This window comes from Halomonas sp. 3D7M (assembly GCF_014897885.1).
Taxonomy (GTDB): Bacteria; Pseudomonadota; Gammaproteobacteria; order Pseudomonadales; family Halomonadaceae; genus Vreelandella.
This window is the reverse complement of the sequence record NZ_JABUZF010000272.1, coordinates 59610-117280: the sequence shown is the minus strand read 5'-3', so window position 1 is coordinate 117280 and position 57671 is coordinate 59610. Positions and strand designations below refer to the sequence as shown.

The window sequence follows — 57671 nt, the reverse complement described above, 5'->3', positions numbered from 1 at the left end:
ACGAACCAAAGTTCGATTCCATCTCGAATGTGTTCGACCCCTCAACAGTAGATGCATGCTATCAAAGTGATGGCTCTGGACCCGTGCCCGGGATTAAAAGCGGTATTGGAGAGGAGGAGAGCTCAAAGGGCAGCTGGGAGTTAACTGGCCACCGCGACCGTATTCTCGAAATCGGCTGGCACGAACTGGCCCTGTTCGCCCAGCTCTACGACGAAGCCGGCACCGATGCCCTGGAAGCCCGACTGCCGGCCCTGCACGCCCGGCAGCTCACCAACGTACTGGAAAAATTCGCCGCCCAGCCCCGGCGGCTGGGGGATCTGAAAGGGCAGTACTTCTCCACGGTAATGTTCGACGAAACCTATGCCCAGCGGGACGGCACCATCACGCGGGAAACCCGCTTTCCGGAAAACCCGGAACAATGGATACTCTCCGGTCCCCATTTCTTCGTTGGTAATCCGTTTTACAAAACTCCGCGACAGGAATGCAATACACCAAGGGCCTACGATCCTCTCGACCTGCAAACCCTGCCGGACGACTACCTGCCGCGCACCAACTACATCCCCGCCTGCGACCCCGCCACCTACCGCGACCGCACCCCGCGCGTGCCTTGGGTGGAAGAGGGCGAGCACCGGGAGCGGTTGGTGACGGAGTATTATCGGTTTGTCACGAAGTTTCAGCTTTCTCAGTCGGGCGAAAGAACTTTTTTGAACACGATAATTGCACCCGGGCTTGGCCACATAAATACGGGTGTGAGCTATACATTCAGAAGCGTGGACGACTTAATTAACTTCTCTGCGTTTTCAATCAGTCTGGTAGCAGATTTTTATATCAAGGCTACAGGACGACCTTCGTCGCAGAGCATAGTCCACACTCTGCCAGTCCCAAGCCTTCCTTCTAGTGTGAAAGCTAGGGCTTTGGCGCTGCAGAGCTTGACGAACATTTACGCCGACCTCTGGCAATCCAACTGGCAAGACAACTTCCGCCAACAACATTGGGCCACTCGCGAACCCATCGCCGCGTTGCCCCAGGACTTCTTTGCCAACCTCACCCCCGAGTGGCAACGCCACAACGCCCTGCGCACCGACTACGCCCGCCGCCAGGCCCTGGTAGAAATCGACGTCCTCGTCGCCCAGGCCCTCGGCCTCACGCTGGAAGAACTGCTCACCATCTACCGTGTCCAGTTCCCCGTGCTGCAACAGAACGAAGCCGAAACCTTCTACGACCAGACCGGCCGCGTCGTCTTCAGCGTCAACATTGGCATAGCAGGCGTAGGCCTGCCCAGAAAAGCCAACAAGAAGGAACTCACCGAAGGCACCTTCTACTGCATAGACGCACCAGAAAGAAAAGAAGACGACATCGCCCTCGGCTGGGAAGACATCCAGCACCTGCAGGAAGGCAGCGTTTACAAAACCTATAAGGACGACACGCTTCCGGGTGGGCCGGTGGAGCGCACCGTGGCATACAAAGCCCCGTTCTTCAAGCCAGATAGGGAAGAGGATTATCGAGTGGCTTGGGGGATTTTTGCCGGAGCTGAGCAATAAAAGAATTTGGCATGAAGCCAAATGCGCGACCGTAGGGATCGCGTAGTAAAAGAGTGGCAGAAGCCACAATGAAAACATGAATCAAAAGGGATCATTGTAATGAAAATGCTTAAATTAGGCTTGATAGTGTCCGCGCTTGGTTTTTTAGGAGGTTGTGCTGCTGCTGGGGTTACCGGACTGCCTAGCGATACGGCTGAGAAAAATTTCGTATTCGATAAAGAGTTCGATAACGTGTGGGAGGCAACGGTAGAGTGGTTTGCCAGCAATAATACGCCTATTGATAATGTTGATAAAAACTCAGGGCTTATATCTTCAAATTATGGCCTAAATCCAGGCTCAGGGATAATAAATTGTGGCCAGCCGACGGGCAATGTAGGCTTATTACAAGCTAATTTCGAGGATGTTAACGCAAATATTAATGTGATTGTCCGTGATCAAGGGGAGCAACAGACGAGAGCGACAGTAAATATTTTTGGTAAAGCACTTGTTGTGGTTAGAAATGGCTATGGTCAAGTAATGAGCAGTGCCTCTGTTGATTGTGTGTCGACGGGTAGTTATGAAAAAAGCTATCAAGATTACGTCGATAACTACTAAAATTTTGTCAGCACCTTTTTAAGAGGTGCTGTGTTCATTTTATTAATAAAATAATTGGCTTATAAGCAGGCTTAAAATGAAAGAATTTAAAATTTACATGCATCCAGCCGGAATGCACGAAGCAGTTAAGCAGGGATGGTCTTGGCCAGGATTCTTTTTTGGCCCTATATGGGCGCTGGTCAAAAAATATGGGGTTTGGGATCTATCTTACTGGTAACTGTAATTGTGCTTGCACTGTTCCCAGCCAGTTCGGATATAGGACTGCTAGCTTCGTTGGTAAACTTCGGTATCTATATTACATGTGGTTTGAACGGTAACAGCTGGCGCGAAAAGAACTTAGTCTCCCGCGGGTATGAATGTCAGAAGTTGGTTGAGGCCGCTAATACAGATAAGGCAATGGCCATTTACTTAGGTGATGAGGCTTAAAATTCACAGTATTGAAGTGGGAGGTTAATTGAACAGTGCGGTTATGCAGAAAATTAGTGTGTTGGGAGTGTTTAGGAGGCGGAGCGATGAAAGCTAACTATAAACATTCAGCTTTATTTAAGGGTCGTTAGATAAGTTTCAGGATTTGGAGCGATAAATGTTAAAAATACTAAAATGCTTCAGCAGGGAAGAGATAGATCCTTCAGGTTATGTTTATTATGCCAGGTTTCAAGAATTTGGTGTTAAGTTTTATGTTATTGGGTTTTCTAAGGAGGAATCGCTTGAAAAGCACTTGACTGAATATGAAAACGGAGAGGGTGAGTGTATTGATAAAATTTTCTTCTTCACTTTTAGAAGTGATGGGTGGGACGTTTGTCAGCGTATGTTTGATATTTTGAAAAAGAAGAGGAGCTTTAGAAGGTATGGAAAAGAACCTAGCTTACCATTTTATGGTAAAGATCAGTCTAATGTTTTTGCCTACGATGTTTTAGGGCTAGATGCAGAGCTCTATAAACTGAGTAAAGAAGCTGAAGCCAGTAGGCAAGACGCAGGTTTTGGTTGTCTCGTCATTTTTTTAGGACTAGTGCTAATTCCTTTTACTGCAGGTGTTTCGATCATATTAATAATTGTTTTTATAGGGTTTGTGGCAATGCATCCCTACTTAACGAAACACGCTAAAGAAATAGAGGGAAAAGCAGCTCCTGAGCTACCTCCGAAGCTTCAAGGGTTAGTCGATGCATTAGTTTCCAAGCGTGATTTTCAATAATGCTTACCGCATGTCTTGATAGTGGCTATGCATAGGCTAACGTTAAGTTCACTGATTGCTAATATTAATTAATTTTGATGGGTGGTTGATGCTATGACGAAATCTTTGATGTCAGTTTTTGAATCGCTTTCAGCAAGCAGTGTGACTAGCGTTTTTGTGGCGATAATTTTGGTAGCCGGCATGCTCTGCTTTTTGTTTTATTTAATAGGCTGGTTCAAGCGTTTAACAGCCTATGCCTCTAGTTTGCTCACATCATTAGGTATTCTTGGAACTTTTACCGGCATCATTATTGGCCTAATGCACTTTGACGCAAGCAGTGCTGAAGCTATTGATGCCAGTATTTCTGGACTATTGGATGGTCTAAAGACGGCGTTTATTACTAGCTTGGTGGGTATGGCGGCAGCGATTGTTTACAAAATACTAACGTCTACTATCCCACCTGTTCCTGAATGGCGCCGTCAGCAAGATAGCAGCGCTTCTCAAACGAATGAAGATGCGACGGGTAATGACCTGCTACAGGCGATTCAGCTAGGTAATGAGCAGCAAGCCACGCACCACACTGAACAGCAACTAGAGCTAGAAAAACTGAATAAATCGCTCACCGGTGAAGGCGATAGTTCGTTGAGTACCCTAATCGGTAAGCAGCGCTTGGAAAATCGTGAGTTTAACGAGGCACTTTGTAAGCGGTTAGATGCTCTTCAAGAGACGAATCACGCCATGGCAGAGCGATTAGCTGCTCAGCAAACGCAGCTGGCGGATGATATGGCCGCGTCTCACCAAACGGCGAGTGAGCAACTTGCCGCGCTACAAACAGTGGTATCGGTAGTCAGTCAGCAGCAGGAGCGTTTCGAGCGTTTCGCTACAGATTTGGAGCAGCAGCTTAAAGATTTTGCCGAAATGCTGTCCAAATCAGCCACTGAGCAGATGATTGAAGCGCTGAAGAACGTGATTGCAGAGTTCAATGACAAGCTGACTGAGCAGTTTGGTGAAAACTTCAAAGCGCTGGATGCCTCGGTGAAAAAGCTGGTTGACTGGCAAGAGAACTATAAAGAGCAGCTAGGCGAGATGCGTGCCCAGTTTGATCTTTCCGTTAAGGCGTTGGCTGATTCAGAACAATCAGTAAGCCATATTAGCCAGTCGGCCGCCACCATCCCTGAAACCATGTCAGGGATGCAGGTGTTGCTGGAGACATCGCGCCATCAAATTGATGAACTAGAGCGTCATTTAAGCGCCTTTGCAGAAATGCGCGATAAGGCGGTTGAGGCCGTGCCGCAGATGCAGCAGCAGGTTGAAGCGAGTATGAAAGATGTCACGCAGGCTGCCACTACCGCCAGCGAGCATTATCAAACGCTGTTGACAGACTCTGACCACTACATCAAACAACACAATAAATCGGTTGCTGAGTTCCTCTCAAGCTTCACCACGACAACGAATGAAAGTACAGCCAAGCTGCGCTTGAAAGTGCTGGTGAACTGAAAACGACGTTGAGCGAAGGCACAACGAGCATCGGCACTGAATTACAGCGTCAGTCCAACGAGCTTGAACGCCATTTCAATACGTCCAGCCAGGGGTTGGAAAAGAGTACGCAGTCATTGATGGAAGCGTCAGAAGGTTTTACGAAAGAAACCCAAGCGATGCTTGAACAGCTCAAACAGGGTGGGGTCGATGCCGGCAAGCAGATCGAAACTATCCAGGCCCAAGTAAAAGAAAGCACTGAGGAGATGCAAAAGTATCTGACACGGAGCTTTGATGAGATTACTGCCGCGCAAGCTGAGCAGATGAATAAGGCGTATCAGCAAATGGCGGGGTTAATTGAGGACGCCGCCAAAAAAGGTAAAGAAAGCGTACAGGAACAGGCACAGCAGCTTGATGAAAGCATGCAGGAAGAAATCAATCGCGTTATGCAAACCATGGGTACGGCACTAGCACAAATTGCCGGGCGCTTTACTGAGGACTATCAAAAGCTCACCGCACAAATGCAGCAGGTTGTTGATAGCGCCCGTGATGGAGGACGTTGAGCATGAGCTGGATACAGCGGGTGTTACCTCCATCAAAAGTGCAGAAAGCAACAGAAGCTGATGAAGAGCATCATTGGTTGTCTGTTTCGGACCTAATGGCCGGGCTAATGATGGTCTTTTTATTTATTGCCGTGGTGTTTATGCGCAATGCCTGGGTGGAAAAGGAGCGCGTTACGGAAGTGGCCGTGGCGTATCAAGAGAACCAGGTGGCGCTTTACCAGGCATTGATGGCTGAGTTCGAAGACGATCTTGAGCAATGGGAAGCGGCGATCGACGATACCACCTTGTCATTCACATTTCAGTCACCAGAGGTCTTGTTTGCCACTGGTTCGACAGAGCTACAGCAGCGCTTTCGGGATATTTTGGCAGATTTTTTCCCTCGCTACCTAAATGTGTTAATGCAGTTTTCAGACTCTATAAACGAGGTGCGCATTGAAGGCCATACCAGCAGTGTCTGGGGCATGAATACGCCCGAAGATGAAGCCTATTTTAACAATATGGAGCTTTCGCAGGGGCGTACGCGCACGGTGTTGAATCATGTGTATGGACTGGATGAGGTAACACCGCTAAAAGGCTGGGTAAAAGCCAACGTCGCTGCCGTTGGGTTCTCTTCTTCACGTTTAGAGTTAACGGGTGAAGGTATAGAAGACCGAGAAGCCTCACGACGCGTGAGTTTTCGTGTAATCACCAATGCCGATACGCAAATCCGCAAGATTCTGGAGCAAGGCGGATGAAGCTGACCGTTGATCTCTCGGCCCTGCTTGCCCAGCCTAAGAAGATGGGCGATACGGTGGTGGTAGAAATTAAAGAGACGCGCTTGCCACCGCTTTCACGCGAAGGTGTGCAGTTACAATCGTTGGACGACTTACGAGTCGTCGACGGCCTGCTAGCACATGGCAATACTCAGGTGGTGCTTTATATTCAAGATCATAGTTTCAAGTATGAACGCGCATTGGTGTCACCGCGTGATGCTAATCGGTTTCATATTGCGGAATGCAAAACTATTCAAGATATGCGGGCGTCTGGAAGATTTGAGCGTTACGTTGTCACCAATAATGCTTCTGGCAAGTTCTACGCAACAAATGGCCACGGCGGAGGGGAGTATATCGAGCTTAATGTGTGTATGAACTGTTTGGAAAAGCTCAATTATCAAGGATATCGTCAGAAAATAAAATCTGAGCGCTATCAAATGGTTAGTCAATTCCAAGCGGAAGAGTTCTTTGAGAAATACAGTTCATTTTTCGGTAGTTTTCCCAGCCGACAAGCAGGTGGCAAAGATGGCTATACCGACGATTGGGCTGCCATCTCTCGTCAAATGCGCGAAGCAGCAAATTTTTGTTGTCAGGAGTGTAAAGTCGACCTTTCTGCTCATCCGCGCTTGTTACATACCCATCACATCAATGGTGTAAAGCACGATAACAGTCCACGTAACCTTAGTGTGCTGTGCATCGACTGCCACAGTAAAGCGCCAAATCACGAACGTATGCATGTGCCTCATAAAGACCGCTTAACAGTTGCCCGATTGAGGCGTGAGCAAACCCAAGTGAAAATAGGCTCAGGTTGGGATGCGATTGCTAAATTTGCAGACCCTGCAGTTGAAGGACTCATATCACAATGCCGTGCCGTTGGTGTGCCAGCACCGGATGAGTGTGGTATCGATATTACGAATGAGTCTGGAGAGGTAGTAGCCAATCTAGAATTGGCTTGGTGGAAAGCCAAAATAGGAGTTGTGATACACGACAAAGATGCAGAAGTAGCGCGCCGCCAGGGGTGGCGAGTTGACAAAGTTAACTACACGATTGAGCACGCGCATGAACTTAAAGCGGCGCTCTCTAGGTGTTAATTGGTTGAGATAAGAGAGTATCTAACCACTTTAAAAAGATCACAAGAAGGAACTCCTATGATCCCCGGCCTACTTGCTAGCGAAGTATCTGCCGCCCTGCGTGAGTTTATTATCACGGGCTTTGAAACCGAAACGGCACCTTTCAAAGGTGAGTTTCAGCGTTTAGTGGAAGAGCAGCAGGGTGGCGAGGCGTTTATCAAAGGGCCGTATATTTCGATAGGCTTGCCGTTCTTGACGGGGGCGGCAGGTCGGGATTTCTTCAAGGGATTTGAAACTGAGTTTCCTCCTTATGCCCACCAAGAGCAGGCGTGGCAGCGCTTGGCCTCTGACCGGCAAGCGGCCAATACCCTGGTGGCGACGGGTACGGGTTCTGGTAAAACCGAGTGTTTTATGTACCCGGTGCTGGACCACTGCCAGCGGGTGGGTGGCCCAGGCATCAAAGCCATCGTCATTTATCCAATGAATGCGTTGGCCGCCGACCAAGCCAAGCGGTTTGCCAAAGAAGTTCACCAACAAGCAGCGCTGAAAGGCCTACGGGTAGGGTTGTTTGTAGGCGGCGATGGGCAGGGCAGCAAGGTAATGGGGCCAGAGCAGGTGATTACGGATAAAGACACCCTGCGCAACAGCCCGCCTGATGTCCTGCTTACCAACTATAAAATGTTGGACTACCTGCTGATGCGTCCCAAAGATCAGGTGTTATGGGCACACAATGGGCCTGATACGCTGCGCTATTTAGTGGTGGATGAGTTACATACCTTTGATGGCGCCCAAGGGACAGACCTCTCTTTGTTGATCCGCCGTTTACGTGCTCGCTTCGGTATGCAGCCCGAGCAGCTTATTTGTGTGGGTACTTCTGCAACGCTTGGCGGTGATGATAGCGTCAACGGGCTGCTTTCCTATGCGGGGGATATTTTTTCCAGCCCGTTTGGGCGTGACTCGGTCATTGCTGAACAGCGTATGAGCGATACCGAGTTTTTGGATAACATCGCGTTTTTGAACCTGAACCCTGACATTGGCCCGGAAGAGCTGCAGGCGGCGCTGCAAGAGGGGCTGGATGCGTATTTGCATACTGCGTATCAACTGTTTTTCAGTAAAGCGCCTGAAGAGGCATTATCTGCCGAGTTAGGGCGCAGGATATTAGGGAGTGAATTAAAACAGCATGGTCAGCTTGCCAACTTGCTGCGTCAAATAAAGCTGGGCACCGGTACCCCTGCCTTTCATGAGCTGGTAAGCAAGTTGGCAGCTCAAGTACCGCAGCGTTTTGCCCGCCAGCCTGAGCAGGCATTGTTGGCACTGTTATCGTTAGCGGCCCATGCACGAGATAAGGTAGGGCGGCCCTTCGTTCAACTGCGTATGCAGCTGTGGTCGCGGGAGCTACGGCGGATTGTGGGTACGTTGCGTGAGCCTGAAGTAGCGGCTGCTACCTTCATTTCAGAAAGGGAGGCGCCTGAAAAATATGAACAGGTGTCGGAATGCCCGCCACTGTTGTCGTTTGGTGACGACCAGCCGCCTAAAGATCAGTCTCAGGTGCGATTACCGCTAGTACAGTGCCGTGAGTGTCATGGCACTGCGTGGTTAACCCGAATGGAGGGAGGCGCTGTAACAGACGATGTGGTGGAAACGGAGCTTCAGGCCATTTATTCCAGCTTCTTTAGCCACCATGCGGAAACCACGCTGTTGCTGCCGTGGCAGCAAGGTGAAAAGCAGTCGCCTGCAGGCAAGGTGCTGCATAATTTTAAGGTGTGCCGCCAATGCGGCAAAACAGCAGCGGCGGACTTTGCCGGTGCATGTAAAGGGTGCCAGGCAGGTAATGAAGCGTTAGTGCGGGTGAGCAAACCTCATCAACTGAAAGAGGTCACCCGTGGCACGGTCAATCGTGTGGTTCACGAGCACGACTGCCCCTACTGTGCGGCCAAGTCGTCGCTGATTGTGTTTGGGGCACGGGCGGCTAGCCTTAGCGCGGTGGCGATTCATCAGCTGTTCAGCAGTCGTGATAATGATGACCGTAAGCTGCTAACGTTCAGCGATTCGGTGCAGGATGCCACCCATCGCGCAGGGTTCTTCGCGGCGCGTACTTGGCAAAATAATGTGCGAATGGCGCTTACCCAACTGCTGGAAAGCCAACCTGAGCCGTTACCTATTTTGCAGCTGCCAGAGCAGTTTGAAGCGTTCTGGCTGAACCATGCTGAGCAACAAGGGCGGCTAACACTGCCTTATTATCTACGCGAGTTTATGCCCCCCGATCAGCGCTTTAGCGCTGATTTTGAGCACTTTGAGCAAACCGGTGAGGTGAAGTCGCCAGAGCGTCTGCTACCGCTAATTCGTCAGCGCATGTTGTGGCAACTATTGGAAGATTTGGCTTGGCGCGCTCAGGTGGGACGTTCGCTTAATCGGCTTGGTATCGCGGCGCTAGATTGGCCGTTAGCACAGGTTGAGCAAGCGGCTGCTCACTGGGCTGAAGTGGCTGATAATACCTTGGGCTATCGAATCGACCGTGCGGCGGCGGTGGGTTTAATGGTGGGCTTGATGCAGCACTTGGTGGCGCTGGGGGCTGTCGGCTTAGAGGATTTACGCTATTACCGTGAAAAGTCGGGCACGGCGTATTTGCTCAAGTTTTTGAACTATGTGCCTCCTTTGGGGCCTGGCTCGCCAAGGCCTCAATATCCAGCCACTGGTAACGGTGAAGGGTACGAACCGCTCTCCCATAGCCAAAACGTGCCTTCGTGGTACGAGCGTTGGTTAGCATGCTTAAACCCCGATGCACTTGTTGACAAAAAACAGCGTGAGCAAGTAATAGTGGCTGCGTTGGATTCGCTTTGCGCGACGGGGCTTGTGCAGCAAGAACACAATGAGCGTGGTGTGACGCTATGGGCATTAAACCCTGAGCAGCTGGCAATTACGTGCAATATCCAAGCAGTCGAATGCCCAGGGTACCGGCCTTTGCATGTGCCCGCAGGTCATGCGGCTCTTTGGTTAGGGTTGCCACTGCTTAATGCGTCTGACCCGCGGCGTGTATACGAGCATACGCGGCCGCTGCGTGATTCGCTCTATCGCACGCTTTTCCGGCATGGTGAAATTCATCGGGTAATTGCCCATGAGCATACCGGCCTGCTGGCCAGCAGTGACCGCACTCGGGTAGAAAACAGCTTTATCAAAGGCGATAAGCCCTGGGAATATAACCTGCTTTCCGCGACGCCAACGCTTGAAATGGGGATTGATATTGGCGATCTTTCCAGCGTTTTGCTGTGTTCAGTGCCGCCTGCGCAAGCCAATTATTTGCAGCGGGTAGGCCGTGGGGGACGCCGGGATGGCAATTCATTTGTATTGACCGTGGCGAATGGCCGCCCTCACGACTTGGTGTTTTATGCCGACCCAAGCCGAATGTTGGATACTCCTGTTGAACCCCCTGCGGTTTTCTTAAAAGCGCGCCATGTTTTGCGCCGCCAGCTGTTAGCTTACGCGATGGACTGCTGGACGCGCGGGGCAAAAGGGGAAAATGTCGTGCCTTCGAGGATGCAGCCAGTCTTGGATGCCGTCGAGAAGACACAGCAAGATCGTTTCCCGTACACACTGTTGAACTTTATTGAGCACAACATGCAGGAGGTGTGGGATGGTTTTGTCAGGCATGTGGCAACTGAATTAAGCGATGAAGACCAAGAACTCTTGCGCCAATACTTGTTTGGTGGCCCGCAGCATAGTGAAGACCACCTGCGGCTCTATGTGTTGAATCGGCTCAGAGTCGTCGCTGATGAGCGCCAGCGAATGGCCGATACCATTAAAGAGTTGGATAAGCAGTTGGAAAAACTGCGTAAGCAGCCCCAGGACGAGCATACCCAAGCAGAAATAGTGGAGTTAGAGCGGGAAGCAGCCGGCTACCGGGGTATGCGTATCCGTATGAATAAGCGCGAAACGCTGAATTTCTTTACCGATGAAGGCTTGTTGCCGAATTATGCGTTTCCTGAGGAGGGTGCAACGCTTCACTCGGTGATTTTTCGCTCTGATAAAGCTGTCGCCGCCAGCGGCGCCGAGCGTGAGTTCATCAAGCGTGAATATGAGTACCAGCGACCTGCCCAGGCGGCACTCACAGAGCTGGCGCCTGAGTCGGTATTTTATGCGGGTAACCGCCGAGTTACGGTAAGCCGCGTAGAAACGGCTAAGGGGCGTAATATTCAAGATTGGCGCTTCTGCCCCCGCTGCCACTACTCCGCCCCGGCGGATGATCCTAGTGCAGGGTTTAACAGTAAAACCTGTCCCCGTTGCCACACTACTCAGTGGTGTGACCAAAGCGCTCGTACCAAAATGCTGAAAATGACTCAGGTATATGCGTTCACCAATGCGAAAGATGCCCAGTTGGATGACCGTTCTGATGATCGCGAGCCGGTGTTTTTCAATAAACAGATGTTAATTGACTTTGCACTGTCAGATATTGCGATTACTTGGGTGTTGGATGATAAAGATAAGCCCTTTGGTTTTGAGTTCATCCGGGCGGCTAACTTCTTGGAGGTGAATTTTGGCCGACGAGAAGGCGAGGAGATGTATTTTGATGTGGCTGGTGAGCATATCCAGCGGGCTGGTTTTCCAATTTGCCGAGAGTGCGGCTCGGTACAAACCAAAGCGGCAGCGGCCGGTAAAAAAGAGGCTGAGCATCTAAAATCGTGCCGTTATTCCCGTGGCCCTAAAAAATTAGCGAGCGGTAAAGAAGATAGCGGTATCGAAAATTGCTTATATCTTTACCGGCGTTTTACCTCGGAAGGTTTGCGTATTTTGCTTCCCAGGTTGGCAACAGGAGGAACAGAGGAGCAGGTGAACTCCTTTGTAGCGGCGCTACAGCTGGGTTTAAAACGTCGTTTTGGAGGCAAAGTTGACCACTTGCGGGTGGCGCACCAAAGCGAGCCGATAGGGGAAACTGATGAGCGTCGGCACTTTATTGTGCTGTATGACTCAGTGCCTGGCGGTACGGGCTATTTACACGAGCTGCTAAGCCGAGCGGACAACATGCAGGCGGTGTTTCAGATGGCTTATGAAGTCATGGAGCGCTGTGACTGTTACGACAACACGATGGATGGCTGTTACCGCTGTTTGCTGGAGTATCGCAATGCCTATGGCATGGAAAGTACCAGTAAAGCGCTGGCGCTGGAAATGCTAAAGGATATTGTGAAAGGCGGCCATCAGTGGGTTAAAAACGAAGAGTCTTTGAGTGCTTTGGGTGGCAACCCATGGATAGATAGTGAACTAGAAGCGCGTTTCCCAGAAGCTCTGGCGCGTTTTTCCGGTGCGCCCTGCGTAGCTGAGCGCAAGGTGCGAGTATCTCAGGATGTGGTGCGTGGTAAGCATGGTTATCGGTTAACCATTGGCGAGGTGGGCTATGAGCTGGAACCGCAGGTAGATCTGGGGGCTGCGGAAGGCGTTCAGTTTGCTAGCCGCCCAGATTTTGTGATGTGGCCCGTGCGTAGCGAGCTCGCGCCGGTGGCTATTTTCCTGGATGGCTACCAATACCATGTTCACGCTGTTAGCAATGACCTGCTTAAACGCCAAGCGCTGATTCATGCTGGTTTTGTGGTGTGGTCGCTAAATTGGTACGACATCAATAGCGTTCTGGGCGATAAAGCGATGGATGTACCCCTACCGGCAGGAATGACCTCTCCTGAGCATAATCATCAAGCGATAGCGGGGCTGGCCAAGGTGGCGGGGGTTAGCAATGCTGCTGAACATTTGGGTCAAACGACTTTCGAGCTACTGCTGCATTTCCTTTGTGAACAGAATATGGATGCCCTAGCGAAGCAGGCATTACTGTTTCTATTCCAGTGTTTGCCTGGTAAATCCCTGGCTGACCCCGCTATTAAACAGCAGGTACAAGATAACCTAAGTGGGCTACCTGCTTCGTTTACTGATTTAACACCTGAGCCAGTCGCGCTAGCAGGCAGTGTAACGCTGTTAGATCAGTCCGGCCCAGCCACGCTAACGCTGGAGGTGGTGGCAGCGAAAACACTGTTAACGTCAGCAGATGTAGCCAGTGCGTTGGTGACGCTTGGTTATGATATGCACAACAGCAGTGAAGAGGCTGCCCGGTATCAGTGGCAGCGATTGTGGACAGCGTTTAATTTTCTGCAGTTCTTGCCAGTGTTCTACGCATGGATGCCAGAATCAAAAAACAGTGGTATCGCTGCGGGCCTACTTTGGCCACCACAGCAGCTATCTTCAGCGGATGCTTCTTCCTGCCAGTACCCTGAATGGTTCACGCTGCTAGATGAGCCCCTCGCAACCGCCCTCAAAAGCCACAATATCGTATGGCCAGCGCAGGCGAGAGTCGCAGAGGAGCTGACAGCCGGAGAGTTCGATGAGGTAGTGGGGGAGGTAGAGTTGCAATTTGACGTTTACAAGGTCGCACTGCTGTTAGAAGAACTAGAAGATCAAGCCGCTGCAAGGCCTTACTTGGAAGCGGAGGGTTGGCATATTTGCACGTCTGCCGATGCGTTGGCAGCCACCTTACTTGAATTGGACTCAGGAGCTTGAAATGGTCAGCGTAGCCTTCTCTGAAAAGTATTTTGAAAGCTTGCTAAAGCTCACACCTAACGAGCAGAGCCAGGCAAACAAAGCAGTGATGCTGTTTCAGCAAGACCCTCAGCATGGTGGGTTGCATTATGAACGCCTGACCGCTTTTAAAGATAACAAGCTGCGTTCCATTCGTGCCAATCAAGATGTACGCATAATTTTGGCTGCTGCTGAAAAAGAAAACCTTTATCTGATGCTGTATGTAGACCACCACGAACCGGCGTATACGTGGGCGTCAAAGCGCAAGGTAGAAGTGAACCCCAATACTGGTAGCTTGCAGATGTTTACGGTGGAGGAGGGGGTATTAGAGCCGCCTGCTCATCAGCCTGCAGCGCCGGTGGCGGCTGGCTTATTTGATGCTATCCGTGACCGGCAATTAATGCAGCTAGGTGTGCCGGAAGAAACAATCCCGCTAATACGTAGCATGAAAATTGAAGCAGATCTTGAGACTGCCCGCGTTAACGATCAGCTTCCGCCCGATGCTTATGAGGGGCTGTTTATGTTAATGGCCGGAGCGAGTTTTGAAGAGGCGTATCAAGAAACCGTGCCTGCAGCACCTGACAGCGTGGATACGGACGACTTTAGTGCTGCGCTAGCACGTCCTGAGTCTCGGGCGCACTTTGCAGTGGCAGAGAATGAGCAGGCGCTGCAAGAAGTGCTTAACCAGTCGCTGGAGAAATGGCGCGTCTTTTTACATCCCGCCCAGCGTCGCTTAGCGAATGGCGATAAAAATGGCCCTGTACGTGTGTTAGGTGGGGCGGGTACTGGCAAAACGGTGGTGGCGATGCACCGTGCTAAGTGGTTAGCAGAACGGCTTGTGGAGCAGTCGGAAGCCAGTGAAAGCCATGTGCTATTCACCACGTTTACCCGCAATTTAGCGACTGATATTCAGCAGAACCTAAATAAAATATGCTCTCAGGATGTATTGAAGCGCGTTGAAGTCGTCAATCTTGATGCCTGGGTGGTGAGCTTTCTCAAAAAGCTAGGCTACGACTACGGTTTGCTGATGGACGCTAAAGAAGAAAACAGACTGTGGAATGACGCTTATTCCGAGAAGCCTGCCAGCTCTGATCTGACGCTGGCATTTTTTAAAGAAGAGTGGTCTAGAGTGGTTCAGCCTCAGTCTGTCACGACGCTTGATGCCTATAAAAAAGCGTCGCGCCTAGGGCGTGGTACGCGCTTAAACCGCCAGCAACGCGTGGAAATTTGGCCTGTCTTTGAGCGCTACCGTCATCTATTGGCCAGTAATCATCTTAAAGAAGCAGATGACGCTTATCGTGATGCTCGCCAGCTCTTGGAAGCGAACCCTGACCTGCGGCCATCCATCAGCTCCGTCATTGTTGATGAGGCGCAGGATATGGGTACTCAGGCGTTTATGCTACTGAGGGCTTTAGTGCCTGAAGGAAAAAACGACCTGTTTATGGTAGGTGACGGGCATCAGCGTATTTACGGTAAAAACAAAGTTGTACTGGGCCAGTGCGGTATTAATATTCGCGGCCGCAGTGCGCGGTTAAAAGTGAATTACCGCACCACCGATGAGACGCGTCAACTGGCGGTGAGCGTGTTGGAAGGCGTGGCTGTTGATGACTTAGATGGCGGTGAAGATACTCAGGCGTTTTATCACTCTTTGATGCACGGCCCTGCGCCAGAAATACGCTGCTTCGATAGCATGGACGAGCAAGCTGAGGCGATATTAGCGTCTATGGAGGGCAACACGTTAGCGCCAGAGACCTGCTGTGTGATTGCGCGAACGCGTAAAGAGGTCACAGAACTAAAGCATGCGTTGGAAAGTCGTCAACAGCGATGTCATTTATTGGACGGTCGTAGCACGCGCACGCCAGATGGTGCGCTTAACCTTGCCACTATGCACCGAGTAAAAGGCCTTGAGTTTGATGCTGTATTCATCGCCTCGGTTAATCGTGGACTACTTCCGCTCGATTTTGTAATGAGCGCTGCCGCAGATGCTGTTACCCGCCGCCAGCGAGAGAACGAAGAGCGGGCTTTGGTGTATGTCAGCCTTACGCGCGCACGAAAACTGGCCTTTGTATATGGTTATGAGCAAATGAGTGAGTGGTTTAGCGCAGGGTTTTAATAAGTCGCATTAAATACAGGCTGAAAAATTGTTCCCTCAGACAAATGCTGCTCGACACGGGCAGCTTCTAATATTTCTCGCTCTGAGGGATAGTGCCGCAATAGTCTCTTTGCTTCTACGCGTACGCCTTCAGGAAGGTGTCTACTCTGGCTAAGTTCGGCCAGGAATTTGTGAGTTTGGATAATGGCGCGTGTGCGCTCACTTGGAGTGGTCATAGAATTTACTCCTGATGAGAAAAAGCCACCACAAGTAATAATGACGGCTTTTACAGTGTTAAAACGCTTCGATGTTATGGCGTTAACGAGCAGGCTAGCTGAGGCTGCCAAAAAATATTTTGTCCAATCCGGCTAAAGCCCCACTGGCTTTTGCTACGAAACGCACGCTGTTGGTTATCTGTCATGGCGCTTTGCCCATCTGCATCACGAATGTAACGAGCAAGTGTCATGGCGGCTGGCTGGCCATAACGCGCGCCCGGGGAAGCGCATGTCCAGATATGGCGTAAGGTCATCGCAATGTTAGGCTCATGTTGGTCTAAATAGGCAAGGCCATAGGCACACGCTTCTAGCGTAAACGCATCGTGGCTACAGAGCTTCCACGCCGCGTTAGGCTTGCCTTTCGAGTCGTAGGTATACGTCTTACCAATATCGTGCAACAGCCCTGCTACAAAGCACGTTTCCTGCATCAGGCGCGGCATAGCGGGCTCATTTAAGCGCAGCATGGCAACAGCATTATTCGCGACGTTCAGCGAATGCTCTAGCAGCCCACCTGGATAGGCGTGGTGGTAGGCCACGCTGGCGGGTGCATTCAGAAACGCCTCGATACGGTCCTTACGTTCCAATACCCGTGTTAAAAAACTGCGTAAGTGCTCCGATTGCAGAGACTGTACGGTCTTCACTAATTGATCGAACACCGCTGGTGCGGGGGCGTACACACGTGGTAGCGATTGTAGCGTGTCCAGTGAGTGGACTTTCTCACGGGTCGCCTTGCGGAACTCATCAAGTAGGAATTGGCCCGATAAGCACTTTACTCCTGATGCAGTAACAAAATCCAAATGGCCAATGCGCTCAGGAACGTGTGTCTTTGCTAAATTCAGCATTGCGATACGATCACCTTCGCAGTCGCTTAGCCGAAGCTTTAGAAAAGGCGTTTTTGCATTGTCGAACTCCACCACGCGCCCCGTAAGGCGATAAGTGCCAGTAAAAGTGCGAGACAGGTGTGCTGGAGCTTGTTGATTAGGCCGTTTCATGGCGGTGCTCCTTCTCGGGCTTGGTAGACGTGGCATTGCCTAATAAACGCTCGAAAGCAGAGCCGTCCATACGTGTGGCATTAGGCACATAGCGGGAATAAACCTTAAACAGCATCTCGGTTGAGCTGTGGCCTAACATGCGCGCTACCCACTCTGGGTTCTCACCCGAGGCTAGAAACAGCGTCGCGGCAGTATGGCGCGTTTGGTACGGGCGGCGTTTCGTCAGCCCAAGCGACCTCAGCAAGGGATACCACACGCGCTTTGTCACGTTATTGTGATCAAGCGGCTGCCCCAGTTGATTGCTGAACACGTACTGGCTCATACGCCCGGTGGCGGCATACTGCGTTTTTAAGGCGTCGTATACCGGACCAAACATGGGAATTTCACGCTGCGAGCCATCGGTCTTGGTGTATTCGGTCTCTCCGTTGATTAACGTCTCGCGCACTAAGATTTCCCTCTTTGCGAAATCTACATTCTTCCACTTCAATCCATCGACCTCACCGGTACGCATACCAGTAAAAAAGCGCGCCGTGTAGTAGTTACGATAGTCGGGGCGCACGTTATCAATGATGCGGTGGACTTCATGGAGCGAGAAGGGCTCTATGTGCGTCTTCTGTAGCTTTAAGGGTTTGATATTTTTGTAGGGCGTCTCGAAATCGAATCGCTCGGCGGCCTCATCCAGCACCATGCGAAGAATCGTCATATGGCTGTTGATAGTCTTTGGCGATACTAGCCCTGTGGTGCCTCGTCCCTTGCGCTTGGCCAGCTTGGCGCGAAACCCCATGATGTCAGCCTTGGTTATATCGCCGACGGGCTTTTTACCGAATGCGGGCTTAAGTGAGCTATCCAAGATCGAGTTCACGTTACGTACATGAGAAGAGCGCCACTGGATCTTGCTCTCTTCAAACCACTGCTCGGCAAAGTCGTTGAAGAGTGGTGTTTCTACCTGCTGCGATATGCTCTCAGTGGTTTGCGTAGCCACTGTAGAGTTGAGAGTAGCCTGCGTAGGCGCTAGTTTTTTTAAGTTTTTGCTGCCAGGAAAAAACTCGGCATAATCGAAGTCATCTAGCAGGATTTTGGCTTCTATCTTTGCAAGCAGTTGCTCTACTTTTTTTCGGTTGGCAGGTGTGTCTTTCAGCGCGGTTTGTTCACGCAGCCGCAAGCCTTGATAAAAAAAGTCTAGGTAGAGCTTACCCGTCTCTTTACGTTGGCGGACTTTACCCATGACTAAAGCCTCCGTTGGCCATCGGAATGGATAGGTTTTTATGGGTCGCCTTCAGCATTTCTTTTTCAACGGCTTCCCAAAGGAACAAAATTTTGCGGCGGCCAAATGGTTTGATGTAGTGGGTGCCCTCAATAAGAACGCTATCTTTTAATTGCTGGCGGATGGTGCGGCAGTCGTACTTAATGCGCTGAGCAAGCTCTTCGGTCGTTAGGTAGGTATATGATGCTTCCATCGAAAACCTCCATGAGGGGTGGTATTCTGCGTGACTAAAAGGCATTCCAAATATCAGAATGTCATCCTGAGTGACATTTTAGACAGCAAAAAGCCATTTGCAAGATTTTTTTGCCATTCTGGATGACAAAAAATGTTTTAAGGAGGTTTTTGATGGTTCGTTGTCATCTTGCGCGCTTGATGGGTGAGCACAAAATGAAGATCGTTGATGTGGCGCGTGAAACGGGTTTGAACCGCAATACCATCACGCTGCTTTACAAAGAAACAGCTCAGCGCATTGAGTTAGACGCGTTGGATAAGCTATGCAAGTTATTCAACTGCGGGGTAGGGGATTTGCTCGAATTTGATGACGGCCAGGAAAAATAAACAATCACAAAGCGATAGGGCAGTCGGTTGCCTGAAGGTCGTAGAGGAAAATTCCTGAGGAAAAGAAAAAGGCCAATGTGTCACATATACGTCACAGATGTGTCACAGGAAGTTAGCCAACAAACAAACATAAAAAAGGCAGATCAGTAAGTAACTGATCTGCCTCTCAAAATATTGGTAGCGGGGACCGGATTTGAACCGATGACCTTCGGGTTATGAGCCCGACGAGCTACCAGACTGCTCCACCCCGCATCAACGTGTGGCGTATTCTACGCATTTTTAGCGCGAAGTCAACCCCCTGCATAAAACGCTTATATTGTTAGGCACGACCTTCATCGTGCTGCAACATTGGAAGAGTAAAGCTATGCTTCCAATAGGGATAACAAAAAGCTTACTGTCAGTATGTCGTCCAACTAACAATACGACGTGCTGTGAATGCTGAGGCGCTACGGCGCTTATTAAGAATGGCTTGCGACATCACCATAATGCTTAGCGTCCAAGCCGTTTGTCATATCAGGGAGGTAGTCAATGACCAATCAAGCCCCCGTCGCCTGGGTAACAGGTGGAACTGGTGGAATCGGAACGTCAATTTGCCATTCATTGGCGGATGCGGGTTATTTGGTAGTCGCGGGATATCACAATCCTGAGAAAGCCAAAACCTGGCTGGAAACCCAGCAAGCCGCTGGTTACGACAACATCGCGTTATCGGGTGTCGATCTTTCCGACCACAATGCCTGCCTAGAAGGTGCTCGAGAAATCCAAGAAAAATATGGGCCTATCAGCGTGTTAGTTAACTGTGCTGGCATCACTCGCGATGGCACCATGAAGAAAATGTCCTATGAACAGTGGTATCAAGTGATCGATACCAACCTTAATAGCGTCTTCAACACGTGCCGCAGCGTTATTGAAATGATGCTAGAGCAGGGCTACGGTCGCATCATCAATATTTCTTCTATCAATGGCCGTAAAGGTCAATTCGGGCAAGTGAACTATGCGGCTGCCAAAGCAGGTATGCATGGGTTGACCATGTCGCTGGCACAAGAAACAGCAACCAAAGGCATTACGGTGAATACCGTGTCGCCTGGCTACATTGCCACCGATATGATCATGAAAATTCCCGAGCAGGTGCGTGAAGCCATTCGTGAAACTATTCCAGTGAAGCGTTACGGTACACCGGAGGAGATCGGTCGCTTGGTAACGTTCTTAGCAGATAAAGAGTCAGGCTTTATTACTGGCGCCAATATTGATATTAATGGCGGTCAGTTTATGGGCTAATCGCCCAACGCGATAAGCAGATTTATTCAATCACGGAAAAGCGTAAACGGGAGGCTATTCGCCTCCCGTTGCTAGTGTTGGGGGGGAGCAGTACTTGTGTAACGTACTTATATAAAGGGCTTAAGGGTGAGGCACTCGCGCTAGGCGACTAAAAAGATTGTCAAACTCTTCTGCTTCCTTGCGCCACAATTGGTTAGGCATGGGGCCAAGCGCCATAAGTGCTGCTAATATGCCGCTGATCTCATCTGGTCGACTACGCTCGTTATTGATCCCTTCATTTAGCCGTTCTACTTGAATAGCCAGGCGGAGAGGTTCATCACGCTGCTTGACGCTACCTAACGCTAGCAAAGACAAATGCACTCTCAGGCGAGCCAGTCCATCTTCTAGCTCAGCAAGTTTTTCGGCTGAGAGGGGAGTGGAAGTGGTGAGCCGCGCATGATTGCGCTGCTGGTGAGCCTTCATAAAAATAGCAGGCAGCCCGTCACTCAATACCTCTTTCACATCAACTGCTTGTGGCTCTTCGCCGGCTAGTGATTGTTGGTCTGCGGCGATATGCGCATTTACCAGCGGTAAGGCGCTGTGCCATTGCTGCACTGTATGAGCAATTTCCAGGCGGCTTAAGCGCTCACGTTTAGCCCTTACAATGCCGCTAAGGCGTTTCTGCATGCCGTCACTTCGTCGATTACGTGGCAACGGCTCAAGCTGGCTAATGCTTTCTAGATAAGACGCAAGGGTGGCAGATTCTTCGGCTTGCGTCGGCTGCCAGCTATCCATTTCGTCAATTAATGTTTGCAACTGATCGAGCTTCTGTTGTTGGCGAGCTGCCTGTTCATGCTTGTGGGCGTCACGCTGAGCAAAGAGCTGATCGCAGGTATGACGAAAGGCTTTCCATAGGGCTTGCTCTTCGCCTTTTGGAGCACGACCCAGCGCGCGCCACTGCTGCTGTAGCTGCTTTGTGCTCGCTATGCGGGCGGCTAAGGGTGATTCGTGGTCATCCTGTAAGCTTTTCGCTTGTTCGATAAGCATGCGCTTTTGACTAGCGATCTGCTCTGCTCGCTGGTCAATAAGCGCCTGGAGGCGATGACGGATAGCTCCAAAACGACGGCCAACGGTTTCTGATTGGTCTCGAGGAACCGGAGAGTAGTGACGCCACTGGTGGCGGGCTTTGTCACGGATCTCGCGCAATACATCGGGGTCGGCATCCTCTGCTGGCTGATTAAGCAACGTTTCAAGTTGTTCGCAGAGTGCTTCACGGCCTTTCAGGTTGGCATCACGCTCTTGATTAAGCTGTTCTCGCCAGGGAGTCAAACGCTCGTGAATGCGATCAGAGGCCGCGCGAAAGCGTGCCGACTGTTCGCGATTAGCAGCGGCATCGCCGAGCGATTTCCACTCTTTTACCAACTGGCGATGGTGGCGATCAAGGGCAACGTCTGCCATGTGTTGATCGTCAGCCAGCGCTTCGATGCTAGCGCAGAGTTGCTCGCGTTTCGGGCCGGCCACAAAACCGCGCCAATCACGTAGTTCTGCTAACCGTGCGCCTAGCTGTTTCACGCGTGCTTTTAGCGGCTTGGCGTCTTCCCCTGTCAGTTCGTCGATGGAGGGTTTGAGGCGTTGATAGAGGCGGCTGGCACTTTTAAAGGCACCACGCTCTAACAAGTGTTCAAAGTTATCCACGTCGGCACTAAGCGCGTTAAGTGACGCGGTAGGGGTGGGTTTGGTAGAAACGTCAGCATCTTTTAACGCTTGTGCATGCTTGAGTAGCTCTGGAGGCGTTATGTGTTTAGGCCAAGCGCACTGCTTAACGTACTTGGCAATGGCCACGTTATCTTGGTTGGCAATGGCCGTTTCTATATCTGCGCTGATGGCTTGCCAGCGCTGCCATGCTTCCATGCATACTTCATAGCGTTTCAGTGCTTGGCTATAGCGTTGTTGAACGCTCTCGCCAGGCGGGTGTTGATCTGACAGGGATTGCCAACGCTGGCCGAGTAGTTGGCGTTGAGCCCGTAGGCTATCGATATCCTGAACTGTTAGCTGCTCTGCATGTGCCAGGCCCTCTAACGTTTCTTCAATGCCTTCAAGCAGTTGATCGCGAGTTCGTTCAATCTCTTCGCGATGAGCAATGCTCTGCTGACGCGCTTGTTCTTGCGTTTCATGATGATGCAGTGTTTTTCGGCAGCTAAGCGCTGCCTGATGAAAACGCTGCTCTTGCGTCACGCTGGGCGGGTGGGAAAGGCTTTGCCACTCACGCTCCAAATGACGGAAGCGACCACCATACAGCGGCTCCCAGGGAGCCCTGGCGTGCTGTTCTAACTGTTTAAGCAGATGCTCACGCTGGGCTTGTTGATCCGCTAGCCACTCAGCATCATTGCGCAGTTGGGTGAGCTTTTCTCGCGCCAGACGAATGACCTGGCGGTCACGACGCGCTTCTTTTAATAGCTTTTTGAGGCTCTCTTCACTTTCAATTCGTTGAGCCGCTTGATGGCGCACCGCTGCCACGCCGTTATGGCAGGCTTGGTGGACGAAGTCGCTTTCAACGGTTAATTGCTCTAACGCAGCGAGCCGCAGATTAAGGTTGTCTCCCTGAAGTGCAATGGCGTTGAGCAACCGAGGCTCCGATAGCTCTGCCACAATAGCCTGCCGTTTTTGCAGGTCGGTGTGGCCCTGTGAGCCACATAAGCGCTGGCAAGCCGCGTTAAACCAAGCTTCGTCTTGACGATGCTCTGGAAGCGCATTGACAAGCTCCGCTAAGTCATCAAGGGCCAGTAGAGCAGCAAGCTGGATGTTACTCTCTTTATCCTGTGCTAATTGCTTTAGCGCTTGTTGCTGTTCTGGTTGTTGAGGGTCAAGCTGGTCGAGTGCCTTGAGACGCACCTCGGGATCAGGGTGCTGCCACCGAGGAGCGAACAGGCGTCTTAACAGTCCGTGCATGGATCATCCTGCAGAGAGGTGCGTAGCGTGAAAAAAATCAACTACCGATGACAGATAGTTGCAGTCATCGGCGCTGTCGCTTAGCTTTGCTGTAGGCGCTGTGATGATTAATACTTCTTCACAACACCCAGCGCGAGATTGCGCTACCTTTATCTTACCTGAACATGACATGGAGTTCGGCCATGAGCCTCAACGCCAATAGTGCCGACATTGCCTTCACCTTTAAAGGTGGCATGCTGCCAATGACCGTCATGGAATTGAGCAGTGCTGACCCGGAACATATACGAAGTCAGCTAGCTGGCAAGTTGTCGCAATCCCCCGCGTTCTTTCAGCATACACCGGTTGTGCTGAGCGTGGAAAAACTCGATGAACCTCACTTGGCGCTTGAGCGCATTTGCGCGGTATGTCGCGATCATAAATTACTGCCGGTCGCCGTACGTGGCGGAGCTGAGCCAGTACGTCAATCTGCCTGGGCATTAGGGCTAGGCTGGTTTGCCCCTGTTGAAGAAGGGCGGTCTAGGCTATTAGAGAGCGTTGATACTACTGCTACCCCTGATGACGCCATAGACGAGGTGGAAGCTGCCGACCAGGAAGTGGTTGCGGTAGCAACACGCTTATTTCGCGGTACGGTGCGCTCTGGCCAGCAGGTAAGCGCATCAGAAGGCGATCTAGTGGTGATTGGGGCAGTAAATGCGGGCGCTGAAGTCCTGGCGGCTGGTAGTATCCACGTCTACGGAGCGCTTCGCGGACGTGCCTTGGCGGGTATTCATGGCAATACCCAGGCGGGTATTTACTGTCGAGAATTGGAAGCAGAGCTTCTTTCTGTGGCAGGCAATTACAAACGGTTAGAAGATATTGATTCACAGTTGCTTGGCCGTGCTGCAGAGGTGCATTTCGCTAAAGAGCAGCTGGAAATTAAGCCGCTGGGTTAATTCAAACGCATGAGCGTGTGTTGGTGCTTAATGCCTAGCGACGTCGCAAGCGCTATACGTTACAGTATGTCATGTTGTTGACATTGATGTTCCCGTTGTGCGCAGTGCGACCCTTTAAACGCGCTCGCGATGAACGACTTCAAGAAGGAAGTAACTCTTGGCCAAAATTATTGTAGTGACCTCCGGTAAAGGGGGGGTTGGTAAGACCACCAGCGCTGCCGCTATTTCAACAGGACTTGCCCTGCGCGGTAAAAAAACAGTCGTCATTGATTTCGATGTTGGTCTACGTAACCTCGACCTAATCATGGGCTGTGAGCGCCGCGTTGTTTATGACTTGGTAAACGTTATCCAAGGGGAAGCAGGGCTTAACCAAGCGCTGATTCGCGATAAACGCGTTGAAAACTTATTTATTCTTCCAGCCTCTCAAACGCGTGATAAAGATGCACTGACGCAGGAAGGCGTAGAGCGAATCCTTGAGCAGCTCAAACAAGATTTTGATTTTATCTTGTGTGACTCCCCCGCAGGAATCGAGAGGGGGGCTCAACTCGCTATGTACTTCGCTGATGAAGCGATTGTTGTCACGAATCCTGAAGTTTCCTCAGTGCGTGACTCTGACCGCATTTTGGGATTGCTTGGTTCCAAGACGCGGCGCGCTGAACAAAGCTTAGACCCTGTTAAAGAGCATCTGCTGATTACGCGCTATAACCCTTCTCGCGTAACGTCTGGGGACATGCTGACCCTTGATGATATTCGTGAAATCTTGTCTATCGATCTGCTTGGCTTAATCCCTGAATCCGAAGCGGTATTACGTGCATCGAACCAGGGGGTTCCCGTTACTCACGATGCGGCGAGCGATGCAGGTCAGGCGTATTCAGATACTGTATCGCGCCTATTAGGTGAAGATATGCCTCTGCGCTTTCATGAAGTACAGCGTAAGGGATTGTTGAACCGTATGTTCGGGGGTGGTCGGCGATGAAATTGCTGGAGTTCTTGAAGCGTGAGCGCAAGAAATCCGCCTCGGTGGCTAAGGAGCGTTTGCAAATTATCGTGGCGCATCAGCGCGGCCAGCGCGGTCAGCCAGATTATATGCCGCTGCTCGAGCGCGAGCTGTTGGAAGTCATTCGTCGTTATGTACAGGTCGATGATGATGCCATTCAAATTTCGCTTGATAGCGAAGACAATTGCTCAGTGTTGGAGCTCAATGTTACGCTGCCGAAAGGTTGACGTTTCCATATGGAAGCAGCATAGCCAGTCGTTAAGCATGGCTATTCGCTAAGAGGGGCGGCGAGAGGCGCTGCGGTTGTGCTAGGCTTGGGCTTTTGTACCCGCTTCGGCAAGTGGTTCGTTGGCTTGTGGGCGGGAAGCTATGCTCAAGGAGATTTCATCAATGGCGCCACCTAATGCTGCCCCTGCCAGTTTTCTCTGGCATGACTATGAGACATTTGGTGCTGATCCGCGTCGCGATCGGCCCGCTCAGTTTGCCGCATTACGCACTGACGCCGAGCTTAATGAAATCGGTGAGCCGATAGAGCTCTACTGCAAACCTGCTGATGACTACCTGCCTCACCCTGCTGCTTGCCTAATTACCGGTATTACACCGCAAAAAGCGCAGCGGAAAGGCTTGCCTGAGGGGGAGTTTGCCCGCCAAGTCCAAGGCTTTATGAGTGAGCCAGGCACCTGCGTAGTGGGCTATAACAGCCTTCGCTTTGATGATGAAATCTCCCGTCACTTGTTTTATCGCAACCTGCTTGACCCTTATTCCCGCGAATGGCAAAACGGCAACTCCCGTTGGGACTTGATTGATGTGGTGCGCGCGTTTTACGCCTTGCGCCCCGACGGCATTGAGTGGCCGCAGCGGGAAGATGGTGCGCCTAGCTTCAAACTTGAACACTTAACGGCGGCCAATGGCATTGCCCATGAAGGCGCTCATGATGCGGTAGCTGATGTACGTGCCACCATTGCGCTAGCGCGTCTGCTAAAAGCCCGAAACCCAAAATTATTCGACTATTTACTGGGCATGCGTGGCAAGCGCGCAGTGGCCAAGCAGTTAGACTTGCCCAGCGCTAAACCGCTTTTGCATATCTCTCGTCGTTACCCTGCCAGCCGTGGTTGTAGCGCATTGGTCATGCCACTGGCCGAGCATCCGACGAACCCTAATGGCGTTATTGTTTACGACTTAAGCGTTGATCCTAGTGATTTGCTGACTATGAGTGCCGAGCAAATCAGAGAACGTGTGTTCGTCAGTCAGCAGGATCTGTCCGAGGGGGAAGTGCGTATACCGCTGAAAGTGATCCACATTAATCGCTGTCCAGTCATCTTTCCAGCGACGGCGTTAAAAGATGTGGATGGTCCGCACAAAGGCGAATACGGCATGATCATTGAGCGGTTAACGATTGATATTGATGCCTGTCGCGGCCATTGGAAAACGCTGCGAGAGGCTAGCGGTGTGGCGCAAAAAGTAGCTGAGGTATTTAACGCAGCCTACGAAGATGTGCCTCAAGACCCTGACTTAATGCTCTATTCCGGCAGCTTTTTCTCTGCGGCTGATCGCCAGCAAATGGAGCGAGCATTGGCAATGGATCCCTGGGATTTAGTCGGCCAGCGCTTTGCCTTTCAAGATCCTCGTCTGGAGGAAATGTTGTTTCGCTACCGTGCGCGTAGTTATCCAGACACGCTGGAGGGCGAAGAGCGCGAGCAGTGGGATGCGTTTCGCTGGATGCGCATTAATGATCCGGCCTTGTCGGGTTTTACGCTGAAAGCCTTTGCGCGAGAAATAGAGCGTTATAACCAGCAGACCCTATCGGATCGCGAGCGCCAAGTGCTGGAAGAGTTGGTGATGTACGTTGAGTCAATGATGCCAGCTCAGGCGTTTGATGCCTGAGCTGGCGAGCTTAGCTAAATCGTTAAGCTAAATCGTTTAAATTAGCACTTAGCGTGCATCGGTAAACGGCACGCGTGCTGCTCGGTAGGGGGCGATATCACTTGGTGAGTCGCCAGGGTTGTAGCGAATATCTAACTGGTGTGATTGAAGCGTCGGCCACAGTGCCTGCAGTTCTTGTACGCTAACATCCAGCGCTAGTGTGGCGAGTTGTTCACGGCGATCAAAGTGCACGTCCTCCAGTGCTGTGGCTTGCCAGTAGCGGTTTGCCATGCCCTGTAGGCTCGTGTCTCGCTGGGTCAAGCGAGAATGAACGGCCTGACGATGCGGTGCTAACGCTTCCTCGGTTAACGTATTCAGGCGCTCGCCCGCTGCCGCCATAAAGGCGTCCATGCGCTCGGCGATCATGCTGCTCTCAACATCCGGCGACTGAACTACCAAGGCAATCCCCGGCGCCTCTAACAGCGGGGAATAGCCCGCATTAACAATATAGCCAAGCTGCTCCTCGGTACGTAGTTGCTGATAAAAGGGCGTATCCAGCCATTGCGCCAATACGCTGAGGCGCGCCTGCTCTTCAGTGGACGTGTCGCGACCCTGTAAATAACGCAGCACAAGGGACTCTTCGCGGGTGCTGTGTGGATGAAGCACCTCAGGCTGATTGCTCACCTGTAGTGCTTCAAGCGCAGGGATATCCTCACGAGTGAGACGTGGTGATAACGCGCCGCATATTACATTGGCCTGCTCACGAGCCAGCTCTTTATCCAAATTGCCAACGGCCATTGCATCGATGTAAAGCGCGTCTAAAAACCGTTTGCGGAAGTTTTCTAAGTGGTGGCGCTCTAACCGCTGACTGGCATCAAGTAATTCAGTCGCTGACCATTGGGGGGTCAGTAGTGCTTCGCCCAGTGCCCGGCCTGCCTGGCCATAGAGCGATGCTTGGGGAGCATTGCGCCACTCGCGCTGGAGTTGATAGCGCACACGCTCAAAAGCGCTGGGAGAAATGTCGGCATGCTTAAGCTGCTTAATCGCCTGCTCTATCAGTGGCGTTTGTCCATCGCGCCAGCCTGAAAATGACAGCGTCATACCACGTCCGTGAGCGTAAGCGCTGAACGATTGACCAGCCAGCCAGGCTGGATATAACGACTCGTTTAGGCTGTCATTTAGCCAACTCGCTAAGAGACGTGTGAGTACCGCTTCTTCAGCTGAATAGCTGGCGCTGGGGTGCTGGAGGCTTACCCGCCACTCAACGCTTGGCGTATTGAAGCGGCTATCTTGCATGTGCCATGCGGTAAACGAAGGCGCATCAATCAACACTTCAGGGCGCTCATCTTGTCCCGTCTTGAGAGTAAGGTCATTGGCGATAAAGGGGTTGGGTTCCGGTAACGCTAGGCCTCCTAGCGCCTGCCCTGGCTGAGTTGGTGGTTGCTCTTTCCATTGGGTGTTGAACCAAGGCGAGACGGTATCGCTTTCTACGTCTGGCGCAGAGTAGAAACGCAGCATGTTGTCTGGGGTCAGTGCATCGAGATACAGCTGCTGACGCTCACTATCCATGCCATCCATCCGGTAAGGCGCATACTGCACATCATCCACCGGATAACGAGAAAGGCTCATGGCTAAGCGGGTGGCTTCCTGCTGTGGTGCGCCATGCTGCTGAAAACGGAACGCTTGTTCATTCAGGTTTTTTTGTTCCTCGTAGCGCCACTCGGCTAATCCTTCCTCGCGTATCTGCTCAATGGCAGCAAATAGTGTGGCCTCAATATCGTCCAGTCGCTGTGCCCCGGCTGGCGTTAAGCTAATCGAGATCGCAAAGAGCGCCTCATTGCCGTCACCTCGTCCCACGCCCGCCGAAAGTGCATCTGCAAGGCCCGCTTTGCGTAGCGCTGCCAGTAAGCTGCCGTCGCCTTCATCGCCCAGTAGGTGAGAAATTAGCTGAGTCGGCTTGGTACGGTATTCATCGGTAGGATCGGGAATCGGAAAATAGAAGCGTAGTTGGCGGCGATCCTGTAGCGACTGGCGCTCAATGTAGCGGGGCAGCGTGTCTGAATCGACCAGCGGCGTGTCAATGGTGGGGACGCTTAGGTCATTGTCGGGAAGACTTGCAAAGCGTTCGACAACTAATGCCTCAAGAGTATCGAGTGGCTGGGGGGCAACAATGGCCAAATTCATGACGTTGGCATCGTAGTAGCGATGATAAAAATCAATCACTCGCTCGCGGAGAGTGGCTTCACCCTCGGCTGGGTTGGCAAGGGTGTCACGGCTGCCTACTGCAAAGCCCGTCGTGGGATTGCTAGGATTTAGTAGCTGATTCAATACATCGTTTTCACGGCGGGATTCATCACGAATGCGTGCCATGTACTCAGAGTGGACAATATTCCGCTCGCTTTCTAAATGGTCGGCGTTAAATAGCGGCGAAAGGAAAAACTCGCTAAAGCGGTCCAGTGCGCCTGGCAAGGCCGAAGGCTCAACATCAAAAAAATAGTTGGTGTCTTGTTGGGCAGTAAACGCATTGTGGGAGCCCGCATTATCAGAAATGTAGCGCTGATAGGCATCAGACTGAGGGTACGGTTCAGTGCCTAAAAACAGCATATGCTCTAAAAAGTGGGCTAGCCCCTGCAGGTCGTCAGGGTCTTGAGCGCTGCCTACGCGAACGTTCATGGAGGCGGCGGCTTTATCGGCCTCTGGGTCACTAACAAGCAGCGCTTGAAGGCCATTTTCCAGCGTCAGTACGCGGTAATCGCGTTCGTCAAATGGGCTGACAATAGGCGTGATGGCGTCCTTCACTGGGGTGTCTTGAGCGAAGGCGAAAAAAGGCGTGCACCAAGCGACGCCAATCACGACGCCGATGACGGCCTGCCGTACAGCGTCACGGTTAGGCAGAGGTTCATGAGATCGTAACATTACGGTTCCTATGGCACAGCCCAGCGCAGCATCGGCCCTACCGGGTGGGCGCAGGATGATGACTGATAGGCAGGATTATTAACATGTTTTGATACCGGAAAAGCGCCCAACAGTTCCAATGGCGCAGGCATTAATAGCGCATTGAGTGCTTCAAGGTCGGTCGTCGGGTCCAGCCAGCGCGTTAACGCTTCTGGAGGGATAACGACAGGTAATCGGTCAGTCAGTGAAGAAAGGCAGGCGTTGGCAGGTACGCTGATTAGCGCCGTCGAGTCAGTAAATGCGGTGAGCGTTGTGTGGTAACGGCACCATAAAGCACCCAGTAACAGTGGCCCTCGGTTAACGTGGGTCACTAAATAGGGTTGCTTGCTGTGTGCTTGTATCTTCCAGATATAAAATCCGCTGACTGGAATGACACAGCGGCGGGCGCTAAACGCCTCGTTAAACATGGCGCGTTGGTTAAGCGTTTCTGCTCTAGCGCAATGGGGCGCGTGGTCGAGTACTTTCAGCCAAGGAGGCGTTAGCCCCCAAAATAATGGCTGAAGTCGCAAACGTCCCTGCTCAAGTCGTATTGCTGATACAGGCTGTCGGGGCGCTAAGTTAGGCGATTCGATAAGTGGTTCAGTATCAGTCAGCGAGGGCACAAGGCGTGATAGCGTGAGGCGCTGCACGTGAAGGCGTCCCGTCATGCCTGTCTCCTTATGCGAAATGGGGCTCGTGAGAGTGCAAAATGGCGGGGTAACGCAACAATAGGTTAAATGTCGTGTTTTAGTGTCGAAAACAGTGTTCGATGTAAGGTATCCTAGCGTATCCCTTGCTCACGCTAAAGCGCGATGAGGCATTCTTCCTGTTTGCCGTTGACCTTAAGAGATCGCCATGGCCCGTCCTAGACAGCATGCGCCCGATGCCCTCCACGCGCAGGTCATGCACGCTTGTGATGAGTGGTTGGCTAAGCAGCCAGTCCATGGTTTGTCACTGCGTGCCCTGGCCAGAGAAGTGGGCTGCGCGCCAAGTACGCTGCTTAAATTATATGGCAGCTTTAATAACTTATTGCAGCACGTCAACGTTGAAACGTTGGCACGCTTACAGCATACCATTACTAGCCTGGCAGAAGATGATCCTGAGCCATGGCTGCGCTCGCTAGCGCTCGCTTATTGGCGCTTCGCTGAGCAAGGCTGCTACCGCTGGCAACTGCTATTTGATTATCCACTGGCCCAAGAAGGCGAGCTGGATCAGCGCCAGAGCGATCTTATTGAAGCGCTGTTCACGCAGGTGGAAACCTCGTTGAAACGGTATCAGCCAGCATTGGATGATCTTGAAGCGCGACGCCTTGGGCGCACCCTCTGGGGGAGCGTGCACGGCTTGGTGCAGCTTGGATTAAACGAGCGCTTAGGCTATTGGCAAGGTCAGCAGTTGAAGGTGGATGAGCTGCTGGATCAGCTAATGAGCACGGTGCTGGCTGGCCTGCGCCACCGGGAGGCGGCGACGTGACGTGGTGGTTGAAAATGGTGCGTTGCGCGTTGCGTCGCGCCATTTATGTTGTTATGCGTGTGTGTTATCGGTTCTCTGTACATGGCCAAGAGAACGTACCTAAGCGCGGCGCTGCCCTGGTAGTCTGTAACCACGTCAGCTTTATGGATGCGTTGGTGTTAGGCGGCGGTAGCCCCAGGCCGCTGCGGTTTGTGATGGATCAGCCCATCTTTGAATCTCGCTGGCTAAAGTGGTGGTTCCAGCTTGTGGGCGCGATTCCGATTGAATCAGAGCGGCATAGCCCTGGTGCATTGCGTCGAACGCTGGATGAGGTGAGCCACGCGCTTCGCGAAGGTGATGTCGTAATGGTGTTTCCTGAAGGGCGTATCACCCCAGATGGCGATATCCACGCCTTTAGGCGCGGGCTCGAAACCATTCTTGCACGCGATAATGTGCCCGTCATTCCGGCTGGCTTGGCGGGGTTGTGGGGGTCTTGGACATCACACTACGGTGGTAAGGCACTTAAAAAATGGCCGTCACGTTTTCGTGCGCCGGTCAGTTTACACTTCGGGCCGCCGGTATTGGTTCATGAGGTAGAGGATATTGCCTTGCGCCGCTATTTAGAGGCTCGTGTGAGGGCGCTGAAGGCAGCGGGTGATAGCGAAATCACCCACCGCCAAATTGGTTAGACGGTCAGTCGCTACGTTCGGCGTGCAAGGCGCAGCTTTTGCCAGCAGCGTGCTGAAGTGATCAGGTTGTCACGGATTTCTAAAATTTCCATCCGCGTATTACCAATCTGCAAGCAGGCAGGCCCTTCCGGAAACGCTTCCAGGTGCTCAAGAATTAAGCCATTCAGGGTTTTGGGGCCGTCAGTGGGCAGTTGCCAGCCAAGCATTTTGTTAATTTCACGAATATTGGCAGTGCCCTCAATGACATGGCTACCATCATCTTGCTGATGAATTTCATCATCTTCTGAGACATCGGTGGTGAACTCCCCGACAATCTCCTCAAGAATATCTTCTAAGGTTACCAAGCCTTCCACGTCGCCATACTCATCCACCACAATACCAATACGCCGCTTCTGCTTTTGGAAGTTCAGTAGCTGTGTATGTAACGGTGTGGATTCGGGAATGAAATACGGCTCCCGTGCTTCTTGAACAATCGCTGCTTTGGTGACTTCGCTACGCGATAAAAAGCGCGCTGCATTGCGTAGATGTAGCATGCCAATAATATTGTTGATATCGCCTTTATAGACCGGTAAACGGGTATGTTGGCTGGTGCGGATCTGGGTCAGAATATCTTCCAGCGTGTCGTCAAGATCAATGCCAAGAACTTCGTGCCGGGGCACCATGATGTCGTTAACTGTGACATTCTCAAGATCAAGGATCGACAGCAGCATAGCGCGGTGTCGGTAGGGAATTAGCGTGCCTGCTTCGTGAACGACAGTGCGCAGTTCATCGCGGGTTAAACTGTCGCCGCCGTTCTCAACACTTTTAACGCCCATTAGGCGTAATAGGCCATTTGAGATGACGTTGACTAGCCATACCAGTGGGTAAAGTAGTTTGAGCAGTGGCTCCAGGCCCAGGGAGGTAGGGTAAGCGATCCGCTCAGGCTTGATGGCCGCGTAGGTTTTCGGTGTGACTTCGGCAAAAATCAGGATGGTAATCGTCAGTAGCGCCGTTGAAATAGCGGGGCCGGAGACGTCGCCAAAGAAGTGAATGGCAATGATGGTCGCAATTGAGGCGGCTAAGTTATTGACGAAGTTATTGCCAATTAAAATAACGCCAATTAGTCGATCGGGACGCGTTAATAACCGCATGACACGCTTTGCGCGGCGATCACCGCTGTTAGCTTGATGGCTTAGTCGATAGCGGTTTATCGACATCATGCCTGTTTCAGAGCTGGAGAAAAAGGCAGACAGCAATATCAAAATGGCTAGCAGGCCGAACAGTAACCCCAGGGGGAAGTCGTCGCTCAAGTCGAAAGTTCCTTTATGGCGTATTAGGCTCGATTTTTAGAAGTATGGAAGTGGCCTGTCAAGGCCACTGTTATCAACGCCAAATTAAATCAGTGCTGATAATGCGGTGAGTATATGTTTAGCGATGGAGCAAGATTTCCAGGACAAACTTGCTGCCAAAGTAAGCTAGCAGTAGCAGTATGCACCCGCCAAGCGTCCAGCGCACAGCGCGCATGCCACGCCAGCCAAAACGATAGCGACCCACTAAAAGTGTGGTGAAAATAATCCACGCTCCCAGCGAAAGTACTGTTTTATGCACCAAATGCTGCGCGAACATATTGTCGAGAAAGATTAGTCCGCTGATGATCGAAAGTGTCAGCAATATAATGCCTGACCATACCAGTTCAAACAGCACTCTTTCCATGGTGGTGAGCGGTGGTAGCGATTGCACAATGCCACGAATATGGTGATGGCGCAGTGCTTGGTTCTGCAGGCCGACCAGCACCGCTTGAATCGCCGCAATTGCCAAGACGGCAAACGCCAGCGCAGAGCTGACGGCATGCAGTAAAATGCCGGGCGTTAAGCCGCTTTGGCTCCCCTGGCTCGGTAACCAAGTGGCAAAAATAAGCGCGATACCTGCGAGAGGGAATAGCACGATGCCAGCGTTGAGCACCGGCTTAAACAGGCTGGCGACGAGTACAACGTTGACGGCCACGGCCATCAGAAGCGTTGCGCTGGTTGTGAAACCAGGCAGTAGCCCTGGGGCTGAGCTAACAAGCTCCACGACCACTGGGATATGCAGTAAAAGCCCAAGCGCACCAAGTAGACGCACCATGCCCTGGCGTGGTGGCACGCGACGAAATAAGGTCATGCCCTGCCAAATGGCAGCGGCGACATAGAGTATAAAAGCGATCGTGGCGAAAGGGAGCGCCTGCATGATGCTATCCGTGCGCCTTGCAGCGCGTTGTTGAATCCAGTGTCATTGAATCAACGCTGTGAAAGTCAGCGGTGCTAAATCGTTCAAGCTAGAACAGTCTGCCTACTATAACCAATCATAGCGGCGTCGCACAGCCATCGATAACCAATGTTGACGACCATGGAGACTCGCGCGGCGAGCGCGTATAATCGATCCTACATTCGTCCGGTGTGACCGCCCGGCGACAACGACGGAGGCAGAGGCCCCATGTTTCAGAATCTGAGTGAGCGTCTTTCCCAGACGTTGAAGTCGATCAAAGGCCAAGCGCGGCTAACTGACGACAATATCAAAGACACCCTGCGCGAAGTGCGTAAAGCACTGTTAGAGGCAGATGTCGCCTTGCCGGTGGTGAAGGCATTTATTGAGCGTGTTCGTGAACGTGCTGTTGGCCAGGAAGTCTCAAAGAGCCTCTCGCCAGGCCAGCAATTCGTTAAAATCGTCCAGCAAGAGCTGGAAGCGATCATGGGCGAAGCCAATGAAGGCTTATCCCTAAAAGGCTCACCTGCGGTCGTATTGATGGCAGGCTTGCAAGGGGCGGGTAAAACCACCTCTGTTGCTAAACTGGCGCGTTACCTGCGTGAACGCGAAAAGAAAAAAGTGCTGGTGGTCTCCGCCGACGTTTATCGTCCAGCGGCGATTGATCAGCTAGAGACGCTGGCAAAAGAAGTTCAGGTTGATTTCTTTGCGTCTCGTTCCGATCAGAAGCCAGTGGATATTGCCACGGCGGCGATCAAACACGCCAAAATTCAGTTCCATGATGTCGTATTAGTCGATACCGCCGGGCGGCTGGCCATCGATGAAGCGATGATGGCCGAAATCCAGGCGCTGCATAAAGCAATTTCACCGGAAGAAACGCTGTTTGTGGTCGACGCCATGACCGGCCAGGATGCGGTGAATACGGCGAAAGCATTTCACGATGCACTGCCGCTGACCGGGGTGATTCTCACCAAGGCTGATGGTGATGCCCGTGGCGGTGCAGCACTTTCGGTACGCCATATCACTGGTAAGCCCATCAAGTTCATGGGGGTTGGTGAGAAAGTAGACGCCCTAGAGCCTTTCCATCCGGATCGTGTGGCATCACGGATTCTGGGTATGGGCGACATGCTGTCGCTGATCGAAGAAGCCGAGCGCACGGTAGATAAGGACAAAGCCGCCAAGCTGGCCAGCAAGGTCAAGAAGGGTGACGGTTTTGATCTGGAAGATTTCCGCGATCAGTTACAGCAGCTCAAAAAAATGGGCGGCATGGGTGGCCTGCTTGGCAAGCTGCCTGGCATGGGGCAAATGGCTGATATGGCACAAGGCCCTGGTCCGGAAAAAGAGCTTGGCAAGCTGGAGGCATTGATTAACTCAATGACCCCCAAAGAGCGCCGCAAGCCCGATATCATCAATGGTTCGCGCAAACGCCGTATTGCAGCGGGTGCTGGCCTGCAAGTACCTGACCTGAATCGCCTGCTAAAACAGCATAAGCAGATGCAGAAAATGATGAAAAAAGCAGGCAAAAAAGGCGGGATGCAGAAAATGATGCGCGGCATGTCGGGCATGATGGGCGGCGGCGGGCCGGGTGGTCCTGGCGGCGCGGGCGGCATGGGCGGTATGGGTGGCCCCGGCGGTCTTCCCTGGCGTTAAGCCATTGTTAGTAACGTTGTAACGTGCTTGGCAAGGTTGACGGCTTAAGAGTTTTCTGGCTGTCAGGCTTTCCAAGCAGAGCGCATTTGCGTAGAATGCGGCCTCTTCATGCGTGGGTGTTGGCAAAAATGCGCGAGCATCGCCTTACCATCTGCCAGTGAAGAACCTGATGGTACGCAGCAAATCACTGATTTTAGTCTGCAGTGCCGAGAAAATAGTATGACGAGTGTTCTGTTAGCGATCTGCGCTATTGCACACTCTCGTAACCTCAACCGAAGGATAGTTATCGTATGGTTACCATTCGTTTGGCACGTGGTGGCGCCAAAAAGCGTCCCTTTTATCACCTGACTGTTACTGATTCACGCAACGCCCGTGATGGCCGTTTCATCGAGCGTATCGGCTTCTTCAACCCGGTTGCCCGTGGTCAAGAAGAGCGTCTGCGCGTTGATCTTGAGCGTGTTACTCACTGGCAGAGCCAGGGCGCCCAGTTGTCTGGTCGTGTTGCTGAGCTGGTTAAAGAAGCGCGTAAACAGGCTTAAGCCGGTTAATGCGTGACTGTCAGTAAGTGATAGTAGGTGATGTTGTCGTTGTAATTTGTTGGAGCGGTCGTCGATGACGCGTTTTGAAACTAGCCATACAGACGACGCACATGTGGTGCTTGGTAAGCTAACTAGCCCTCACGGGATTAAAGGTTGGCTTAAGGTCTACTCCTATACCAATCCCATAGACAGCATCATGGAATACCCAGAATGGTGGGTGCGCCAAGGGGAATCCCTCACGCGCATGACCGTGATTCAGGGACGTCGGCAAGGCAAGGGTCTTGTGGTGCAGCTAAAAGGTGTTGATGACCGAACGGCAGCCGAAGCGCTGGCGCAAACGGACATTCTGATGCCGAAAGAGGCACTGCCTACGCTTTCCGATGATGAGTATTACTGGCATGAGCTTGAAGGCTTAACCGTCTTCACTCAGTCAGGCGAGCGGTTAGGGCAGGTCAGTTACCTGTTTGAAACCGGCGCAAACGATGTCATGGTGGTGCGCGGTGATAACGACGCAATTGATAAGCGTGAGCGACTGCTACCTTTCTTACCCGATGATGTAATTGTTGAAATCAGCCTCGAAGATGGCCGTATGGTCGTGAATTGGGATCCTGAGTTTTGAAAGCTAGTTTGAGTAAGCAGTTGTCGAGCGAGCTCACAGTAACTGATTCAACTGTTACTGCAGCAAACGGTGAAGAAAGCAGCTTAACGGATGCTCCCGCGATGTGGATTGGCGTGGTATCGCTGTTTCCAGAAATGTTCGATGCGATTACCCAACAAGGTGTGGTCGGTCGAGCGGTAGAGAAACAGCGTATTGCCCTGGAGTTTTGGAATCCGCGCGATTACGCCACCGACCGCCACCGCAGCGTGGACGATCGCCCTTACGGCGGCGGCCCCGGTATGCTGATGAAGGTAGACACCCTGCGGGCTGCTATCTTTGATGCTCGGCAACGAGCAGAGCAAGCAACGGGACAATCGCCTACCGTGATCTATCTCTCGCCCCAAGGGCGTAAGTTGGATCAGCAGGGTGTTCAAGCGCTCGCCTCAGCAGGCCCTCTCGTAGTGGTCGCTGGGCGCTATGAAGGCATTGATGAGCGCGTGGTGGAAAGTGACATTGATGAAGAATGGTCAATTGGTGACTATGTGCTGAGCGGTGGTGAGTTGCCAGCAATGGTGCTAATTGACGCGGCGGCACGGCTGGTACCCGGTGTGTTGGGCCACCAGGATTCCGCTATCGAAGACTCGTTCAATGATGGCTTGTTAGACTGTCCGCACTATACCCGTCCTGAGACGATCGACGGGCGACAAGTGCCTGATGTGCTGTTAAGTGGTAATCATGCGGCCATCAAGCGCTGGCGGTTAAAGCAGTCGTTAGGCCGTACATGGCAGCGCCGTCCTGATCTATTGGCAGGACGCACACTGGACGCCGAGCAACAGCGGCTTCTAGACGAGTTTATCGAGGAACACGCTCTGTCAACTAAGTGATTGTTTTTCAATTGCATAGAACAGAGCGGCGGTGCAGGGCAAATTAGGCAGATAGTCCATAAGACAGCTAGTCGATGAGACAGTTAGCCGACGCACCTGCGTCACCCATAACGACTCCCGCGTAGCTCGTTTCGAGCGCCGGGATCACGGTTTGCCCCTTCCACAACTGCGTGGCAAGCCATTACGTTATTTAGGAGTATGAAAATGAGCAGCAAGAACAAGGTGATCCAGGCGATCGAATCTGAGCAAATGGGCAAAGAGATTCCGGCCTTTGCACCGGGCGACACCATCGTCGTTCAGGTTAAAGTAAAGGAAGGTACTCGTGAGCGTCTGCAGGCGTTTGAAGGTGTGGTCATCGGTAAGCGTAACCGTGGCCTGAACTCCGCTTTCACCGTACGTAAAATTTCTCACGGTGTTGGTGTTGAGCGTACTTTCCAGACCTACAGCCCGCTGGTTGACTCTATTGAAGTCAAGCGTCGCGGTGACGTTCGTCAAGCCAAGCTGTACTACCTGCGCGAGCGCAGCGGCAAGTCGGCGCGTATCAAGGAAAAGCTGGCTTAACTGCCACTTTTTCACGGGCGCACGCTGTTTTGACATGCGTCGCGCTCGGATACCAAGACCCCGTCACCGCTTTGCGGGGCGGGGTTTTTGTTTGTGTGGTACCACCGTCAAGAGACCGTTAGCCTATGAGCGTGATAGATGCCTATCTAGATGCCTTATGGTTAGAGCAAGGGGCAAGCGACCATACGTTAGCGGCCTACCGGCATGACTTAACTGCTTGGCAGCAGCAGCTCGAAAGTGCGGGAGAAACACTGTTAACTCCCTCATCAGAGCGTTTTAGCGAGTGGTTGGAAGTACGTCGAGAACAGGGCTATCAACTACGCAGTAATGCACGGCTACTCTCGTCGCTGCGCAGTTTTTACCGTTGGGCACGGCTTTATGGGCATATCGCTAGCGACCCATTGGCCAATGTGGCGCTGCCGCGGGTACGCCCTAGCTTGCCGAATACCCTGGAAGAGGAAGAGGTTGAGCGTCTGTTGCTCGCCCCTGATATCAACACCTCGCTTGGCGTTCGCGACCGCACCATGCTTGAGCTGCTGTATGCCTGCGGGCTACGCGTGTCGGAGCTGGTTGGATTGACTGGCGATGCGGTCAATCTTCGCCAAGGGGTTGTTCGTGTCAGAGGCAAGGGCGATAAAGATCGACTGGTGCCAATGGGTGAAGAAGCGGCCGAGTGGGTAGAGCGTTACCTAAAAACGGCGCGGCCCGCGTTGATGCAAGATCCTACACGGCCCGCGCTGTTTCCAGGGCGGGCAGATAAAGCCATGACCCGGCAAACGTTTTGGCACCGTATAAAAGCCCACGCTATCACTGCAGGTATTACTCGACCCTTGTCGCCTCACACGTTACGCCACGCATTTGCGACCCATTTATTGAATCATGGTGCTAATTTGCGGGTCGTACAGCTGTTGTTAGGTCATAGCGATCTATCTACAACGCAAATTTATACCCATGTTGCCCAGGCGCGCCTGGAGCAACTGCATGCCGAACACCATCCGCGAGGTTGAAGATACAATGCATCAACGTATGTCTTTAGTTGCTAAATCCTGTGCTTCTTGGCTGGCGCTGGCGGGGTGCTTACTGCCTGCTGTTGCCAGTGCTGATGCCGTGTCCGAGCAGCTGATGGAGAATTTACAAGTTAATGGCCAGTCAATGCCGGTGGAGCAGGTAAACGAAACGCCAATGGATGGGGTGTATCACGTAATCCTGGAAAGTGGGGAGTCTTTTTACTCCAATGCCGATGGCAGCCACTTTTTGGTAGGGGACCTCTATCAAAACGCGGATAATGGTTTGGTTAACTTAACCGAGCAGGCGCGTAACCAGGAAAGGGCTACAGTGCTGGCTGCCATTCCAGCGAGCGAGCGAGTCGTTTTTCAAGGTGTGGGTGAGCCGAAAGCCACGGTAATTGTGTTTACGGACCCTACCTGCCCATACTGCGAGCGCCTACATGAAACGGTGCCTGAGCTTAACGAGCGCGGCATTGCAGTGCACTATATGGCCTTTCCACGCGCAGGCATGGGAAGTGGTGCTGCGACGACGCTTGAGCAAGTGTGGTGTTCGGATAACCGTAGCGAGTCCATGACTCAAGCTAAACAAGGCCAAACGCTTGCGGCATCGGCAAACTGCGATAACCCCGTTGCCGATCAGTACGAATTAGGTAAAGCTGTGGGCGTGCAGGGGACGCCTGCGATTGTGTTGCCCGACGGGAAAATGGTGCCAGGGTTTGTACCCCCCGACCGGCTCGTTAGCATGTTAGGCTTGGAAGACGAATAACGTCACGAGTAGTGACGAACGATAGCGCTGAGACACTGATTTAAGAGGCGGCACCTATGGGTGCCCATCACGAAAGGGGAAGTATTTTGAAACCGGTAAGAGTAGGCATTTGTGGGTTAGGTACGGTCGGTGGCGGTACATTTAACGTCTTAACACGTAACGCTGATGACATTAGCCGTCGTGCTGGCCGCCCGATTGTGATTGAGCAGGTTGCCCACCGCAGTATTCACCCTGACTGCGATATTACCGGCATTAATGCGACCTCTGACGTGTTTGAGGTGGCTAATAACCCTAACGTGGATGTGCTGGTAGAGCTGATTGGTGGCTACGATCTCGCCCGCGAGCTGGTGCTAACGGCGATTGAAAACGGCAAGCACGTTGTGACTGCCAACAAGGCCTTGATTGCTGTTCACGGTAATGAAATTTTCCGCGCCGCGCACAAAAAAGGCGTCATTGTTGCCTTTGAGGCGGCTGTGGCGGGCGGTATTCCGGTCATCAAATCGCTACGCGAAGGCCTTGGTGCTAACCGTATCGAGTGGGTGGCGGGCATCATAAACGGCACCGGCAACTACATTCTCACCCATATGCGTGATGAAGGTCGCGCGTTTGAAGACGTGTTGGCCGAAGCTCAAGCGCTAGGTTACGCGGAGTCTGACCCCACTTTCGACGTGGAAGGTATCGACGCTGCCCATAAATTGACCATACTGGCGTCAATTGCCTATGGCGTGCCGCTGCAGTTTGATAAAGCCTTCACCGAAGGTATTTCTCGCATTACTGCAGAAGACGTCGAGCAGGCCGATAACCTGGGTTACGTGATTAAGCATCTGGGCATCTCTAAACGGACTGATCAAGGGCTAGAGCTCCGAGTTCACCCGACGTTGATTCCTAAAGAGCGCCTGCTGGCGAATGTGCACGGCGTTAAAAATGCGATTGCGGTGATGGGTGATGCGGTTGGTCCAACACTTTACTACGGCGCTGGCGCCGGTGCTGAGCCGACAGCGTCTGCCGTCGTAGCCGACCTTCTGGATGTTGCCCGTGATATCGCCACGGACCACCACTACCGGGTGCCTTACCTAGCGTTTAGCGGCATCGACGATGATGCCAGTCAACTGCCGATTATGCCGATGGAAGATATTACCACCGCGTATTATCTGCGTCTGTTGGCGGTGGATCGCCCGGGTGTGTTGGCGCGTGTTGCCACCATTCTGGCCGAGCAGGGCATCTCTATTGAAGCGCTGATCCAGAAAGAGGCTACTGAAGGGGAGTTGGTGCCGATCATTTTGCTGACGCATCGCACAAAAGAGAAACAGATGAACGATGCTATCCGTGAAATCGAGTCCATGGCGGATATTGCTGGGCCGGTTACCCGTATTCGCGTTGAAAGTCTGAGCGAAGGGGAATAACTCATGCGTTATATCAGCACGCGTGGCCAAGCGCCCGCGCTCTCCTTTGAAGAGGTCGTGTTAACTGGAATGGCCAGCGACGGCGGACTTTATGTGCCGGAAACGCTGCCCGAGTTTTCTAAGCAAGAGCTGGCCAGCATGGCTGGCCTTTCCTACGCCGAGATTGCTTTTCGGGTCATGAAGCCGTTTGTAAATGGTGAAATTGACGACGAGACCTTCCGTCGCTTGGTGACAGAAGCTTACGCCACGTTCAATCATGACGCTGTTGTGCCGTTAAAGCAGTTGGATGCCAATCACTTTCTGCTAGAGCAGTTCCACGGCCCAACGCTGGCGTTTAAAGATGTCGCGCTGCAGCTGCTAGGGCGGCTGCTGGATCATTTCCTGAAAAAGCGTGGTGAACGTGCCGTCATTATGGGCGCGACCTCTGGGGATACCGGCTCCGCGGCCATTGAAGGCTGTCGCCACTGCGATAACCTCGATATTTTTATTCTCCACCCGCATAACCGCGTGTCTGAAGTACAGCGCCGCCAGATGACGTCGGTGCTAGCCAACAACGTCTTCAATATTGCTATCGAAGGCAATTTTGATGATGCCCAGGCAATGGTGAAGGCGAGCTTTGCTAATCAGGATTTCCTGAATGGCACGCGCTTAGTGGCGGTGAACTCGATCAACTGGGCGCGCATCATGGCGCAGATCGTTTACTACATCGCCGCTGGTGTTGCATTGGGCGCGCCTCAGCGAGAAGTGAGCTTCTGCGTTCCGTCGGCTAACTTCGGTAACGTCTTCGCAGGCTACATGGCGTTTAAGATGGGGCTGCCGGTGAAGCAGTTCATTATTGCCACTAATGCCAACGACATTCTGCATCGCACGCTTGCCGCCAATGATTTCTCCAAGAAAGAGTTGGCAGCGACCCTTGCGCCGTCAATGGACATCGTTGTTTCGTCAAACTTTGAGCGTTTGCTGTTTGATGCTTACGACCGCGATGGTGCCGCTGTGGCAGCGCTACTAGAACGCTTCCAGCAAGAGCCTACGGCGCTTGCCGATGCACCTCTGGCCAAGCTGCGCGAAAAATTCGCTAGCCATAGCGTTGATGATGCGACCATTCTGGAAGTCATTCGTGAAGCTCATCACCGTACTGGGGAGATCCTTGACCCCCATACGGCCACTGGCTATCGCGCTGCAGAGCGCGCACGCGTGGATACCACGACGCCGGTGATTACACTGGCTACCGCGCATCCGGCAAAATTCGCTGAAGCCGTGGTTAAGGCAGGCTTCCAGGGTGTGCCGTTACCCACTCATATGGATGATTTGCTTGAGCGCGAAGAGCGTTACACGGTGCTGCCTGCTGAGCTGAGTGCCGTGCAGCAGTTTGTCGCTGACAATCGGCGCTGAGGCGTCATGGCCGACGAACCAGCACTCACCCAGCAGAACGCCAATCAGCCACGCTTAGAGCCTCGTCAACTGGACGAGGCTATCTATGTGCGTGCCCAAGCGGAAGGCTTAAGCGAGCTACAAGCACGGCTATTGGCCTCACGATTGCCGGGCTATAAGGGCGAGCTCGCACCACTGGTGGCGCCGAGCTTGCGCTACTTGGTGCATCCAGAAAAGCTAGCCGATGGCCGCCGTGCCGCTGAACGTATTGCCCAGGCAGTGGCAGAAGGGGAATCCATCGGCATTCTCACCGACTACGATGTGGACGGCATCACCTCCCATGTGGTGATTCGGCGTACGTTGGTGGAGCTGTTTGGCGTATCTGAACACAAGTTACATAGTTTGATTGGCCACCGTATCCACGATGGCTATGGCATTAGCCTGCCGCTGGTGGAACGCACACTTGGTTTAAAACCGCTGCCCTCGCTGGTGATTACCGCCGACTGCGGCAGCTCAGATGAGCCGCGAATTGCACGCTTGAAAGCCGTTGGTATTGATGTGGTGGTCAGCGACCACCACGCGCTGCCGTTGGAAGGCCCACCGCCTTCTGCCTATGCCTGTGTTAACCCGACACGCAGTGATTGTGACTATCCCGATAAAACGATCGCCGGTTGCATGGTGGCATGGCTTTTGATGTCACTTGCCCGTGGCGTATTGATTGAATGGGGGGCATTGCCTGATGCAACGCCTAAGCTCTCACCGTGGCTTTCTTACGTCGCGCTGGGCACCGTAGCGGACTGTGTTTCGCTGGGCGGTAGTCCGGCCAACCGCGCAGTGGTTAACTACGGATTAACGCTGATCAACCGTATGGACGCTGCCTGTTGGCGCGCCATGGCGGCGCGGCTTGGGGCAGATAGTGTGCCGTTTAACGCTGAAACGCTGGCGTTCCAAATGGGGCCACGAATTAACGCTCGCTCACGGCTGGATGACCCCTATGCGGCGTTACACTTTATGCTCGCGGAAAGCGATAGTGTCGCCAATCGTCAGCTAGAAGTGCTTGATCAAGACAATCAGTCCCGCAAGGCGATTGAAGCGGACATGGCCGAAGAAGCGCGGGCGCTTGCCGTTTCGTCGCTGGAGGCTAATGAGCCTGCAGTGGTGGTACTGCTGGAAGATGGCCACCCTGGTGTGCAAGGTATTGTCGCTTCGCGGTTAGTGCAGGCCTATGGCCGCCCCGCGTTGGTGCTGACCCACGCGGCGGCGCCCAATATGTTGACCGGTTCTGGTCGCTCGATTGATGGCCTGCACCTACGGAATGCGCTGCAACGCACCTTTGAGCTAGCCCCTGAGTCGCTACCGCGCTTTGGTGGCCACAGTGGGGCGGCGGGTGTCGGCGTACCAAGAGAGCAGTTAGCGGCCTTTAAAGCCGCATTTCTACAGGCCGTTGGTGAGCAGTTGGGCGATACACCGCTTTACCCGCGGCTATGGACAGATGGCGAGCTCTCTACGTCGCAGCTATCTCTGTTAACGCTAAGCGAAGTTGAAGCGCTTGGCCCTTACGGGCGTGAGTTTGACCCGCCACTATTTGAAGGGCGCTTTATTGTTGAAGCACTACGCCCAGTCGGTGCTGAAGGTTCTCACCTGATGATGGAACTTTCCATGGGCGCGGTGACCAGCAAAGCGATTTGGTTCCGGGCGTTAACGCCAGGGGAGCTCCCCTCATTTAGCGTGGGCGACACGCTGCACTGCGCCTATAAGCTCAATCGCAACCGCTGGCGAGGTCGAGAGTCATTGCAGTTGATGGTAGAACACGCCAGCCCTGTCTAATCCTCTTTGCTATTCGCGGATTTTAGTCAGTGGACAACATCGTTTGATGGTTGAATAAGACAGGAAACTTGGTATGTCAGACTCGCTTAGTGGTAGCCATGTGGCTGCCAGACCGTCACGTATCCTGTTTTTCCCGCTGGGGTGGGTGCTTGCGCATACAGTGCGTTGCATCGAGATAGCCAACGTGCTGCGCCAACGTGGGCACGAGGTGATTTTCGCGGGTGATGATCCTAACCATCCCAGCTCTCGCTTGAGCCTTGTTCAGGAAGCAGGGTTCCCTCTTATCTATGCTCGGGAGCCGAATCTTCCCGATATATGGATACGCTTTCAACGCCTTGGCTGGAAAGCCTCCTTTTGGGATATGGTGCACCTACGCTATTGGGCGCCTCTGACCAAGATTATCGAGTCCCAATTGCAGGCTATCGAACAGGTCAAACCTGATTTAGTGGTGGGGGATGCCACGGTAAGTGCCAGTACTGCTGCGTACATTGCCGGCGTCCCGTGTGCTGGCATAATGAATGGCTATGCCGCGAGACTGTTAACGCCGCCAACACCGACCTACTACGCTGCTAAAGGCTTAGACCGCTATTTACTGTCTGGTATTCGGCGGCGACTTTACCAGAAGTATCAGCGGCCAGACCGAAATGCCTTTGACATGCTCTATCACATGCCAATGATTTCGCCTGATTTGCCAGGGCTCTACAGCTTGCCTAAACGGTTTCGCGATTATCATATGGTAGGGCCGATCTCCCCAGATCTAACGGCCCCATTACCTGACTGGTTTGATGAACTCCAAGATGGCACGCCCAATATTTATATCACCATGGGCTCAACCGGGTTGTTAGAGCACTTCCTGCGCAGCACGTATCCCACCTTGGGAGCGCTGCCTTACCGTTTTATGGTGACCACCGGTGGTCAGGTAAGCGAAGAGGTGATGAACGCTGCCCCGAGTAATTTCCGTTTTACGCGCTATGCGCCTGGCTCGCAGCTCTTGGCTCATGCTCGAGCAATGCTATATCACGGTGGCAATGGCAGTATGTATCAGTCTTTAGCGGCGGGTGTGCCAATGCTGGCGCTGCCTGCCCACTATGAGCAGCGTCTCAATGCTCAAATTGGCGTGCGCCAAAAATTCGGCTTGCAGATGTCAGTGCGTAGAATTAATCCCAATAAATTGGTGCGACAGCTAGAGCGACTAATGCATGAGCCAGTATTTCGTCAATCTGCCCAGCGTTTTTCAAGCGCCGTGCAAAAAGCAAACGGGGCAGCCAATGCTGCCGATATATTAGAGAGGGCTCTGGGGCGTTGATGAAATCAGAGCTATTGAGCGCCAGAACGACGTTTTCCCTGCCCGGTGATTCTCTGTTAGGCCACTGACGTTGCAGAATCTCTTGGAATAAGTGCTTGAATACTTTTACAAAAGGATAGACTCATGCGGGACGATCTGCCTACAGATCCGCATAAATACTATGAAGATATGATGGCCATGGTACTCGGCACGCTGTTTGTTGCTTTAGGGGTGGCATTTTATACCCACTCGGTATTAATCACTGGCAGCACCGCTGGGCTGGCATTACTGCTGAATTACGTGACTGGGTGGGGATTTGGCTTCTGGTTTTTTGCCATCAATGTACCCTTTTACTATTTGGCCATTAAGCGCATGGGGTGGAGTTTTACGCTGCGCACGTTTGCTGCTATCGGTCTCGTGTCGTTGTTCTCTGAACTCACCCAAGGTTGGGTACAGTTCGCCAATGTTCCGTCGCTGTACGCTGCGTTGATGGGGGGCGCTTTAATGGGCATAGGTATGTTGATGTTGTTCCGGCATCGAACCAGCCTTGGGGGAATTAATATTCTCGCGCTCTATCTGCAAGAAAAGCACGGCCTGCGGGCAGGCTATGTGCAGTTGGGTATCGATGGGCTAATTTTGCTGGTGGCACTGACCCAGCTACCGCTAGACCGCGTGGGTTACTCCGTGTTGGGGGCACTGACGCTGAATTTGATTATTGCCTTGAATCACAAACCAGGGCGGTATATCGGTGTTAGTTAAATAGAACTAACGAGACAGGTCGCTAGAGATTTCTTATCAAGCAGGGTAACTAACCGTCGATGCGCCAAGCCGGCTGTTCCTGTTAAGGTAGACGTCGTTAAATTTAGTTAAAAAGTATGTCCCGCGAATAAGAGTCGGCTTCCAAACATATAAATAGTAGGGCAGGGGACAATGCACCACGATAGTGTTTTATGCAAAGCGGTAACAACACAAAGTGCGAATGATCATCTGGGGCTTTCTGAGGCATTGAACCGGGCTAAGGGGTTGGAACCTCCGGTCAAGGTAACGCCTGTTTCAGCCAGTAAAGGCATCGTGCATCGCTTGCGTTTAGCGCAGCACAATTTGCTTTCGGTCTGGCGGGAGGAAGATTACTCAATACGTACCTCGCGCATGGCGCTGATGAAGCAAGACTATGTTCTGTGTAATAGCCCCGATACGGTTCGTCGCGTTTTCCTTGAGCAGCACGACAACTATGATCGTAAAAGTCCGCAAATGCGCCGTGCGCTGGAACCGCTTCTTGATGATGGATTGTTTGTCAGCGATGGCGATTTGTGGCGCCAGCGCCGACGCCAGTGCGCGCCATCGCTAACCAACGCTCTGTTACCCGGTTTCTGTACCACCATGACCGCCTCGGCGGAGGAGACTGCCAAGCGATGGGCCCAGCATCCATCGGATACGCCTATTGATATGCTGACTGAGATGGCGCATTTAACCGCGCGTATCATTGGCCGAACGATTTTTGGGGATGACACCACCGACGAAGAAGCAGAGCAGGTGGTGGCTGGCTTTACCGAATATCAGCGTCATTCTGAGCATTTAGATATGGCCAATATGCTGGGATTGCCATTTTTAAGCTTGCTAGGTAATCCACTGCGACGATCGCGTACGCGCTATTCAGCAAAACAAGTGCATGAAATTATTGACCGTATTATTGATCGTCATACGCACAGATCAGGGCAAGGACAGCATAGCCTGATTGAGAGCTTTATGACGTCTATGAAAGATGGCGGAGATAATGGCTGTCCGATGGGCCGAAAAGCGGTGCGTAATGAAGCGATTGTCATGTTTATGGCAGGGCATGAAACGACGGCTAACGCATTGGCGTGGTGTTGGTATCTGCTTGATTATGACCCTCAGGCTATGGCGCGCCTGCAGCATGAACTTGATGACGTGCTCGGTGGTAGAACACCCTGCTATGCAGATGTCGCTAAGCTGCCTTATACAATGGCGGTATTTGAGGAAGCCATGCGGCTATATCCACCGGTACCCATGCTGAGCCGACAAGCGCGTGGGGAGGATAAGGTGCGCAATCGCGATGTGCGCGAGGGAACCGTTTTGCTCGTATCCCCTTGGCTGCTGCACCGGCACCGTAAATTGTGGGAAGCGCCCGATCATTTTGTACCTGAGCGTTTTCTTCCAGAGGCTCCACGTCCAGACAAATTTGCTTATCTACCCTTTAGCGTGGGGCCACGTGTTTGTCTCGGCAAGCGCTTTGGGCTTTATGAAGGTGTTCTCTGCTTGGCAACATTGGCACAACATTTCACGCCTAAACTAGTGAAAGGCCACCAAGTGAGCATTGAATGTCGACTGACATTACGCCCACAAGGCGGCCTACCAATGATGCTACAGCCACGTTGAAATTACTTATCAGGCGCTAAGCCAAAACCACCATACGATAGCGGCGATAAGACCGATTCCTGCCAGGTTGATCAATAGGCTCATGAGGCCTCCTGTTGGGCGGGTTTCCAAAGCCGTAAGCGGTTGGCGTTGCTCACCACGGTGATTGACGATAGCGACATGGCCGCACCGGCAATGATGGGTGACAGCAGCATGCCGGTGAAGGGGTAAAGCACGCCCGCAGCAATCGGGATGCACAGTACGTTATAGCCAAAGGCTCCGACTAGGTTTTGTTTGATGTTGGTGAGCGTCGCCCGGCTTAACTCGATAGCAGTAGCCACACCATGCAGCGAACCGCGCATCAAGGTAATCCCGGCGCTCTCCATAGCGATGTCGGTGCCCTGGCCGATGGCAAAGCCAACGTTGGCACGAGCCAGTGCTGGGGCATCGTTGATGCCATCCCCCACCATGCCTACGACCTCTCCTGCCTGCTGGCGACGCTCAATTTCTGCGTGTTTATCATCTGGCGTCATGCCTGCTCTAAACTCGCTAATGCCCACTTCCCTTGCCACGGCGGCCGCGGTGTGTTGATTATCTCCAGTAAGCATGACGACGGTTAAGCCATCTTCTTGTAAGCGTTTCACTGCGGCAGCCGCGTCAGCACGCAGCGGGTCACTGATGCCGAATAGAGCGGCTAGCTTGCCATTGGCTGCCAGGTATACCAATGAGCGTGCTTTCGCCTCTAGCTGGCGTACGCTCTCTTCGGCAGGGGTTAGGTCCACGCCAGCCTCTTCAAGTAGGCGAGCATTGCCCAGCAGCAGTGAGTCGCCTGCTTGGGTGCTACCTTTCACACCGCCACCGGTGACGCTATCAAACGTATCCAGTGTTTCAGCAGGGGCATTATGCGCTTCTGCATAAGCTGTTAAGGCATTAGCTAACGGATGCTCCGAACGGCTTTCCAAAGCGGCTACCCAAGCGAGCACTTGCGAGGCATCACTATGTAGCACAGTCGCATCGGTCACTTGAGGCTTGCCCTCAGTCAATGTACCGGTTTTGTCCACCACTAAGGTGGTGATTTGGCTGGCGGTCTGTAGCGCTTCACCACTTCTTACCAATACACCGTGCTCGGCGGCTTTACCCACCCCAATCATGGTGGAAATCGGTGTTGCCAGCCCTAATGCGCAGGGACAGGCGATAATCAGCACCGTGGTGGCAGTCACCAGCATATGGATCATCACGGGAGCGGGGCCGATGTTAAACCAGATTAGCGCGGTTAGTACGGCGATGATCATCACGCTGGGAACAAAAATTCCCGATACCTTATCGGCCAATTCGCCAATTGGCGGACGGGAGTTTTGTGCGCTGGCGACCTGTTCGGTTATACGACCCAAACGGGTGTCGCTGCCCACACGAGTGGCGCGATAGACCAAGCTGCCATTGCCGTTAACAGTCCCTGCGCTGACATCGTCATCCGCGTTTTTATGAACGGGTAGCGGTTCACCGGTCAGCATGGATTCATCAATATAGCTTTGACCATCGAGTACGATGCCATCCACTGGCAGTCGTTCGCCGGGTCGTACGCGGATATGATCGTCTATCGCTACGTCGTCAACAGGCAACTCCTGTTCTTGGCCATTACGGATCACGCGGGCTGTTTTCTCCTGCAGGTCTAGCAAGCGTTTTAATACACTGCTGGTGCGTCCACGGGCACGTAACTCCATGGCATTGCCGAGCAGGATGAGCCCCACCACCATGGCCGATGCTTCAAAGTAGATGCCTTGAGCGACCTCGGGTAGCCAAGGAGCAAACGCCACGACCATCATCGAATACAGCCAGGCGGTACCTGTGCCCATGGCCACGAGCGTATCCATATTGGCCTGGTGGAGCTTGAACTGTTTCCAAGCGTTGGTAAAAAAGTGCCGCCCTGGAAATGCCAAAATAGCCAGGGTAAGCAGGCCAATGACCAGCCAATAAAGACGGCCCATCCCCATGGGGTGCGGGTGGTAAACAAACATGCTCAGCATGAGCGGAATAGCCAGCGCTAATGACAGCATGCTGCCGCGCAGGCGTTGGCGATAGGTTGCTGCTTCTTGAGACTCACGAATGCGTTCGGCCTCGCGCATGTCGACAATGGGCTCGGCGCTATAGCCTGCTGCCGCCACAGCGTTAATCAGAGCCTCGCGCTCAACCTTGCCGGTTACTTGGGCGGTATGGGTGCCAAAGTTCACCGAGGCATCGGTAACGCCCGGGGTGTTGGCCAACGCTTTTTCGACGCTATTCACACAGCCTGCGCAGGTCATGCCACTAATCAACAGCCTCTGCTGAGGCGCGCTGGTGAGCGTCTCATTTTCAGCCGCCTGTTTGTCGTTACCTTTATCGACCGTTGGCGCAGGATCACTTTCTGTCGGTGGTTGAGTCTCGCCGCTAGGGGCACTCGGCGGATAACCCGCTTCACTTAACGTGCTATCCAGCGCATCGTTTTCTAACGTACTGGTAACTTCCAAGCGTTTTTCTGCGGGAAAGCCTTCTACGTAGGCGTTAGGATCAACGGCTTGAACCGCCTCGCGCATGCGCTTAACGCAGCCCTGGCAGGTCATGCCCGGCACGCTGCGACTCAGTGTTTGTGGCTGCAGGGTGTGTGACTGCATGGTGCCTCCTCGGGAAAACTCTCAATTAAACGACATAGGCTATGACCGTCTGGTATGCCATTGGGCATGTGCTGCCAGCTCTCTAGTGCCTGTTCCATGCGTTGGGCGAGCGCTTCAAGCTCGGCAATGCGTGCGCGGATTTGCGGTAGCCGGTGGGTGAGCAGATCGCGCACCAATGGACATGGGGAGTCGCCTTGATCGGCCTGAGTCAGGATGTCGCGAATCTCAGCCACGCTAAAGCCGAGCTTGCGTGCTCGTTGAATAAAGTGCAGTCGCTCTAAGTCAGTGGTTGAAAATAACTGGTAGCCGTTCTCAGGGTGGCGTGTTGGTACCAGCAACCCCTCACGGGTGTAATGACGAACTGTTTCTGCGGTAACGCTACCGCGTTTGGCAAGTTCGCTGACCTTCATCGTTCCAGGCTGCATAACGCCCTCTGCGTGGAAGTTGTGATGTTTTTTAGTGTAAAACCTATGGGTAACACATAGGTCAAGCGATATTGGTGCCTTGAGTCAAAATGACTAAAACACTGATTTAAAACAACCGTTCGACTAATGTATAAGCCAAAACCGAAATAAAACGCTCGTTTGCCCTTGATCCCAAGCGGTCATTGGGCGAAAACTGGGGGTGTCAGAACAAAGAAGGTGGATGGGAGTATCCATCGGATCATTGGGAAGAGAGGCCCACTATGCATAATAAATTTAAAAAGCTCACCTTGGCGGCCGCAGTAGCATCAGTCGCTTTTGCCAGTCAGGCGCAAGCAGGTGGTTATCAAATCAATGAGCAGAGCGTCAGCGGACAGGGGTATGGCCATGCAGGACGTAGCTCAAATGTGCATGATGCAACTATTGTGTACGGCAACCCAGCGGGTATGTCGTTTCTTGACCGTGCCCAAATTACAGTAGGTGGCACGTTCCTAAACGTGAATAGCGACATTTCTAATGTCCGTGCCTCGCAGAGTAGCCCCGCTTTCCTGCAGGCGACAGGAGGCGCGACAGATACGTTGCCAGTGGCAGGCTCTAACGATGGCGATATGGTGCCAGGCACATTAGTTCCCTTCGCCTTTTATGCACACCCTGTTAACGAGCAGCTGGCATTCGGTTTTGGCGTCTACGCGCCATTTGGTTCTCAAACCGAATACGAAAATGACTTTCAGGGGCGTAACCAGGGCAATTACACCGAAGTAAAAGTGATGACGGCTCAGCCAACGGTCTCTTATCGCTTCAACGAACAGTGGTCTGTTGGTGCTGGCCTTACCTATAACCGCGTAGAAGGCGAGCTTCGCCGTCAGGTGCCAGTGGCAACACCGATGGGTCTTTCTGAAGTGGATTCACGTGTAGAAGGTGATGATGAGGCCTGGGGCTATAACTTGGGTATCATTTATCAGCCAGCACCTGAAACTACCCTTGGTTTAACGTACCGCTCAAAAGTAGATTTCAATCTAGAAGGCAGCTTTGCGGCGAACTCACCTGTGTTGGATCAGCTAGGGGTTGGTACAGTAACAGATACGGCAGCGTTGGATTTAACAACGCCTGAAACAGTCAACTTCTCGCTGACTCAGCAAATGAGCGACAAGCTGAAGCTGATGTTCGGTGTTTCCTGGGCACGCTGGAGTCGCTTTGACCAGATCTTGGTCACCGGTACTGAGCGTGGTGAGATTACCAACGAACAGCAGAACTACTCTAATGCGTGGGCGTTCTCTACGGGTGGCGAGTATCAGTTAACACCTACACTGGCGCTACGTGCCGGGGTCGCACTGGACTTTACACCCACTCAAGATGCCACGCGCAGTGTACGTATTCCCTCTGACGACCGCCGAATTTTCTCAATTGGTGCAGGCTGGAGCCCCACGCCTGATTTAACCTTGGACGTTGCCTACTCGTACCTTACCGAGCGCAGCACCCAGGTTGATCAAACCAAAACCGACAGCTTCACCGTGGCAGGGCAGCAAACACCGCCGATTACCTCTAACTACTCAGCAGACTACAAAAACGAAGCCCATGGCTTCGGTGCTCAGCTTACCTATCGTTTCTGATCATAAGCTGACTGTTTGAGTCGTTTTACCTATAAACCCGGCGTAAGCCGGGTTTTTTTGCATGGCGATCCTTTTTCAGGGTGGGTGCGGTAAGCGTTGGCTTTCGTTACAATGCGTCTCAGAATTTCGCCGCTGGGGCGGCTAGCGTTGGCATTTGTAAGCCTAGGCGCTTAGCTGCCCCAGCGGCGCCTGTCTCTTTTGAACCGTGCGATACTGACCAAGGCTAGGCGATCCATGTTGGAAACTAACCCGATTCATAACCAGATTAAGGACCTGTCTGAGCGGACAGACGTTCTTAGGGGGTATCTTTGACTATGCCGAACGCAAAGATCGGCTAGAAGAAGTCTCCCGCGAACTTGAAGACCCTAATGTCTGGAATGATCCAGACTATGCCCAGAAACTGGGTAAAGAGCGCTCATCGCTTGAAGCGATTGTCGCCACCATCGATGAGCTTGATCAGGGCTTGGCTGACAGCCGCGACCTGCTTGAACTTGCTGAGATGGAAGAGGATGAAGGCACCGTTGATGAGGTGCGCAAAGAGCTCGATGGTCTGCAAGTGGCACTGGAGAAACTCGAGTTTCGTCGCATGTTTTCCGGTGAAATGGATGAGAACAACGCCTATCTGGATATTCAGTCGGGGTCGGGCGGTACCGAAGCTCAGGACTGGGCGAATATCCTGCTGCGTATGTACTTACGCTGGGCAGAGAGCCACGGTTTCAAAGCAGAGATTATCGAAATTTCTGCTGGCGAAGTAGCAGGCATTAAATCGGCGTCGCTGCATATTCAAGGGGACTATGCCTTCGGATGGTTGCGCACCGAAACAGGTGTTCACCGTTTAGTGCGTAAAAGCCCGTTTGATTCTGGCGGCCGTCGTCACACGTCGTTTGCATCGGTATTTTTGTCGCCGGAAATTGACGACAGCTTTGAGGTTGAAATTAATCCCTCTGATCTGCGCGTAGACACCTACCGCTCCAGCGGTGCAGGTGGTCAGCACGTTAACACCACCGACTCAGCGGTGAGGATTACTCACGAGCCCAGCGGTATCGTGGTGGCATGTCAGAATCAGCGCAGCCAGCACGCTAACCGCGACTTCGCCATGAAGCAGTTGAAGGCCAAGTTGTGGGAACACGAAATGCAAAAGCGCAATGCGGCCAAGCAGGAAGCGGAAGACTCTAAAGCCGATATCGGCTGGGGTAGCCAAATTCGCTCATATGTACTGGACGATCAGCGCATCAAAGACCTGCGCACTGGCGTTCAGTCTAGTAACTGTGACAAAGTGCTCGACGGCGATTTAGATCAGTTTATCGTCGCTAGCCTAAAGCAGGGTTTGTAATTTTTTTAGCGTTTGAACATTGAACAGGGTGCCCGATGGCTAACCAAGACGCGTCTTCTCTCGATAACGAAAACCACCTAATCGCTGAGCGCCGTGCCAAGCTCGCGGCTCGTCGTGAGCGCGCCGCTGAGCAAGGTAAGAGCGCTTTCCCGAACGATTTTCGCCGTGACAGCCTCACGGTTGAGCTACACAACCTGCTGGGCGAAAAGGATAAAGCGGAGCTTGAAACGCTTGATCATCAAGCGTCGGTGGCTGGTCGCGTCATGCGTAAGCGTGGCCCGTTTATCGTGATTCAAGATGTGGCCGGCCAAATCCAGCTCTACGTAGATAAAAAGGGCTTGCCTGCTGATGTGCTTGAGGACATTAAAGGGTGGGATATCGGTGATATCGTTGCTGCCCGTGGCCCAGTACACAAATCGGGTAAGGGCGACCTGTACGTGATGATGGTAGAAGCGCAGCTGTTGACCAAGAGCCTGCGTCCACTGCCGGATAAGTTCCACGGCCTGACCGATCAGGAAGCGCGTTATCGCCAGCGCTACGTAGACCTGATCATGAACCCGCAGTCGCGTAAGGTATTTGAAACTCGCGCGGCGGTAATCAGCTCCATGCGCCGCTTCTTTGAAGCTCGCGGCTTTATGGAAGTTGAAACGCCGATGCTACAGCCGATCCCCGGCGGTGCGGCAGCGCGGCCATTTATTACTCACCATAATGCGCTGGATATTGATATGTATCTGCGTATTGCACCAGAGCTTTACCTCAAGCGTCTGGTGGTGGGTGGTTTCGAGAAGGTTTTTGAAATCAACCGTAATTTCCGTAACGAAGGGTTATCTACGCGACATAACCCTGAGTTCACCATGGTCGAATTCTATTGGGCCTACGCGGATTATCGTGATCTGCTCGATATGACCGAAGCCATGCTGCGCACGGCGGCCCAAGAAGTGCTGGGCACGACGACGATCGAGTACCAAGGTGCTAACTACGACTTCGGGAAGCCGTTCCAACGCCTAACACTACGCCAAGCGATTCTTGATCATGGCGACGGCATCACCGATGCGGATTTGGATACGCTGGAAGCCGCACAAGCGGTTGCAGAAAAGCTGGGCATTAAAGTGAAGGAGAGCTGGGGGCTGGGTAAAGTTCAGACCGAGATCTTCGAAGAAGTGGCCGAGCAAAAGCTGGACCAGCCGACGTTCATTACTGAATACCCCGCAGAAGTTAGCCCGCTGGCGCGTCGTAACGATGCTAATCCTTTCGTTACCGACCGTTTTGAGTTCTTTGTCGGTGGCCGAGAAATTGCCAACGGCTTCTCGGAGCTTAATGACGCCGAAGATCAGGCTGAACGTTTCCGCGAACAGGCCGCCGAAAAAGATGCCGGTGATCTGGAAGCGATGTATTTTGACGCCGACTACGTGCGCGCGTTGGAGTATGGCTTACCGCCAACGGCGGGTGAAGGAATTGGTATTGACCGTTTAGTAATGCTGTTTACCAACAGCCCCTCTATTCGGGACGTACTGCTGTTCCCAGCGATGCGCCCCGAAGCCAGCGAGTAACGCTGACAAGCTCTAGACAATAGCGTGCGGTACGAAGCAGCTGGAGTCTTTGGTGATTTTGCCAACGTCTTCACGAATACCAATGCCGCACGCCTTGTCACCGACTACCCAACTGCCGATCAGGGCATGCCGTTCGCCAAAGCGCGGCAGTGGGTGGTAGGCCTGCAGAATACGCGGGTTGTCGGTATAGGGGCCATCAACGGCTTCGTACTGGCCGCTCGTGGTTATCAGCTCAATATTGCTACCTTCCCGAGAGAAAAATGGTTTGCGCACCCAGCCGGGCGTCAGCGACGTGCCATCGCTGGTGTCAAAATACGCCGGTAACAGGTTGGGATGGCCTTCATGCCACTGCCATAGCAACGGCAGAATGCCCTTATTGCTGAGGATGGCTTTCCACGGGGGCTCGAACCAGTGAGTTTGCATCATGGGCAGTAGCTCACCGAAAGCGTCATCGCTCATTTCTTCCCAGGGGTAGAGCTTAAACAGTGCACGGATGGGCCGGTTTTCCAGATCAACAAAACAGCCGTGGTCGGTGTTGGGTTGATAGCCGATATCTTCGATATGGATAAAGGGAGCATTCAGCCCTGCCTGTAGGGCACAGTCCTGCAGGTAAGCAACGGTAGCGCGATCTTCTTCATGGGCTTTGATGGAAGCGAAGTGCAGTGCCGGAGAGGCTGAGCCGTTGCGTTCAAGGCGCTGCCCGATATGGGCGAGGGCAGCAATCATGCGTTCCTGGATCGAATTGAATTGGTCGGCGTGGGCAGGCAGCAGGCGCTGTTCGATCACCTGTTCAAGCCATAGCCACTGAAAGAAGCCCGCCTCGTAAATGCTGGTGGGGGTATCGTAGTTAAGCTCTAGCAGTTTGGCAGGCCCATTACCGCTATAGGCAAAATCCATGCGCCCATAGAGATGTGGCTGGCCATTACGCCAGGAGGCACGAATAACGCCCCACATCTGTTCAGGGATATTTAACTGGTGAAGCAGGGCATCAGACTGGCAGATCCGATCAACGGCATCCATACACATCTCGTGCAGCGCCTCGGTGGGGTCCTCGATGTCCTGTTCGATCTGGGCCAACGTGAACTGGTAATAGGCATCCTCGGTCCAGTAGGGCTCCCCTTCAATAGTATGGAAGTGAAACCCTAGCTGGTGCGCCAGTTCGCGCCATTGAGGGCGTTCAGTAATGGCAACGCGCAACATAAAACGGCTCCTTGCTGGCGCAGGTGAGTGCGTCGAAAGATAGTAAGCGAACGGAGGTTAGCTTAGGAGCCAAATCCGCCCCGTGCGCTGGAGCGCGAACCGAACCCAGAGCGTTGAGTTGCTCGTTGGTTGGACTGCATAACCGATGAGCGGAAGGCCTTGTTACGTTGGTCCACCCGTGAAGAAGCAGAGGACGACGCAGCATTCCAGTCGCCGCGATTCTGGCGGGTACGGTAGACCGGCTCTTGATACAGGCTTTGTACCCGCGCGCCATTGCGGTTGGCCATCATGTTGCCAACCATATAGCCCATCAGTGCGGGACCAAACCAACTGCCACCTTGCCCCTGTTGAGCTGATTGGGGAGGGGGCTCACAGGCACCTTCGCCATGTACCTGTTCGCAAGCTTCTAAGGAGTCAAAGCGCGGAACCGCTTCAACGGCTGCCGTAAACGCCG

47 protein-coding genes and 1 tRNA gene (1 of these 48 only partly in view) are annotated in these 57671 nt (G+C 52.7%); 34 read left to right on the top strand and 14 right to left on the bottom strand.

Going from position 1 to position 57671, the window contains the following annotated elements; all coding sequences use genetic code 11:
- The 10 genes from INT22_RS19710 to INT22_RS19665 form a co-directional block, all read left to right on the top strand.
- Window positions 1-1541: the 3' portion of a hypothetical protein gene (locus INT22_RS19710; protein ID WP_193068771.1), read on the top strand. It extends 1081 nt beyond the left edge of the window; the window shows 1541 of its 2622 coding nt (coding positions 1082-2622); its start codon lies off the left edge, out of view; the stop codon is at window positions 1539-1541.
- A 99-nt stretch (window positions 1542-1640) separates the two neighbouring features.
- On the top strand, window positions 1641-2135 hold the full coding sequence (locus INT22_RS19705; protein ID WP_193059315.1) for a hypothetical protein: 495 nt from the start codon (window positions 1641-1643) through the stop codon (window positions 2133-2135).
- Window positions 2136-2211: 76 nt separating this feature from the next.
- On the top strand, window positions 2212-2352 hold the full coding sequence (locus INT22_RS21645) for a hypothetical protein (protein ID WP_226912943.1): 141 nt from the start codon (window positions 2212-2214) through the stop codon (window positions 2350-2352).
- A gap of 366 nt (window positions 2353-2718) precedes the next feature.
- Complete coding sequence (locus INT22_RS19695) at window positions 2719-3327, top strand: hypothetical protein (protein WP_193059314.1); 609 nt, start codon at window positions 2719-2721, stop codon at window positions 3325-3327.
- A 108-nt stretch (window positions 3328-3435) separates the two neighbouring features.
- Window positions 3436-4803 (top strand): MotA/TolQ/ExbB proton channel family protein, encoded by a 1368-nt coding sequence (locus tag INT22_RS19690; protein ID WP_193059313.1) that lies wholly within the window; start codon window positions 3436-3438, stop codon window positions 4801-4803.
- 8 nt (window positions 4804-4811) lie between these two features.
- Entirely contained in the window at window positions 4812-5345 is a 534-nt protein-coding gene (locus tag INT22_RS19685; protein WP_193059312.1) for a hypothetical protein, read from the top strand.
- Between the two features lie 2 nt (window positions 5346-5347).
- Window positions 5348-6079, top strand: a complete 732-nt coding sequence (locus INT22_RS19680; RefSeq protein ID WP_226912942.1) for an OmpA/MotB family protein — start codon at window positions 5348-5350, stop codon at window positions 6077-6079.
- Window positions 6076-7188 (top strand): HNH endonuclease, encoded by a 1113-nt coding sequence (locus INT22_RS19675; protein ID WP_193059311.1) that lies wholly within the window; start codon window positions 6076-6078, stop codon window positions 7186-7188. Before INT22_RS19680 ends, INT22_RS19675 begins: the two co-directional genes overlap by 4 nt.
- Before the next feature lie 57 nt (window positions 7189-7245).
- Window positions 7246-13701 (top strand): DEAD/DEAH box helicase, encoded by a 6456-nt coding sequence (locus INT22_RS19670; RefSeq protein WP_193059310.1) that lies wholly within the window; start codon window positions 7246-7248, stop codon window positions 13699-13701.
- A gap of 1 nt (window position 13702) precedes the next feature.
- The gene (locus tag INT22_RS19665) at window positions 13703-15832 is read left to right on the top strand and encodes a UvrD-helicase domain-containing protein (protein WP_193059309.1); all 2130 of its coding nucleotides are present in this window, start codon (window positions 13703-13705) and stop codon (window positions 15830-15832) included.
- Here INT22_RS19665 and INT22_RS19660 read toward each other — a convergent pair.
- The 4 genes from INT22_RS19660 to INT22_RS19645 form a co-directional block, all read right to left on the bottom strand.
- Window positions 15829-16047: a BPSL0761 family protein gene (locus tag INT22_RS19660; RefSeq protein WP_172515350.1), complete on the bottom strand. Its 219-nt coding sequence runs from the start codon at window positions 16045-16047 to the stop codon at window positions 15829-15831. The genes INT22_RS19665 and INT22_RS19660 overlap by 4 nt on opposite strands.
- A gap of 74 nt (window positions 16048-16121) precedes the next feature.
- On the bottom strand, window positions 16122-17078 hold the full coding sequence (locus INT22_RS19655; RefSeq protein WP_193059308.1) for a TraI domain-containing protein: 957 nt from the start codon (window positions 17076-17078) through the stop codon (window positions 16122-16124).
- Window positions 17065-18303, bottom strand: coding sequence for an Arm DNA-binding domain-containing protein (locus tag INT22_RS19650; protein ID WP_193059307.1), 1239 nt, complete (start codon window positions 18301-18303; stop codon window positions 17065-17067). The genes INT22_RS19655 and INT22_RS19650 overlap by 14 nt, the downstream gene beginning before the upstream one ends.
- Window positions 18296-18535 carry a hypothetical protein gene (locus INT22_RS19645; protein WP_009098524.1) on the bottom strand — a complete coding sequence of 80 codons (240 nt, stop codon included), beginning with the start codon at window positions 18533-18535 and terminating at the stop codon, window positions 18296-18298. The genes INT22_RS19650 and INT22_RS19645 overlap by 8 nt, the downstream gene beginning before the upstream one ends.
- 152 nt (window positions 18536-18687) lie before the next feature.
- On the opposite strand from INT22_RS19645, the gene INT22_RS19640 reads away from it, so the two are divergent.
- Window positions 18688-18900 (top strand): helix-turn-helix domain-containing protein, encoded by a 213-nt coding sequence (locus INT22_RS19640; RefSeq protein WP_193059306.1) that lies wholly within the window; start codon window positions 18688-18690, stop codon window positions 18898-18900.
- Window positions 18901-19075: 175 nt separating this feature from the next.
- On the opposite strand, the gene INT22_RS19635 is transcribed toward INT22_RS19640, so the two are convergent.
- Window positions 19076-19152, bottom strand: a tRNA-Met gene (locus tag INT22_RS19635).
- A gap of 276 nt (window positions 19153-19428) precedes the next feature.
- Here INT22_RS19635 and phbB point away from each other — a divergent pair.
- Window positions 19429-20175: an acetoacetyl-CoA reductase gene (phbB, locus tag INT22_RS19630; RefSeq protein ID WP_089039277.1), complete on the top strand. Its 747-nt coding sequence runs from the start codon at window positions 19429-19431 to the stop codon at window positions 20173-20175.
- Between the two features lie 120 nt (window positions 20176-20295).
- Here phbB and INT22_RS19625 read toward each other — a convergent pair whose 3' ends face one another.
- Entirely contained in the window at window positions 20296-23103 is a 2808-nt protein-coding gene (locus INT22_RS19625; RefSeq protein WP_193060458.1) for a DUF349 domain-containing protein, read from the bottom strand.
- Window positions 23104-23285: 182 nt separating this feature from the next.
- On the opposite strand from INT22_RS19625, the gene minC reads away from it, so the two are divergent.
- The 4 genes from minC (at window position 23286) to sbcB (ending at window position 26916) form a co-directional block, all read left to right on the top strand.
- On the top strand, window positions 23286-24035 hold the full coding sequence (gene minC, locus INT22_RS19620; protein WP_038480943.1) for a septum site-determining protein MinC: 750 nt from the start codon (window positions 23286-23288) through the stop codon (window positions 24033-24035).
- Window positions 24036-24192: 157 nt separating this feature from the next.
- Window positions 24193-25011: a septum site-determining protein MinD gene (minD, locus tag INT22_RS19615; protein ID WP_009724070.1), complete on the top strand. Its 819-nt coding sequence runs from the start codon at window positions 24193-24195 to the stop codon at window positions 25009-25011.
- Window positions 25008-25259: a cell division topological specificity factor MinE gene (minE, locus tag INT22_RS19610; protein ID WP_038480946.1), complete on the top strand. Its 252-nt coding sequence runs from the start codon at window positions 25008-25010 to the stop codon at window positions 25257-25259. The genes minD and minE overlap by 4 nt, the downstream gene beginning before the upstream one ends.
- 163 nt (window positions 25260-25422) lie before the next feature.
- Window positions 25423-26916: an exodeoxyribonuclease I gene (gene sbcB, locus INT22_RS19605; RefSeq protein WP_193060457.1), complete on the top strand. Its 1494-nt coding sequence runs from the start codon at window positions 25423-25425 to the stop codon at window positions 26914-26916.
- Window positions 26917-26964: 48 nt separating this feature from the next.
- Here sbcB and INT22_RS19600 read toward each other — a convergent pair whose 3' ends face one another.
- Both INT22_RS19600 and INT22_RS19595 read right to left on the bottom strand, forming a co-directional pair.
- Window positions 26965-29811 carry an insulinase family protein gene (locus INT22_RS19600; RefSeq protein ID WP_193068770.1) on the bottom strand — a complete coding sequence of 949 codons (2847 nt, stop codon included), beginning with the start codon at window positions 29809-29811 and terminating at the stop codon, window positions 26965-26967.
- Window positions 29812-29819: 8 nt separating this feature from the next.
- Window positions 29820-30497: an SOS response-associated peptidase gene (locus tag INT22_RS19595; RefSeq protein WP_089039271.1), complete on the bottom strand. Its 678-nt coding sequence runs from the start codon at window positions 30495-30497 to the stop codon at window positions 29820-29822.
- A 187-nt stretch (window positions 30498-30684) separates the two neighbouring features.
- Here INT22_RS19595 and INT22_RS19590 point away from each other — a divergent pair, with 187 nt between their 5' ends.
- Together INT22_RS19590 and INT22_RS19585 are read left to right on the top strand one after the other, a co-directional pair.
- A complete protein-coding gene (locus INT22_RS19590; protein WP_038480958.1) occupies window positions 30685-31299 on the top strand; it encodes a TetR/AcrR family transcriptional regulator in 615 nt (204 codons plus the stop codon).
- 14 nt (window positions 31300-31313) lie between these two features.
- Window positions 31314-31967: a 1-acyl-sn-glycerol-3-phosphate acyltransferase gene (locus INT22_RS19585; RefSeq protein WP_226912948.1), complete on the top strand. Its 654-nt coding sequence runs from the start codon at window positions 31314-31316 to the stop codon at window positions 31965-31967.
- Window positions 31968-31978: 11 nt separating this feature from the next.
- Here the strand turns inward: INT22_RS19585 and INT22_RS19580 are convergent, their stop codons facing one another.
- Entirely contained in the window at window positions 31979-33256 is a 1278-nt protein-coding gene (locus INT22_RS19580) for an HlyC/CorC family transporter (protein ID WP_038480964.1), read from the bottom strand.
- Between the two features lie 118 nt (window positions 33257-33374).
- Window positions 33375-34172, bottom strand: a complete 798-nt coding sequence (locus INT22_RS19575) for a cytochrome C assembly family protein (protein ID WP_089039269.1) — start codon at window positions 34170-34172, stop codon at window positions 33375-33377.
- Between the two features lie 246 nt (window positions 34173-34418).
- Here INT22_RS19575 and ffh point away from each other — a divergent pair, with 246 nt between their 5' ends.
- From ffh to INT22_RS19510, 13 genes are all read left to right on the top strand, one after another.
- On the top strand, window positions 34419-35837 hold the full coding sequence (gene ffh, locus INT22_RS19570) for a signal recognition particle protein (RefSeq protein WP_089039268.1): 1419 nt from the start codon (window positions 34419-34421) through the stop codon (window positions 35835-35837).
- Between the two features lie 290 nt (window positions 35838-36127).
- Window positions 36128-36376 (top strand): 30S ribosomal protein S16, encoded by a 249-nt coding sequence (gene rpsP, locus INT22_RS19565; RefSeq protein ID WP_009724081.1) that lies wholly within the window; start codon window positions 36128-36130, stop codon window positions 36374-36376.
- A 73-nt stretch (window positions 36377-36449) separates the two neighbouring features.
- Window positions 36450-36995 carry a ribosome maturation factor RimM gene (gene rimM, locus INT22_RS19560; protein WP_038480970.1) on the top strand — a complete coding sequence of 182 codons (546 nt, stop codon included), beginning with the start codon at window positions 36450-36452 and terminating at the stop codon, window positions 36993-36995.
- A 101-nt stretch (window positions 36996-37096) separates the two neighbouring features.
- Window positions 37097-37858: a tRNA (guanosine(37)-N1)-methyltransferase TrmD gene (trmD, locus tag INT22_RS19555; protein WP_038486491.1), complete on the top strand. Its 762-nt coding sequence runs from the start codon at window positions 37097-37099 to the stop codon at window positions 37856-37858.
- 204 nt (window positions 37859-38062) lie between these two features.
- Window positions 38063-38419: a 50S ribosomal protein L19 gene (gene rplS, locus INT22_RS19550; protein ID WP_009724084.1), complete on the top strand. Its 357-nt coding sequence runs from the start codon at window positions 38063-38065 to the stop codon at window positions 38417-38419.
- A 125-nt stretch (window positions 38420-38544) separates the two neighbouring features.
- The gene (gene xerD, locus INT22_RS19545) at window positions 38545-39426 is read left to right on the top strand and encodes a site-specific tyrosine recombinase XerD (RefSeq protein ID WP_089039267.1); all 882 of its coding nucleotides are present in this window, start codon (window positions 38545-38547) and stop codon (window positions 39424-39426) included.
- A complete protein-coding gene (locus tag INT22_RS19540; RefSeq protein ID WP_193059864.1) occupies window positions 39401-40192 on the top strand; it encodes a DsbC family protein in 792 nt (263 codons plus the stop codon). Before xerD ends, INT22_RS19540 begins: the two co-directional genes overlap by 26 nt.
- 86 nt (window positions 40193-40278) lie before the next feature.
- Window positions 40279-41595 (top strand): homoserine dehydrogenase, encoded by a 1317-nt coding sequence (locus INT22_RS19535; RefSeq protein WP_089040914.1) that lies wholly within the window; start codon window positions 40279-40281, stop codon window positions 41593-41595.
- Window positions 41596-41598: 3 nt separating this feature from the next.
- On the top strand, window positions 41599-42987 hold the full coding sequence (gene thrC / locus INT22_RS19530) for a threonine synthase (RefSeq protein ID WP_193059865.1): 1389 nt from the start codon (window positions 41599-41601) through the stop codon (window positions 42985-42987).
- Between the two features lie 6 nt (window positions 42988-42993).
- Window positions 42994-44793: a single-stranded-DNA-specific exonuclease RecJ gene (locus INT22_RS19525; RefSeq protein WP_193059866.1), complete on the top strand. Its 1800-nt coding sequence runs from the start codon at window positions 42994-42996 to the stop codon at window positions 44791-44793.
- Between the two features lie 73 nt (window positions 44794-44866).
- Window positions 44867-46099, top strand: a complete 1233-nt coding sequence (locus tag INT22_RS19520; RefSeq protein WP_193059867.1) for a glycosyltransferase — start codon at window positions 44867-44869, stop codon at window positions 46097-46099.
- Window positions 46100-46222: 123 nt separating this feature from the next.
- Window positions 46223-46837, top strand: a complete 615-nt coding sequence (locus INT22_RS19515) for a YitT family protein (protein ID WP_193059868.1) — start codon at window positions 46223-46225, stop codon at window positions 46835-46837.
- A gap of 171 nt (window positions 46838-47008) precedes the next feature.
- Window positions 47009-48475 (top strand): cytochrome P450, encoded by a 1467-nt coding sequence (locus INT22_RS19510; RefSeq protein WP_193059869.1) that lies wholly within the window; start codon window positions 47009-47011, stop codon window positions 48473-48475.
- Between the two features lie 80 nt (window positions 48476-48555).
- On the opposite strand, the gene INT22_RS19505 is transcribed toward INT22_RS19510, so the two are convergent.
- Together INT22_RS19505 and INT22_RS19500 are read right to left on the bottom strand one after the other, a co-directional pair.
- On the bottom strand, window positions 48556-51102 hold the full coding sequence (locus tag INT22_RS19505; RefSeq protein ID WP_193059870.1) for a heavy metal translocating P-type ATPase: 2547 nt from the start codon (window positions 51100-51102) through the stop codon (window positions 48556-48558).
- Complete coding sequence (locus tag INT22_RS19500; RefSeq protein WP_193059883.1) at window positions 51069-51512, bottom strand: MerR family transcriptional regulator; 444 nt, start codon at window positions 51510-51512, stop codon at window positions 51069-51071. The genes INT22_RS19505 and INT22_RS19500 overlap by 34 nt, the downstream gene beginning before the upstream one ends.
- A 275-nt stretch (window positions 51513-51787) precedes the next feature.
- Between INT22_RS19500 and INT22_RS19495 the strand changes: the two genes are divergently transcribed.
- The 3 genes from INT22_RS19495 to lysS all read left to right on the top strand — a co-directional run bounded on the left by INT22_RS19495 (window position 51788) and on the right by lysS (window position 56017).
- Complete coding sequence (locus tag INT22_RS19495; RefSeq protein ID WP_193059871.1) at window positions 51788-53134, top strand: OmpP1/FadL family transporter; 1347 nt, start codon at window positions 51788-51790, stop codon at window positions 53132-53134.
- 234 nt (window positions 53135-53368) lie between these two features.
- A protein-coding gene (gene prfB / locus INT22_RS19490) for a peptide chain release factor 2 (RefSeq protein ID WP_193059872.1) occupies window positions 53369-54467 on the top strand; the annotation gives its coding sequence in 2 pieces (ribosomal slippage) (window positions 53369-53443 and window positions 53445-54467; 1098 coding nt in all).
- A 35-nt stretch (window positions 54468-54502) separates the two neighbouring features.
- Window positions 54503-56017, top strand: a complete 1515-nt coding sequence (lysS, locus tag INT22_RS19485) for a lysine--tRNA ligase (RefSeq protein WP_193068769.1) — start codon at window positions 54503-54505, stop codon at window positions 56015-56017.
- A gap of 12 nt (window positions 56018-56029) precedes the next feature.
- Here lysS and INT22_RS19480 read toward each other — a convergent pair whose 3' ends face one another.
- Window positions 56030-57217, bottom strand: coding sequence for a glutathionylspermidine synthase family protein (locus INT22_RS19480; protein WP_193059874.1), 1188 nt, complete (start codon window positions 57215-57217; stop codon window positions 56030-56032).
- A gap of 62 nt (window positions 57218-57279) precedes the next feature.
- Window positions 57280-57671: DUF1190 domain-containing protein (locus INT22_RS21640; RefSeq protein ID WP_226912941.1), on the bottom strand; the 392-nt coding region annotated here is incomplete at its 5' end.

What these genes read in the sequence shown, in the direction of transcription:
- minE (WP_038480946.1), top strand. Translation starts at nt 25,008, where the DNA reads ATGAAATTGCTGGAGTTCTTGAAGCGTGAGCGCAAGAAATCCGCCTCG.
- INT22_RS19575 (WP_089039269.1), bottom strand. Translation starts at nt 34,172, where the DNA reads ATGCAGGCGCTCCCTTTCGCCACGATCGCTTTTATACTCTATGTCGCC.
- INT22_RS19510 (WP_193059869.1), top strand. Translation starts at nt 47,009, where the DNA reads ATGCACCACGATAGTGTTTTATGCAAAGCGGTAACAACACAAAGTGCG.
- rimM (WP_038480970.1), top strand. Translation starts at nt 36,450, where the DNA reads ATGACGCGTTTTGAAACTAGCCATACAGACGACGCACATGTGGTGCTT.
- trmD (WP_038486491.1), top strand. Translation starts at nt 37,097, where the DNA reads ATGTGGATTGGCGTGGTATCGCTGTTTCCAGAAATGTTCGATGCGATT.
- INT22_RS19520 (WP_193059867.1), top strand. Translation starts at nt 44,867, where the DNA reads ATGTCAGACTCGCTTAGTGGTAGCCATGTGGCTGCCAGACCGTCACGT.
- INT22_RS19665 (WP_193059309.1), top strand. Translation starts at nt 13,703, where the DNA reads ATGGTCAGCGTAGCCTTCTCTGAAAAGTATTTTGAAAGCTTGCTAAAG.
- INT22_RS19650 (WP_193059307.1), bottom strand. Translation starts at nt 18,303, where the DNA reads ATGGGTAAAGTCCGCCAACGTAAAGAGACGGGTAAGCTCTACCTAGAC.
- lysS (WP_193068769.1), top strand. Translation starts at nt 54,503, where the DNA reads ATGGCTAACCAAGACGCGTCTTCTCTCGATAACGAAAACCACCTAATC.
- INT22_RS19600 (WP_193068770.1), bottom strand. Translation starts at nt 29,811, where the DNA reads ATGTTACGATCTCATGAACCTCTGCCTAACCGTGACGCTGTACGGCAG.
- INT22_RS19505 (WP_193059870.1), bottom strand. Translation starts at nt 51,102, where the DNA reads ATGCAGTCACACACCCTGCAGCCACAAACACTGAGTCGCAGCGTGCCG.
- INT22_RS19670 (WP_193059310.1), top strand. Translation starts at nt 7,246, where the DNA reads ATGATCCCCGGCCTACTTGCTAGCGAAGTATCTGCCGCCCTGCGTGAG.
- INT22_RS19525 (WP_193059866.1), top strand. Translation starts at nt 42,994, where the DNA reads ATGGCCGACGAACCAGCACTCACCCAGCAGAACGCCAATCAGCCACGC.
- INT22_RS19500 (WP_193059883.1), bottom strand. Translation starts at nt 51,512, where the DNA reads ATGAAGGTCAGCGAACTTGCCAAACGCGGTAGCGTTACCGCAGAAACA.
- INT22_RS19645 (WP_009098524.1), bottom strand. Translation starts at nt 18,535, where the DNA reads ATGGAAGCATCATATACCTACCTAACGACCGAAGAGCTTGCTCAGCGC.
- rplS (WP_009724084.1), top strand. Translation starts at nt 38,063, where the DNA reads ATGAGCAGCAAGAACAAGGTGATCCAGGCGATCGAATCTGAGCAAATG.
- phbB (WP_089039277.1), top strand. Translation starts at nt 19,429, where the DNA reads ATGACCAATCAAGCCCCCGTCGCCTGGGTAACAGGTGGAACTGGTGGA.
- INT22_RS19540 (WP_193059864.1), top strand. Translation starts at nt 39,401, where the DNA reads ATGCCGAACACCATCCGCGAGGTTGAAGATACAATGCATCAACGTATG.
- INT22_RS19595 (WP_089039271.1), bottom strand. Translation starts at nt 30,497, where the DNA reads ATGACGGGACGCCTTCACGTGCAGCGCCTCACGCTATCACGCCTTGTG.
- INT22_RS19585 (WP_226912948.1), top strand. Translation starts at nt 31,314, where the DNA reads ATGGTGCGTTGCGCGTTGCGTCGCGCCATTTATGTTGTTATGCGTGTG.
- INT22_RS19680 (WP_226912942.1), top strand. Translation starts at nt 5,348, where the DNA reads ATGAGCTGGATACAGCGGGTGTTACCTCCATCAAAAGTGCAGAAAGCA.
- INT22_RS19705 (WP_193059315.1), top strand. Translation starts at nt 1,641, where the DNA reads ATGAAAATGCTTAAATTAGGCTTGATAGTGTCCGCGCTTGGTTTTTTA.
- INT22_RS19690 (WP_193059313.1), top strand. Translation starts at nt 3,436, where the DNA reads ATGTCAGTTTTTGAATCGCTTTCAGCAAGCAGTGTGACTAGCGTTTTT.
- INT22_RS19590 (WP_038480958.1), top strand. Translation starts at nt 30,685, where the DNA reads ATGGCCCGTCCTAGACAGCATGCGCCCGATGCCCTCCACGCGCAGGTC.
- ffh (WP_089039268.1), top strand. Translation starts at nt 34,419, where the DNA reads ATGTTTCAGAATCTGAGTGAGCGTCTTTCCCAGACGTTGAAGTCGATC.
- xerD (WP_089039267.1), top strand. Translation starts at nt 38,545, where the DNA reads ATGAGCGTGATAGATGCCTATCTAGATGCCTTATGGTTAGAGCAAGGG.
- INT22_RS19495 (WP_193059871.1), top strand. Translation starts at nt 51,788, where the DNA reads ATGCATAATAAATTTAAAAAGCTCACCTTGGCGGCCGCAGTAGCATCA.
- INT22_RS19660 (WP_172515350.1), bottom strand. Translation starts at nt 16,047, where the DNA reads ATGACCACTCCAAGTGAGCGCACACGCGCCATTATCCAAACTCACAAA.
- minC (WP_038480943.1), top strand. Translation starts at nt 23,286, where the DNA reads ATGAGCCTCAACGCCAATAGTGCCGACATTGCCTTCACCTTTAAAGGT.
- INT22_RS19480 (WP_193059874.1), bottom strand. Translation starts at nt 57,217, where the DNA reads ATGTTGCGCGTTGCCATTACTGAACGCCCTCAATGGCGCGAACTGGCG.
- INT22_RS19695 (WP_193059314.1), top strand. Translation starts at nt 2,719, where the DNA reads ATGTTAAAAATACTAAAATGCTTCAGCAGGGAAGAGATAGATCCTTCA.
- sbcB (WP_193060457.1), top strand. Translation starts at nt 25,423, where the DNA reads ATGGCGCCACCTAATGCTGCCCCTGCCAGTTTTCTCTGGCATGACTAT.
- INT22_RS19655 (WP_193059308.1), bottom strand. Translation starts at nt 17,078, where the DNA reads ATGAAACGGCCTAATCAACAAGCTCCAGCACACCTGTCTCGCACTTTT.
- rpsP (WP_009724081.1), top strand. Translation starts at nt 36,128, where the DNA reads ATGGTTACCATTCGTTTGGCACGTGGTGGCGCCAAAAAGCGTCCCTTT.
- INT22_RS19675 (WP_193059311.1), top strand. Translation starts at nt 6,076, where the DNA reads ATGAAGCTGACCGTTGATCTCTCGGCCCTGCTTGCCCAGCCTAAGAAG.
- INT22_RS19515 (WP_193059868.1), top strand. Translation starts at nt 46,223, where the DNA reads ATGCGGGACGATCTGCCTACAGATCCGCATAAATACTATGAAGATATG.
- INT22_RS19640 (WP_193059306.1), top strand. Translation starts at nt 18,688, where the DNA reads ATGGTTCGTTGTCATCTTGCGCGCTTGATGGGTGAGCACAAAATGAAG.
- INT22_RS19625 (WP_193060458.1), bottom strand. Translation starts at nt 23,103, where the DNA reads ATGCACGGACTGTTAAGACGCCTGTTCGCTCCTCGGTGGCAGCACCCT.
- thrC (WP_193059865.1), top strand. Translation starts at nt 41,599, where the DNA reads ATGCGTTATATCAGCACGCGTGGCCAAGCGCCCGCGCTCTCCTTTGAA.
- INT22_RS21645 (WP_226912943.1), top strand. Translation starts at nt 2,212, where the DNA reads ATGAAAGAATTTAAAATTTACATGCATCCAGCCGGAATGCACGAAGCA.